Here is a 57,671-nt window from a genome sequence, read left to right on the forward strand (position 1 = left end):
TCCAGGCCACAACCGCGTTCAATTAGCTGAGGGAATTCTACTGTAGACATATCGTTTTATAGTTTGGTTTCTATTTAAAACGAGTTTCATGCCTGTGGGTGAATTCCCTTATTCATGAAAGTTTTATTCAAAAAAGAATGACTAAGAGATTAACCTAATAAAAAGAATTAGAGATATCACTTATTTCAACTCTTCTGTAGTTTCTCTAAGTTTATGCTTGTAAAAGTGTTGTTGGTCGATATTATTTTTGATTATTCGTCAAATTACTAGCTTTACTGTCTACAAAATAAACTGAATCCACAAACCTGAACTATGTTTAAGAAGTTTTGGCTCGATACCATTTGGAGCTTTATATTCATTATCGCAGTGGCCTTACTGGTTACTACAGTAACACAATTTAAGTTATTTGACATCTTTGATCCATTTGGTGATGCATTAAAGGATATGGAGACTACTGATATTGTCTTTGGTCAAGGTCTACGGCCTGATCAGGTGGCTGAAGAAAATATTGTCCTAGTAAACATAGGAGATTTACCACGTCGAGGCATTGCAGATTTAGTAAACGCTATCAATTCTCATAATCCGAAAGTCATAGGTATGGACATGATTTTTCCATACCCAAAAGAGGATACCCTTGGAGATCTTTATTTAGCAAATGCTCTTTCCCAAGTCGAGAATTTGGTCATGTACAGTAAGCTATTAAATGTAGACGATGATGATACTTTCGATTCATTAGAAGTATCTGATCAATCCTTATTTGGATATGGTGAGACTGCATTTACAAATTTTATAACAGGAGCCGCTGATCAAGATGATCCAAAAGTTTGTAGAAGTTTCGCTCCTAGCGAACAAGTTGGGGATGAAATAGAACTAGCTTTCTCTGTAAAACTGGCATCATATTTTGCTCCAGAAAAGACTGAAAAATTCCTTGCCCGAGATAATGATATTGAGTTCATTAATTATAAAGGAAACATTTTCGATTTAAGTGCTGATGCTGCTTCCAGAGCACCAATTACATACTTTGCGCTAGATTGGTATCAAGTACTAGATGGTGAATTCGTTCCTGAACTAATAGAAGATAAAATAATTATTTTCTGTTATATGGGAAGTCAATTAGGTGATAGAAAAGCACTTGATGATAAATATTTCACTCCTCTTAATTTTAGATACGCCGGCAAATCTCATGCGGACATGTTTGGGGGAGTAATCCACGCCAATTGTGTTTCAATGATACTTTCTGAGGAATATATTGACGAAATGGGAACTGGTATCTCGTACATTTGGGCACTAATTTTATTGTACATGAACATTATTTTATTTGTCTATATTTATAAAGTAATGCCAAAATGGTACGATGGTTTAACAAAAGTTATACAATTAATAGAAGCTTTTGCGTTATTTACTCTAGTTATAGTAGTATTTAATCAGATGAACTATAAACTAGACATGACAGCAGCCATTGTAGCAGTACTAATTGCCGGGGATGCGTTGGAAATATATTTCGGGGTAGTGAAAAATTTATTCACTAAGGAGGGTCGTAGAGATCTTACAAGAATTAAGAAACTTTAAATTTGTATTCGAATCAATAAATCATATCATGAGAACTAAACTATTATTATCCACTATTGTAGCGTTCTTACTTGTCAACCTAAGCTATGGTCAAGGCTTCGTTTTTAGAGTACTTGCAAGTAAAGGAGAAAACAGTGTAAAGAAAGGTACTAGTGGTGAAACTATGCCTTTGAAAACAGGAGCTACTCTAATGAGTGGTGATGAAATCATCGCGGCTTCAGGTGCTTATATCGGATTAATGCACAAATCAGGTAGAACTATAGAAGTAAGGAATTCTGGAATAACTAGAATAGCAGACCTTGAAACTAAGTTAGCAAGCTCAAAATCAAATGTTGCTAACAAGTATGCTCAATTCGTAATGAACAAAATGAACGAAGATGATGGCGATGTTCATAGTAACTATAGAAAAAATATGAAAGCAACTGGTGCGGTAACTAGAGCTGTAGATGGTGGTTCACTAAAAGTGATGCTTCCGAGTGCTGTAGACGTACTAAACCCTGAGGCTATAATCGCATGGAGTGGAGCGAAAGATCTAGATGATGCTACTTATGTAGTTTCTGTAAAGAATATTTTCGATGAGGAGATATACAGCGCAGAAACAACAGGTACTTCATTATCTATCAACTTTGACGATGAAAATTTGAGCAGTGAAAGATTGGTAATTTTGAAAGTAAAAGTAAAAGACAATGCTGACATGGAGTCTGGAGACTATGGTATAAAAAGAATGTCTGCCGATGATGCTTCAGCTATTAAAGAAAACTTAGAAGCATTAAAAGCTGAAGTTCCAATGGATGATTCTCCTTTAAACAGGTTAATTTATGCCTCTTTCTTTGAAGAAAATGATTTACTTCTTGATGCTTCTACTCAATATCAAGAAGCTATTAAGCTTTCACCAGATGTAACTGATTTTCAAGATCTATATCAAGACTTCCTTATTAAAAACGGCTTGCAATAAGATTCTTGTGGAAAATAATATTTAGAAAAGGCTCACCGTTTGGTGAGCCTTTTATGTTCATAATATTATCTTAAATGAAATTTATTTAAGCCAAAAAGAATGTTTTGAAAATTATTTTTTCAAGCCTGCCAGTAGATAAAGAACAGCCATTCTCACAGCCACACCATTTTCTACCTGATCTAAAATAATTGAATGATCAGAATCTGCAACATCACTAGTTATTTCAACTCCTCTATTGATTGGCCCCGGGTGCATGATAACAATTTGCCTATTCAAGGAATCCAATAGCTCCTTGTTTACTCCAAAATATTGTGAATATTCTCTTAGTGAAGGAAAATATTTGATTTGCTGCCTTTCTAACTGAATTCTTAAAATATTCGCCACATCACACCAATTCAAAGCATGTTTAACATCTGAAACGACCTGAACTCCAAGATTAGTCAAAAATTTAGGAATCAAAGTAGCAGGGCCACAGATCATAACTTCTGCTCCTAGTTTCTTCAATGCATATATATTGGATAGTGCAACTCTGGAATGCACAATATCACCAATAATTGCTACTTTTTTTCCTGCTAAGTCACCTAGCTTTTCTCTCATTGAAAAGGTATCCAAAAGAGCTTGAGTTGGATGTTCATGAGTGCCATCACCAGCATTGACGATATTAGCATCAATATGTTGAGATAGAAAATGAGGTGCCCCTGGAGAGCTATGACGCATTACTATCATATCAACCTTCATGGATAAGATGTTATTAACAGTATCAAGTAGCGTCTCTCCCTTTTTTACAGAACTACCAGACGCAGAGAAATTGATAACATCGGCACTTAGTCTTTTTTCAGCTAACTCAAATGACAGCTTTGTTCTTGTGGAATTTTCAAAGAAAACATTGGCAATAGTAATATCTCTCAAAGAAGGTACTTTCTTTATCGGTCTATTGATGACATCCTTAAATGTTTCTGCGGTTTCATAGATAAGATTCAGATCATCTATTGTTAGGTCTTTAATACCTAATAAATGCTTAATACTTAATTCACTCATCAATTACGGGTCTTTCTATCAGCCAAATTTTATCTTCCTTTTTCCCTTGTTCAGTTAGCTCTACCAATACTTTTTGAGAAAGAACTGTATTGACATATTTACCAACATAGTTAGCCTCAACAGGGATGTGTCTACTATATATCCTATCTATCAAAGCTAAAAATTCAACTTTATCTGGTCTACCGAATGCATTCATAGCATCCATTGCAGCTTTGACGGTACGTCCAGTATAAAGTACATCATCAATTAAGATGACATTCTTTTTCTCTATGATAAATGGAACCTTAGTTTCGTTTGGTGCTAGTATATCATCTCGTCGCCTAAAATCATCTCGATAAAAGGTAATATCAAGATATCCAAGTGGTACATCAATACCACTTACTTCCTTTAATCTTGACTTGATACGTTCTGCGACATATATACCTTTTGGTTGCAAACCGAGCAAAACAGTATTTTCAAACCTTTTATGATTTTCTATTAATTGATGACAAAGACGAGATATAGTTATACTTAAGTGTTTGTGATTAAGTAAAAGTCTTTTTTGCATGCCTTTAGAATTGTGCAAATATACTCTTGTGAAGATCACTAAAAAAGACCTAACTGAGAATTTTAGATTTAGCTAAAAGCTAAGTTGGTTTATAAAATAAACCTCTCTGTTATTGTTGTCTTGGCCTTTGATTTTTTGAACTCCATAAACTAAGTGATTACTCCCAAACCATCTTACCACTCCCTCTATATCGGATTGTTTATCTATTAATTGATCACCTAAGTTTGATAGCTCGACATCAATTATCAGTTGAGGTGTAATACTATCAGATTTATTCAAAACCTTTGAATACACTTGATGCTCATTAACGTACATCATATTGATATAATTTGGTTTCACAACAACATCAATATTTGGCTCCAAATGTGGCTTAAGAATATCTTGAATCCCAAAACTATAATCCCACGTTAATTCTCCCTTCTCATCGAAACCTGCTATTAAAGCATGGGTAAATTCATATCCTAAAAATACCCTTCTATCTTGAGGGAAAACTGTTGGGGTAGTCATTTGAGTAGCTCCAAATGGATCTCTCGACATAAAAGTATTATCAATCGGTGAACTATATCGTGGATAATAGGCCTCTCCTATTAGTAAGAATTCATTTTGTCTCTTAATTATTTCATGTATTAAAAGATTATAGCTCAACTTTATATCCTTTCCTTTGATTCGTTTTTTCTCGACCTTTTGTTCCATTCTTTTTAATTGTCTCTCTTGCATATAGGTGTAGAAGTTTTGGAGATCAGAATAAGGGTAATATTTTATAAACTGTTGATTCCCTTTAACAACCTTTGCAACATAGAAACCTAAAGAAGATTCCTTCATTCTATTGGAATAAGTACCACTTATAAATTGAATTCCGCCTCTAAAATTAGTGGTTGAAGCATCTATTAAACTTTTCTCAGGTTCAGTATACAATGTACTACTGTAGAATTCTTCTCCTTTTAAATTATATACTTTAATAGAAATTGAGTAATCTTTCGTTTTAGTTACTTCATTAAGTAACACAGAAAAAACCCCGTACTTTTCACTTGTTTCTATTCCTAACACCTGACTATCTTCATTGTATATACCCGATAATACCAAAGGTCTTTCTGTATACAAATCATAGAATACTACTACTGGCCTATCAGCAGAAGTACCTGCTAGAACTACTCCTCCTTTCATGACTTGAAGATGAGTCAATTCAATTGGTATTGGTAACATAATATCTCTCCTGACTACTGAGCCATCCGACTTACCTATAAAATATGCTCCCAATGATTTACGCTTATTGACATTTTTTACTAACAATAAAAAAGTACCATTAGCATAGTCATAGCCAATTAAATCTTCAGAAACACTTACTAAAAAATCTTTTACCCATACTTCCGATAATGAAGAATCTAATTGATGAACTTTCCATACAAACTCCCTATTCTTCTTTTCGTCAGTTTGTCTTACCAACAATAATCCTTCTTTGCCAATTGGAATTACTGTGTTAAAGTGTTCCGAAGAATAAGGATACTCTATTCTTCTAGGCTGTGTAAGATAAGGAAGGTATTTTTTTACTGAATCTTTATGAGATACAGGCACTCTTTTATTTTGAGCAGATAGCGCACTCATGAATACTAAAGAAACCAATATAAAAACAATTACTGGTCTCATTTATTCATGAGACATTTTAATGATCAATTCAAACTCATCAGCTCTAACCGATTGAACGGATAGTCTTGAGTTTTTAACCAATACCATTTCAGAAAGACCCTCAGTGTTTTTCACATCTGAAAGGAATATTTTTTTATTGAATGATTGTTCAGGAATAAAATCGACAACTACCCATTTGTCATCATCAGTGGTAGGGTCTTGATAATATTCCTGAACACACTTAGCTATACCTACAATAGCCTTTTCATTTCCACTGTGATAAAACAAGGCTAAATCACCTTCTTTCATCTCTTTCATGGCATTTCGAGCAGCATAGTTCCTAATACCATCCCAATGATCACGACCGAGTTTGACTAGGTCATTCCATGAATAAGTATCAGGCTCTGTTTTAATTAACCAGTATTTCATATAATCTAAGGTAGATACCTCAAAATACTCATTTCATCCAAATTTAGCATTTCATTAGACAGATCTTTAAGAAATCCAGCTTCTAAACTATCTATTTTAGCAAATACAGTTTCTAAAGGTTCTATTTTCCCATAATCCAAAATGCTCTTTGCCATCATTAACATATAATTCTGATTGTTCTCTTCAGACATAGCTAACTGCCCTTTAATCTGCTCTTTAGCACTTAACAGTTGTTTTTTACCCAATTCTGTTTTGCGCAATTTTGCAAATTCTCGATCCACTAATACTAAAGACTTCTTAACTTTTGATGGATCAGTCGCATAAAAAATTTGAAAATACCCTGTATCTGTCAAGGGCGTAAAACTGGAATCTATATTGTAAACGAAAGCATTATTCTCACGGAGAGCTAAATTCAAACGAGAAACAAAACTGTGCCCACCTAAAATATTATTCAAAAAGAAAAAAGGAACTTTCAATTCGGAGTGAATATTATAAGCACGCCTTCCTATACCTATATGCGCTTGGCTGAGATCTCTTGTTTCATCAACGTGTGAAGTAAAATCTGAAAGGCTATCTGGAGCTTTACGTTCACGATTCGAAGACTTAGAATTCAAATCACCAAAGTACTTACTTACTAGAGTAATTAGTTTTTTCATTGAATACGATCCTACACTAGATACAACTAATCGACCTGTGTCTAAATTTTGATCAATAAAGGTTTTAAAATCTTCATGCTCAAAAGATAAGACACTTTCCTCTGTTCCTAGTATATTATTACCAAGTTGATGATTTTTATAAATCAAAGTATCTAGTTGATCCTGAATAGCATCTTCAGGATTGTCTTGATACATAGCCATTTCTTCTAGAATGACCTGTCTCTCCTTTTCTATCTGGACCTCAGGAAAAGTAGAATTAAAAGTAATATCACTCAGTAATTCTAAGGATTTATCAAGATGCTTTTCTAAAACTGCTGAATAAAAACAGATTTTTTCCTTGGTAGTATAAGCATTCAACTCGCCTCCCAAGGACTCCAATCTATTGATTATATGAAAAGCTTTTCTTTTTTTAGTCCCTTTAAAAGCCATGTGCTCCCAAAAGTGCGCTATCCCCTGCTGATGTTCAAGTTCATCTCTGCTACCAATATCTAACATCACAGCACAGTGTGCTATTTTTGTACTAAATACTTGCTTATGTACTAGCCTGATACCATTAGGAAACTCAAACAGTTCGTAATCTGCCATAATTATGATGAAAGCTGCAAAAGTAGAAAATCAACTCTGCCTTATAGGAGTTTAATTTCAATTTTACTGATATGAGGATATTTTGTTGCTAAAATCTAAATTCGCACAACAACAAAAAACTCACGAAATGAAATACGACCCTATTGACCCCAATCTTTTTATAAAAAACAGAAAAAAGCTTTCAGGACGAATGAGACCTGGGGCAATAGCAATTGTCAATTCAAGTGACATCATGCCTACTAGTGCTGACGGTACTATGCCTTTCAAACAAGATGCTAGTTTTTTCTATTTGTCTGGTATAGATCAGGAAGAATCTATATTACTAGTTGCTCCAGATTTCCCCAATGAATCATATAAAGAGATTTTATTCTTGAAAGAAACTAGCGAACTTATTGCTATTTGGGAAGGTCACAAATACACTAAAGAGGAAGCAACTCAAACATCTGGAATAAAAACCGTAATGTGGTTAGATCAGTTTGAAAATGTGCTAAACACTATTCTTGCAGAAACAGCAACTATATATCTAGATTCTAACGAGCACATTCGTAATTCTTCTCAAGTAGAAACAAGAACTGACCGATTCAATAAATGGTTAAAAAAAGTCTACCCTCTTCACGAAATAGAAAGACTTGCTCCAATTCTAACAGATTTGCGAAGCGTTAAAGAAGAGCAAGAAATTGAAATGATTCAAAAAGCTTGTGACATTACTGAAAAAGGGTTTAGAAAGGTATTAAAAACTTTAAAACCAGGAATTGGTGAATATGAGGTTGAAGCGGAATATGCTTATGAATTCCTAAGAAATCGAGCAAGTGGTTTTGCATTTGAACCTATAATGGCTTCTGGAGCTAATGCTTGTGTTTTACATTATTTAGATAATAATCAAATATGTAAAGATGGTGATCTAATATTAATGGATGTAGCGGCATGTTATGGAAATTACAATGCAGATATGACTAGAGTTTTACCTGTCAATGGTCGATTTACACACCGTCAAAAAGAAGTCTATAATGCCGTGCTTAGAGTCAAGAACTATGCGACTGAATTGCTGTCTCCAGGAGGAACTATCCAAGAGTACCACGAGGCTGTTGGAGAGTTCATGACAGAACAATTGATTGGGTTAGGGCTTTTAAATAAGAAAGAAATTGAAAATCAAGACCCCAAATACCCACTTTACAAAAAATACTTCATGCACGGTACTTCACATCATTTAGGTATTAATGTACACGATGTAGCTAGTATCTACAAGAGATTTGAACCCGGAATGGTTATGACTGTGGAGCCTGGAATATACATTAGAGAAGAAGGAATCGGAATTAGACTAGAAGATGACATAGTTATCACAAGTGATAAGCCTATTAACCTAATGAAAAACATTCCAATTGAAGTTGAAGAAATTGAAGATTTGATGAATAGTTAATCGTTGAATATTATTTATGGATTGTACTTCATCTTTCTAACGAAGTACAATCCATTTTTCTTCTTAAGATAAGGATCTATTGCGTTAGGTTCAGTTATAGAGTAATGTTTTTAATACTTTCGTTGAAAAATTTCTTGCACTATTATCGCAGACTTAATTCCTTCTTCATCCGCAAGCAACTCTCTAATCTTATCATTAGTTGGATTAGATTCTTCATTCTCAACAAAGTATTTATTTTTTTCATATACAGGCCTATCTCTTTCAATAAACTGTGAAGCAATCGCCCCTTTATTTGCTTTTTGAGTTACTGAAATTTTTCTCTCGGAAACTTTAGGTTCTGGTTCAGCTATAAAAGGTGCAGGAGCAGTCTCTATATTTTTTTCAACAGGTTTATCTCCCATTTCTTGAGAAAGTTGTTCAAGCAAGTCTTCTACAGGAGATCGCTTTTTCTTCGAAGGAGAGTAAGTCTCTTCCTGTTGGACTATTTCTGGTTCAGAAGTAGGTTCTTCCTTTGGTTTCTTCTTTTTAAGCAATCTTGAGATAAGGTAAATCACCCCCAATACGATGTAGTATATAATGTTATCGTCCATATCTCAAAAGTATCAAAATAATTGAAAGCTCGAGTGTATTAGTACAAGAATACAGTACCTAATTAACTCATTTTGAATAGCAGATTAGGACAAAAAGCATTTAACCTCTCAACTAAAAAAGATTAAGCATTTTAACATGGTTGCTATTTAATAGTTATATCAGGGGATATAGTAACAATTTCTAGATGTAAATAATAGACTTTGTTACAGGTCGTTTAGATTCGAGTAATACTAATGATGATCAAATTATGAAAAGACTAATTGTATTTGTTTCCGCACTATACATTTTGACAGGTTGTTTTAATGATCCTGATGTTGAAGATTATTCAGAGAATTTGGAAGAAGGTCAAGAATTTTTGGCCGAAAACATGAAGAAAGAAGATGTAATCACAACAATCACTGGCCTTCAGTATAAGATTTTAGAATCAGGTGATCCTTCAGGACACAAACCAGGAATTCATGATAATGTAACAGTTCACTATGAAGGAAGTCTACTAGACGGAGGAATATTTGATACTACGATGGATGAAGAACCAAGAACATTCAAAGTAGGTGATCTGATAAATGGGTGGTCGGAGGCTCTTCAAATAATGGTACCTGGTGATAAATGGGAACTATATATTCCTTACTACCTTGGGTATGGATCTCTAGGCAACGGTAATATCGAGCCAAATGAGATGCTAATTTTCGAAGTAGAAGTGGTTTCTGTAACTATTAACCCTTCTTACAAAGACAATATTGAAGCAAGCAGGTCTTTTCTTGAAACCAACGCTCTAAGAGACGATGTAACGACAACTACATCTGGACTACAATATTCTATTATCACTTCTGGCAGTTCGGATGGCTCCAAACCAAGTTTAGAAGATTCTGTTCTAGTTAATTATACAGGTAAGTACATTAATAATGTCGCATTTGAATCAACAGAAGGAAAAGATCCTGCTCGGTTTAAAGTAGATCGGGTTATACCAGGATTGAGTGAAGCGCTTCAACTTATGGTTCCTGGTGATAGTTGGGAAGTTTTCATACCTTATGAACTGGGTTATGGAGCTAATGGTTTCTTACCGACCGTTGAACCCTATTCAGTTTTAATCTTTGAAGTAGAATTAGTTTCTATATCCTCTGATTAACTCATGAAATATATTTGTTCTAATAAAACTTATCGTATTAAATATTCCATCTTTTTATAGGAGATTGTATATCCCCTGTTTTTCAACGAAATTGCGCGTCCTTTTGAAACTGAAAAACAAATTATATGATATCAACAAATGAATATTTCGATGCTAAAGTAAAGTCATTGGGATATGAAACCAACGCAGGTAAATCCACCATAGGAGTTATGGAGCCAGGTGATTATGAATTTGGGACATCTATGCATGAAGTAATGACTGTAATAGATGGAGAACTTATAGTTACTCTTTCCGGTGAAAAAGAAAGTAAAAACTATAAAGCAGGTTCTAGTTTCGAAGTAGAAAAAGACAGTAGCTTCAAAGTCAAGGTCGTAGGACAAACTTCATACCACTGTCTTTATAGATAAGTTGAATTTCATAAATATTAAAGAAGATAATAGTCTTCTTTAATATTTAAAATGTGCATATCACCTATTTTCAACTTTACAACGCTACCATTTTGCCTTTCGACCCATTTAATATAGATCTTCCTGTTCGTGATATTATTGATGAAGTCAAAACTTCATTATCAAAGGATAACACACTGATAATCAATGCTCCAGCAGGTGCAGGAAAAAGTACTTTATTACCTCTAGCATTATTAGAAGAACATTGGCTTGATGGAAAAAAAATTATCATGCTGGAGCCGCGTAGATTAGCAGCAAAATCTATTGCTACACGCATGTCAGACCTATTAGAAAGTAAAGTTGGTCAGGAAGTTGGTTATAGAATTCGATTTGACAATTGTGTTTCAGACAATACGATATTAGAAGTTGTCACGGAGGGAATTTTAACCCGTATGCTCCATTCTGACAATGAATTAAAGGATATAGCCTTAGTGATCTTCGATGAGTTTCATGAGCGTAGTATTCATGCTGACGTAGCTTTAGCCTTGTGTCGTGAATCTCAACAAGTACTCAGGCCTGATCTTAAAATAATGATCATGTCAGCTACACTTAACATGCCTCAACTCACTAGCTTACTTAATTGCAAGGCAGTCACTAGTGAAGGTAGAATGTATCCTGTTAAGAAAATATACGAAGGAGACACTGACGAATGGATGATCCCAGAGCAAACAGCCAAAGTAGTATCTAAAGCAGTTAAACAAAATGAAGGTGACACTTTGGTTTTTTTACCCGGACAAGGTGAAATTCTTAAAACAGAAGAGTTATTAAAAAAAGAACTAAAGGGTTTTGCAATAATGCCCTTGTATGGATCGCTGCCAATGAAACGACAGCAAGCAGCTATATTCCCTCATAAAGAAGGTAAACGTAAAGTAGTACTTGCCACTTCAATAGCTGAAACAAGTCTAACTATTGAAGGCGTAAAAATTGTAGTGGATTCAGGATTTGGAAGAACATCCAAATTTGAGCCTAAATCGGGACTGAGTGGTCTTAAAACTGTTCAGATTAGCAAGGATTCTGCAGATCAAAGAGCGGGTCGTGCTGGTAGGCTTTCTGAAGGCGTGTGCTATAGAATGTGGTCAAAAACAACACATGAGCGTATGAGTGACCATTTAGTTCCAGAAATTTTAGAAGCTGATTTAGCATCTTTAATTTTAGATATGGCTCTGTGGGGTGTTACGAATATCGAACAAATGACCTGGCTAACGCACCCTCCTAAAGGTGCTGTCTTTCAAGCTTTGGAAATGTTAGAGCAACTTGGGGCACTGGAGAATGGTAAAATTACAGAACATGGTGAAGCAATGGCCAAACTCCCATGTCATCCACGCATTGCTCATATGTTGCTCATGGCTGAGGAGAATGATAATGTTGAACTTGCGGCTGATATTGCAGCTATCTTGGAAGAAAGAGACCCTTTGGGAAAAGATGCTGGAATAGACATCAATAATAGAGTTGATGCGCTAAGGTATTTCCGACGAGACGGAAGGTCTGGAGGTCGAATGGTTCGAATAGCTAAAATCGCCACATCCTACTTGCAATTATTTAATTTGGAACCTGATAACGACGAATACGATTCTTTTGAATCTGGTGTATTACTCACTTATGCCTATCCAGAAAGAATTGCTCATGCTCGACCAGGAAACAATGCTCAGTTTAAATTATCAAACGGTAAGATTGCTGCTGCTAGTCACAAAGATGATTTAGCTCATGAAGCTTGGTTAGCTGTAGCTCATATGGATGCACGTGAAGGAATGGGTAAAATTTTCCTAGCTGCCCCGTTAAACCCAAGGGATTTAGCTCCACTTGTCAAAGAAAAAGAAGTAGTGAAATGGGACACTGAAGATGGAGGTCTTCAAGCTAACCTAGAACTTCGAATCGGAAGTATTGTTTTGCAATCTAAACCTCTACCAGATCCTGATGAAGACTATCTTGTTGAAGCTATATGTGACGCCATCAAATCAGAAGGAAAACAGCTTCTTGATTTCAATGAAGAAGTTGAGCAGTGGCAAAATAGAGTATTAAGTTTAAAAAAATGGCAACCTCAGGAGGCTTGGCCTGACGTAAGTACTTCTACCCTATTGATGACTTGTTCAGAATGGTTAACTCCTTACCTAAATGGAATAAAAAAACCTGGGCAACTTAAAAAAATCAATTTAAAAGAAGTTTTACACAGTTCCTTAGAGTACAATAAACAATTGACTTTTGACGAACTAGCACCAGAAAAAATGACTGTTCCTAGTGGATCAAAAATAAAGATCAATTATCGAGCTGATGGAATGCCTCCAGTTCTAGCAGTAAGAATACAGGAAGTATTTGGACTAGCCGAAACTCCTAAAATATGTAACGGTAAAGTTGGATTATTGCTACATCTATTATCTCCTGGATTTAAGCCTGTACAAATCACTGAGGATTTAAAGAGTTTTTGGGACAATACTTATTATGAAGTTCGTAAAGAATTGAAACGAAGATATCCAAAACACGTTTGGCCTGATGACCCTCGTGCTGAACCAGCCATAAAAGGTGTTAAACGGAATAAATAACTCGACACACTATGATTTCAGTTCCTCGAAAAAGGCAACTAAGCATTCTTATTGATTTTATAATCGGTTGGTTTATAGCCATGCTAATTTGGCAATTAATCAGCAATGCTAGTGGCACTGATCCGCTTTTTAAGGAGGTAAACTGGTATGGACGCATTTGGATCTTTCTGCTATTGTGGCTTGGACAGGGGCTTGTTTATGGAATACAATTTGCATGGCTCGACAAGTATTTCATGAAGCGCATAGCGTATAACAAGATCATCTTTTGGACATTGGTAGTACAGTTTTCATTTGCCTTCTTGTTCGTCAATACGGTATACTATTCTCTAAGGACGTTACATCTGCCCGGTATGCCAGATTCTTTTGGAGAATTTATGGCAACACCTATATTTTATATTGTTTGTATTTATACTACGATTGTTAATTCCGTAATTAGTATTGTTGGGTACATAGATTCATTTCTAGGAAAAGGAAATCTTTTGAGAATAATAAAAGGAGAATACTATCACCCTAGAGTAGACAATAAAGTATTTATGTTCCTTGATTTAAAAGGTTCAGCGACAATAGGAGAAAAACTTGCCCCACTAGTATATAGCCAATTAATTCAAGATTGCTTCGTAGACTTATCAGTAGTAGAAGAGTATCATGCTCAAATATATCAATATGTGGGCGATGAGGTTGTACTAGTATGGGATGGGAATAATAAAAATGATGTGTTGAACTGCTTTAAAGCCTATTTTGCTTTCTGCAACAAAATTCTCTCCAATCAATCTGGATACAAAGATAAGTATGGTTTAGTGCCAGAGTTTAAAGCAGGAATGCATTTTGGGCCTGTAACAGTTGCACAAGTTGGTGAAATAAAAATAGAAATTGCATACCACGGTGACACTATCAATACCGCATCAAGAATCGAAAGTCAATGCAATGAGCTCGGTGCTAATCTTCTTGTATCAAAAGAGCTTTTTGATCAATTGGACTTAGGAGATCAATATATTGGAACTACTCAAGGTTCTATTACTTTAAAAGGAAAACATCAGGAAGTAGAACTTATCTCTATTGAAGAAAGTTCGATTTAATGCTTAATCTATTAAAAGAATTAATTACCCAATTCTACTAGTTAAATTTCATTTATCGTTATTTACGGTACTTACACAAAGTAATAAGACTGTTCTATAATAGATTGAAAGTCATAGTTATTTATATGCTCTAGATGTTAGTAGAAGTTAGATTAATAGCAGAATTTAGTTTTGTAGCGAGTTCCAAGTCTATATTTTTGAATTACACTCAATTTATCTCATGCTTCAACAACTCAAAGAAATCGAAACACTTGCAGGAGTTCCTGATGAGGAGCTTCAATGGCTAATCGATCAAAGTGAAAAAATCACTTATCAAAAAGACGATTTAATTTTTAAGTCAGGCGACCCAAATGAACATTTATTAATCATACTTGAAGGCCAAGTGGTTCTTAAAATTCAACAAGGTAATCAGTTTAAAATTGCTAGTAATTTTGGAAAAAACACTATCACAGGACTGCTCCCATATTCAAGAGCAACCAATGCTATTGGTACTGGCGTAGCCACTGAAAAAGTGGTTTTGTTGTCATTAAGTAAGTCTAAATTCAAAGATATGATTGTCCATCAAGAAACACTTACTACAGCTCTGGTTCATGTAATGAGTACTAGAATCCGAGAATTTACAAAAAGGCAGCAATTAGATGATAAGATGATGTCCCTTGGAAAACTATCAGCTGGACTAGCTCATGAGCTTAACAACCCTTCTGCCGCAATTGTAAGAAGCGCACAAACCTTGAGTCAACACCTCAAAATACTTCCTGACAACTTCAAAGAAGTTATAAAAATCGAGATGACTAATCAGCAAGTTGATACAGTCAATGAAATATTATTTTCAAAAATCGGACTTGGACCACAAGTCTTATCGATGATGGAAAAATCAGAACGAGAAGATGATATAATAGATTGGTTAGATGAAAGAGAGATAGAAGATAGTGAAGAATTAGCCGAAAATCTTGTAGACTTTGGATTTGAAATTGATGAATTAGACACCATGTGTGAAGGTGTTGAAGAAGGATCTGTACCTATTATATTTAGATGGATTGACCAAAACTTAACTACTGAAAGAATAGTAAGTGAAATTGAAGAAGCATCTCAAAGAATCAATAAACTAGTAACATCCATCAAGAGTTATACTCACATGGATCAAGCACCTGAAAAAGTCTCTACTGACATACATATTGGAATTGAAAATACCTTGACGATGCTACATCATAAATTGGAAAAGTCAGGAATTACAATTCATCGTGATTTCTCAAATAATATTGATAAACCTAAGATATTAGTAAGTGAGATGAATCAAGTTTGGACTAATTTGATTGATAATGCTGTCGATGCTATGGAATTTGTAAGTGAAAAAATCCTTACAGTAAAAAGTTATCAAGATGGTGAATTCATCAATGTGGTTATTGGAGATACTGGAAGTGGTATTCCTCTTGAGGTTCAAGACAAAATTTTCGATCCTTTTTTCACTACTAAAGAAATAGGTAAAGGTACTGGTCTAGGCATGGAAGTAGTACATCGTATCATCAAAAACCAACACAATGGATCTATAACCTTTACCACCAAACCTGGCAAAACCGAATTCAAAGTGTGTTTTCCAATACTCAAAGACTAATACCGAAGCAATGAAGAAACCTATTATTTTCCTCGTGGATGATGATCCAGCTGTACTTAAAGCTGTCGTCAGAGATGTCAAATCAAAATATAGATCAGAATACCGAGTTCTTTCTACTCAATCAGCCAATGAAGGGTTAGACTATCTAACAGAACTTAAAAATAAGGGAGAATCAATTGCACTTTTTATTTCTGATCAGAGAATGCCTGAGATGTTGGGTGTTGATTTTCTAGAGAAGGCCAAAGAGATCTTTCCTGAAGCAAAACGAATTTTATTGACTGCATACTCAGATACAGATGCTGCTATAAAGGCAATTAACGATGTACAGCTTGATTATTATTTAATGAAGCCTTGGGATCCCCCGGAGGAAAAACTCTTCCCTATTATCACAGATCAGCTTGATGCTTGGTTGAGTAGTTTCAAACCGCCATTTATAGGAATCAAAATCATAGGCTATCAGTGGTCACCTAAATCTCATCAAATTAAGGATTTCCTTTCTGGTAACTTGATTCCTTATCAATGGATGGATCTAGAAAAATCTGAAGAAGGTCAGAATATTCTGTCCATGAATGATATAGATTACAAAGATGTACCTGTCGTATTCTTTGAAGATGGATCGTTTCTAAAACAACCTTCTCTGGTAGATATTGGAAACAAAACTGGAATGACTACTACTGCCAAACAAACCATGTATGATGTAACAATCATAGGTGCAGGTCCAGCTGGGCTTGCAGGGGCTGTTTACGGAGGATCAGAGGGTCTAAACACACTATTGATAGAGAAAAGAGCTCCTGGAGGCCAAGCAGGCACTAGTTCAAGAATAGAAAACTATCTTGGATTCCCTAGTGGTTTAAGTGGTTCTGATTTATCTAGAAGAGCTTTGACGCAAGCTACTAGATTTGGAATTGAATTTCTTTCACCACAGGAGGTATCTAGTATTGCTGTGACAGATGGCTACAAAATGGTCACATTAGCAGATGGGTCAACAATAAATACTAAAAGTATAATCATCACTACCGGAGTAGACTATCGCAAACATCCAGCAAAAGGAATTGATGATTTCACAGGGGCTGGTATATATTACGGTGCTGCTACCACAGAAGCATTAGCTTGTCAAGATGAAGACGTATACATAGTAGGTGGAGGAAACAGCGCAGGTCAAGCTGCTATGTATCTTTCAAAGTTTGCTAAAAATGTCTTCATAGTTATTCGTAAACCAGATTTAACTTCAAGTATGTCCTCCTATTTGATAGATCAAATAGGAGAAACAATTAACATCCATGTGCTAGGTCAAACAGAAATACTTTCTGTATCTGGAAATGATAGACTAAAGTCAATAGAACTAAAAAACAATAAAATAAACGAAACGAAAACAGTTAATGCTGGTGCCTTGTTTATTTTCATTGGAGCTAAACCTATAACTGATTGGATTGATTTAGATATTATCAAAAACAATCGAGGTTTCTTAGAGACAGGCAGTGAACTGACGAAATATGAAAACTTTAATAAAGTCTGGAAACTAGACAGAGAACCGTATCTGCTAGAAACTTGTCTTCCTGGAATTTTTGCAGCTGGAGACGTTCGTGCAGGAGCGATGAATAGAGTAGCTTCTGCCGTCGGCGAAGGGTCTATGGCCATTAAATTTGTTCATGCTTACTTAGCAGATAATTAAAGTCAAAAACTCACCAATACAAACATCTAGACTTTATGTATTGGTGAGTTTGTATGAAAAAATCACTTTTTCATAGAGCAAGTTTTAATTCCAAATGGTGCATAAAGTGGACAAAAACTTATCATACTTGTCAAAGCAAATATTCCAGCAAGTACCATTAAGACAATTCCCAAAGCTCCTTCAATAACATCAGTAAAGTATAAAGTTGTAAATAATGCAGCTATTATCAATCTGATAATTTTATCTGCTGTTCCCATGTTCTTTTTCATTGTATTCTATTTTTATGACACAATGATCCATTAGAACAAAAACCTTTTCAGTGACTAAAGTCACCAGCTAAGCATTAATTCTAATTTTACCTGCTTTCTGTTCGATTTTCCCTTCGTTCTCTAATTTTTTCATTACTCTACTAACTACTTCACGAGCTGTCCCCAATTCATTAGCTACTTGAACATGGCTTATCGTCAGTTCTATACAACCAGTCAACTTCGATTTTTTACTCAAGTGATCATATACCCTCTTGTCCATCTTATCTACAAGTAAGTGACCTACCGTATCCAACAGTTCCATATACCTAAGGTTGAACTGATCAAAAAACAAATTATTAAGATCCGGATGATCCTTTAGCAGTCCAGATAAATGCTGAACAGGTATTAATAGAATTTTCGAATCTTCCTCCGTCATAGCATATACCCTACTTGGAGTATTCTTTAGAGCAGCATAAAAGGTCATAACACAGCTATGAGCAGATTCTAAATAATAAAGCAACAGTTCTTTGTCATTATACTTTGAGTACACTTTTACCAAACCATCAATTACAATTGGGATAACCTTAACGTATTGATGCTCTCTTAGCAAAATAGTTCCTTTAGACACTTCTTCTAGCTTAGACTCTTTGAGGATTTTGTCACTCAATTTAGGATCAAGAAAAGGCAGTGTTATTTTATCCATTGACATAATTCAATTTTAATAGAAGCAGGCTTACATATATTGCTTGTACTTGCTAAATATCTTATAAGATTCATTAATTTAAAAGAAACCTAAGCATACTGAATAATCAGCTTATCTGTTTTTTAGATTTATAAGTATGAAGCTTGAGCAAAGAATCATTCATATATTCATTATAGCCTCGTTGGTAGCACTAACCTGTACGACTGCCTTAGGATTGTTATTGGATAATGAAATCACTTCTACGACCAGAGTTAGCTCTTTTGGTTTTGGTATTATGCTCATAGCCTTCTTAGTTTTTAAACGAAACCATATTTTAGCTGCAGCATTAGCTATCTCAATGATAACCATTCTCATGTTGGGCCAAATGATAGTTAGTCAAGTACTAAGACCAGCTGGAGTAGCAGTACTAATGCTACAAGCTTTTTGCATTTCTGCCGTGTTCGAAAACAAACTTAGGATTATTATGCATGCTATGGTTTTTCTTATGATGGCAGTTGTTTTCTATTATTTGAATTCACTAGGAAAAGTCACTATTGACCACTCTGCATCCAAGGGAGCTATGGTTAATATTCTAATTGTCTATGGACTATTAGCCTCTACCACCTACTTTTTGAAAAGGAATTACGACGTTACGCTCAAACGTCAAAGAAAAGCTCAACACAAAATGATTGAGAGTGAAAAAATGTCAGCATTGGGCACACTAATTACAGGGTTATGCCACGAGCTCAATAATCCTCTTAATTTTATTAAAGGAGGTTTAGAAATATTAAACTATTCTGTTGATAAAGGTTCAGTTAATGAACAGACTAAAAAGAGCATGAATATTATTGGAGAAGGTGTAGACCGTACATTAAAATTGGTGCAAATCCTTTCTTTCTTTTCTTATAGCCCTGACAAACCTTTTACAAGAATAGATTTAAAAGATACCATCCAAAACTGTCTTGCTTTACTGAAAGGTAATTCCAGTGCATATATTCAAATCGATTTTAATTTTCATTCCAAAACCCCATACATCTTTGGAAACCGCCAAGAGATTCATCAAGCCATAATTAATATTCTGCTAAACGCTGTACAAAGTATAAAAAAGCATGGAAATATCTATGTCGAAGTATTTCTTGAAAACGGATATCATAATATCACAATAAAAGATAATGGATCAGGTATAGCTCCTTCAGTACTAGGGAGAGTGATGGAACCATTTTATACCACTAAAGCACCAGGTAAAGGAACAGGCCTTGGATTATCAACAACACATTCTATTATTAGTACTCATCAAGGAACGATAAACATTGACTCTAACCTCGGAGAAGGAACAACAGTTACGATCAAACTTCCTTTTCAAGAAGATCAAGAGTAGAAGTGTTTGAATAAAGTTATTCCACTATTTGGAGGGCCATATTGAACCAAGTCATGTCTTCAATCTTTGGATAATTACCATTATTGGCCATTAATCTTGATAATTTCAAGATTAAATAAGAAATAAAGCTTTAGCTATTAATACATTATGCTTCATATCTCTTATTTTACTTTAAGAACTACCAACATTACTAAACGTCCACCTTGAAACGCCTATATTTCCCCTTGATTGTTATAGTCTGTCTATTAGGCTATCATTTATCTTCTTTCGCTCAGAACAGAAGCAAAGAAGTCTCCCAGATATATGAGTACAATCTCAAGGAGTTGGCACAAATCAAAGTCACAACTGGTAGTATTGAAAAAGAAATAGCAAAGGAATGTCCTTCAAACGTAATGATCTTCACTAAACAAATGATCGATGAACGAGGCTATCTTACTTTGGTGGATCTATGTCAAGATGTTCCTGGTTTTGACTTCATGGTCTACAATGATGGTGCGGGAGAACATAGTACCTACAACATGAACAGAGGTCTAGGAACGATTGGAAATCCAAACATCTTGATAATGATTGATGGTATTATACAAAATAACATCAGTTTTAATTGGTCATTACTTTGGACTTATGAAAATACTTTTGTGGACGTAGAAAGAATCGAAGTAGTACAAGGACCTGGATCGGTTCTTTATGGCGCACAAGCAGTGACAGGTGTAATCAATATTATAACAAAGAAAGACTTTGAAGGTAGTGATATTAGAACTGCATTTGGCACGAACTTTACACGAATAAATGACATTTATTTAGGAACGTCACTCAAGAATGATTTTAACTTTTCTATAGCTGTACACACCTACAATACAAAAGGAGACAAAGGAATCGGTAGATATGATCCAGGCGGATACTTTAATGATCATATTTACCCAACATCTTTAACAGAACACTACAATGCACAAGGGGACTATGTAACTAATGTTGCCAATCCAAAAGCTGGAAAACCAATACCAAACGGTTTTAATACGCTGAATGATTCATATGCAATAAGATTCAAACTGAATAAAGCTAGAAATGAAATTGGCGTTTTTTATTCATACTATAACAGAGCATATGGCTCATCAACAGCGGCTTATGAATACGATCTTACTGCTTCAGAACTAAGGTCAAGTTTTCAATCCTATCATGGGTATTACAAAAACACTTCGAACTTATCAGACCGAATAGAGCTTAATTCGGATCTCGTATTTAGAAGTACTAATGTACTACCAGAAACAGGTTTAAGATACAATTATCGTTTCTATGACTTAACGAAAGGATATGCTTCAAAGAGTTTTCAAGGATATATTGAAGAAAAGCTGACCTATGAAACTAATAACCAGTCGAAGTTATATTTTGGAATAAAGGCTTCGTTCAGTAAAAAAAGCGAAAGCATAGTTTCATTGGGTCCATATTCGATAGATAATAACACTACATCATCTTCTTGGGATATTGCTGATAGTGGTGATGGTCTTATGCAGTCCAAGCACTACCCTACCTTTAATGTTTGGGAGCTAGCCTCATATTTACTTTATGATTTAGAAATTAATTCAGAGATCACCAGTTCTATAGGATTACGCTACGATTATAGTACTGAATTCGGACACATTCTAAACCCTAGAGCAGCAATCGTTTACCATCCATCAACTAAAAAATTTGGAGGAAAGCTAATGTATGGTAGTGCATTTAGGCAACCCGGAATTTTTGAACTTAGTAGTGAATTTAGAGGTAACTCCGAATTGACTCCAGAAAAGATCGGAACTACAGAATTAGAATTAAATAGCTCATTAATAAATGACAAACTGTTTATCAAGACCACTGCTTACTATTCTATCATATCAAACTTTATAGGCAAAGTACCAGATTCAACAATGCCTGCAGGAGAACGTTTCGAAAATCTACCAAAAATGTATGTGGGAGGTATAACTGGTCAAATAGGAATCCAAGCTACTTCTAATACCTTAATTAATGCAAATTACAATTACATCACCGGCATAGATTCAGATGCTAACTTCTTTGAGATAGAACGAAGTGCTAAGCACAAAATGAATGCAGGCTTCAACCAAAAATTATTAGAGAAAAAACTAACAATAGATTTTAGAATGAATTGGGTGGGAAAGCGTAAAGCTCAGAGCACTAATATCTGGTTAAATACATATGAAAATGGATATGCGCCTTCTTATACCAAGTTTAATTTGACAACGGGGTATCAAATCAATAAAAACTTCTTATTTCAACTGATAGTTTTTAATCTGACAAATACAAAATACTATGGTATTGGTCGGGAAACTGGATCAGGATTCGTTGATGATTATGATTACCAAACGAATATAGACCCAGACGGGTTTATTCCATCATACCACCCTCAACCAGGTAGATCCTTCTTAGCAAGACTAATTTTTAAAACCTAAATACTATGAAACTTTCAGTATTTATATTAGTTCTATCACTGCTATTAATAGTTCAATCAAAAGCCGAAAAGCAAGCAAACCGAACTGAACTACTAGGAGCCTATATTTACAACTTCGCTAAGTTGTCTGACTCTCCTATCAAGAGAAAGAGCAGTACCTACAATATCATATTAATCACCCGTGAATCACAACTTATCTCAGAGTTTAAAAAACTCTCTGAAGCCAAAACAATCGATGGAAAATCTATAAAAGTAACTACTTCCTCTAGCTCTCAATTTGACAAGAACGGCATCTCTCTCGCATTTATTGCCAAGGACATGAAGGCTTATTGTAATAAGATATTTAAGATGACTAAAAACACTAATATACTTTTAGTCAGTGAAGAATATAAAGATAAGCTTAAAGTGATACTAAACTTATATCAAGCCTCGGACGGTAGTTTTCGCTTTGAAATGAATAGAGCCAATTTATATGAAAGGAGCATTAGAATCAATGATGAAGTATTACTAATGGGAGGATCACAGTTAGATAATTATGCTCTTTATCAAGAGAATCAAGCTAAATATAACCGCGAGATTACTCAAAAGGAAAAGCAACTGAAAAACATTAAAAACCAAACCTCTGAAGCGCAAAAGAAATTGGGAGAAAAAGAACAACTCTTAGCAGATCAAAAAAAAGAGATTAAAGGATTGGTGTCTGAAAAAGACAGCTTGCACCAAGACATTGATTCTTTGAACCAAGCTATTGCTCAACAAGAAGAATCTTTTGGTAAGCGCATAACTTTGTATCAAAACATCTATCAAGGGCTGATGAAAGCCCATGATAGAATTGAAAATCAAAATAACGAAATAGAAAAAAGTGACGAGACACTTTCCATGCTGAAACGTCAACTTCAGGCCATGGACAGTGAGTTGAACGACAAAAACAAAGTCATTCAAGGTAAAGAAGTTAAAATTTCAGAATCAAATAACTTAATAGTGATTCTAAGTGTCGTCTCATTTATAATAGGCTGCTTACTAATACTTCTTTTAATTAGTAGACGAAAGGTTCGTCGACAAAACTTACAACTTGCAAAACAAAAAGAAGCCATATCAAAACATAATCATGTACTATCTCAAAACAACCTAGAACTTCAAGAGAAACGTGCAATGATTGAGGAAAAAAACAATCTCATAAATGACCTAAATCACAATCTTGAAGAGAGAATAGAGCTTAAAACTTTAGAACTCACCGACACGATAAACCATCTTAATAAAACCGTCTCAGAATTAGACCGGTTCATATATAGTACCTCTCATGAACTGAGTGCCCCACTTAAATCCGTTCTAGGATTGATCAATATCGCTAAGATAGATCAATCTAATAATCACCAAGAATATTACCAATTAATAGAAACCAGTGTTCTTAAACTCGAAGACACTATCAAATCGTTCGTCACTTTTAGTAGAAACTCAAGACAAGAGATACAAAATGTGGAATGTAACCTACATCTAATCACAAGTGAAATCATAGAAGATATGAAGTTCTATGATCAAACGACAAAAATCGATATTCAAATCAAAATAACTGAAGATATTTTCATTATCTCCGATTCAATGAGATTGAAGATCATTCTAAGTAATCTCATCAGTAATGCTATAAAATATCATGATCCACAAAAAGAAAATAAATGGTTAAAAATCACATATGCTCGGTCTAGTGAATCTCATATTATTAGCATTATAGATAATGGTATTGGTATTTCGAATAATCAACTTGATAAAATATTTGAAAAATTCTTCCGTGCTTCAAGTAGGTCTACTGGTACTGGACTTGGACTGTATATCGTAAAAGATGCAGTTGATCATCTCCAAGGAACTATACAGGTAAAATCCGACGAAGGACAAGGGACTGAGTTTGTAATAGAATTACCATTTGTAGTTCCGATAAAAAGCTCTAAAAAGAAAACTGTAGTTAATCAACAGCAAAACATCTAATTATTGGTAATTATATACCGTAAAAGACAATCAAGAAATTTCAATTAATGATGATATTCATACTTGAATAGTACTGTACACTTTTTCAAAAGGAATATATGATTAACACTATAGGGATGTACACAAGCCCAACATAGGAAAGCACTATAAAAACAATACTTAGAAGGTAGATTACTTGAAAGACCGCATTTTTTGATTGACCAAACAGTCTTGCAGCTTTCAGTAATCCAGGAATAACCTTTTGTTTTTTGACACCAGCCCTGTCAAATGTTCCTCCATCAAATTGATTGGCAAATGTCAACAAAGCCAAAGCAAACAACTGACCAGATAAAAACAATATCGCTAACCCTCTTATTGATTCAAACATCATCAAATCTCTTATCTACATTTTAAAACTACTTTTTAACTCAAAGAGTTCTAATTAAGAGTTTGATATTTCAATAATTAACTAAATCAGTAAGTTTCTGTAGCTAAAAGGCTGATATCGATAAAGGATCAATAAGTATAATAGTCTTTTAAAAACAACTCTGCTCCTATGTAGGCGAGCACAGAAATCACAAAACCAAACATGAATACAGTAAAGGCTAACCTTAGGAATTTATACTTTTTACCAAGCACCTTACCCAAAAAGTAGATATCCTTTATCATACTAGAATACAAGTAATCAGCATCTCCCAGCATCTGTTTCATACCAGATTCATAGTCCTGTAAACTCATTCCATGGAAGTTTCCAAAAAAAAGAAGGTTAGCTTTCTTATTTTTTATATCATCTGGAGTAAAAACCCCCTTAGAAACATTGGGTCGAGTAGATAAAATAGCCAATACAATAGTAATCAAGCAAACTACCGTTAAAATTACTGTCGGCCAAACCATATGTGGATACTCTTCCAGTTTTCTATAAAGTACGGATATTAAAATTGACAGCACAATCGAGTTAATAGAAATCAATATATTGGCCTTATTATCAGCCATAGCGCTGAATTCCACATGGTTTTTGGAAGTAAGACGAAACATGGTTTCTATACCTTTATCAGGTTTGAGTTTCTTGGCCTCTTTCGCCTTTTGCTTGAACTTCTCTACCTCAGCTTTTAGTTTATCTATTTCAAGCTCCGCACTCATTGTGTAATGATTTCAGTTTTCGGATTACAGATTGAAGATTATTTAATTTCTTAGGTCGATATTCTTTCTGAGCATATGGAGTAAAAAACTTATGTTGCTCGATGAATGATTTATTCATTTGCATCCAGTCATGATCAGAAAGCTTCTTTTTGAATAGTGATTTCAACTCATTACAAAGCAAAGCAGATTTTTCAAAATACCCTTCCTTGCCAAGATGTAAAAGATCAGCATCGCACACCACCTCTTCCAGTAGATTATTCGGAGTTTGAGGCATCTTAGTAGCCATTATACAGCCAATCACTTTAATGATCGAATCTTCCTCAATCCCATTTTCATGAGCAAACTCATTGAAAATCTCAACACTTTTGGCTTCGTGATCTTCTGGCCCAAGAGTATAGCCCGTATCATGAAACCAAGATGCTAGTAAAACAATCTCCATCTCACCTTTGGACAAACCTGAATTACTTCCAATCTCACTTGCACTAGACACTACATCCAAAGTATGCTCCAACGTATGGTACAATACATCCTTTGACAGCTTGCTTCTGAGCAAGCTGCTGGCATATTTTTCTGCTTTTGCTAATAATACTGCCATACCTACTTAAACGTGATCAAAAGATTCATGAACCATAACAAAACCCTAAATTAGCACTTTCATTGTAAATGAACTCATGAACAAACTAAACCTCACTATAACTAACATTATGTTGATTTTGTTCCTGTTGGTTTCACATTCCAGTTGTCAACAACCACAAAAACGAAAATCAAAGGAAGAATTGTATCAATACATTGAGAATAGTTCTATCTATTACAATTTACGACAACCTACTCAAAAGTATTTCCTCCCATATGTATTAGAAGAAGTATCAGGATTGTCATATCTATCCGACAATCAGATCTTTATGATCGAAGATGAAGGTGGCAAGGCATATTTATACGATATGTCACTAAAAGAGTTAGTTAGAAAAATAGCCTTTTCCAAACCAGGAGACTTTGAAGGAATTGAGTTAGTACGCGATACGGTGTATATTACTAAAAGCAATGGAGATCTTTACAAATTCAAACTCGACTCTACAAACAGAGCTGAACCTATTAAAATTAATACAGCCTTTAAGAGTAAAAACAACATAGAAGGACTTGGTTATGACCCTATAAGTAATTGCCTTCTATTCGCCACAAAAGCCACTGGAGATATTGAAGACAATGACGTAAAAGGCAAAGCCATTTATAGTTATTCATTGAAAAGGCAGAAAATCATAGAAAAAACGGAGATACCGATAAACTCTGACAAAATCATGTCTTTCTTATCAAAACATAAGAAGATAAAATATGATGATGATCAAAAGCTTGATTTCAAACCCTCTGGTATAGCTTTTCACCCTATAGAAAAGGCGTATTATGTAATATCAGCCAATGACCGTTTTATTCTAGTAATTAAACCTAATGGTAAAATAAAAGCAACCTACCCTATCAGAAGTTCGCAACTTCTACAACCAGAAGGAATTACTTTTACACCCGAAGGTGATCTACTGATTAGTAGTGAAGGACAGGGTGAAAAAGGATACATATTAAGATTTGAAATGCTTCAAAAATGAGAAGAGTAATAATAGTAGCACTGACCTTAATCGCATTTGTCTCCTCAGCTCAGAGAAACGTCTATTTCATAGGAGATGCTGGAGACATGAAAACATCACAACTGAAACATTTTCAAACTATCATATCCGAAGGCAGAAAAGATGATGCATTAGTCCTATTAGGAAACAACGTCACACCTGATGGACTCCATCTATCCGAACATAAAAAACGTATTTCAAGTCAGGCTACACTAGACAGTTTATTGGACGCTATTGAAACATTCAAAGGGTCAGTTTACATGTTAGCAGGTAATTCCGACTGGAGTAACGGCAGTAAAAACGGCATATCGCGACTTAAGGAACAACAAAAGTATATAGCCTCTAAATTTCCAAAGCGTCAGATTTTCTATCCATCTAATGGCTGCGCAGGACCGGAAGAAATCCAATTAGACGATAAGACACTTTTAATCATCATTGACACACAGTATTTATTACACCCGTGGGAAAAAAGTGGCATCAATGAAGGCTGTAATGCCAACTCTACAGTAACAGCTATTGAAATGTTGGGAGATGCCATACTCCGAAACAAAAACAAACATATTATAGTAGCTGGACATCACCCTATGTTATCCAATGGAGAATATGGAAAGGGGCTCGGTCTCTACAGACAGCATATGAATAGTCCCAGATATAAAGCTATCAGAAAAGGCATTATGGATCAGTTAGCCTTAGGCGAATCTGTTACCTACATTAGTGCACACGAAGGAGCTTCTCAATACCTCGTTCAAGACAAGTCTCACTACTTATTGGCCTCAGCCAAATCTTCCAATAAAATTTCAAAAGAAAAAAACACCAAATTTTTCGGTAGCGAAGGAGCAATTGGAAAAATCACTATTAAAAACAATGGAGACTTAGACCTTCTTTTGACTTCATTAAACTCTGGGCAAAAGATCTATGAAACAAAAATGTTTAACAAACAAGCCAAATCAGTTTCAAAAGAATTAGCCGAACGCCCTCAGTACAAAGACAGTACTATTACCACCCCAGCAGATGCCACACTAGCTAGCTCGGGAAAAAGAAGCCAAAACTTCTGGCTAGGTAATGTCTATAGAAGTGAATGGGCTCTTCCATACACAGCACCATTATTTGATCTATACAGCGAACATGGAGGTCTAGAAATCACCAAACGAGGAGGTGGAGGCCAGACAAGAACACTTCGGTTAGAAGCCAAAGATGGAAAACAATACGTACTAAGATCTATCAAAAAATGGCCAGAAAGAGCAGTTCCTCTCGTTTTGAGAAAAACATTTGCTGTCAAAATAGCCATAGATCAAATGTCAGCGGCACACCCATACGGAGCATTCGTAGTTCCAGATTACGCAGACGCAGCTGGAGTTTTCCATACCAATCCTAAAGTCGTAGGCATACCTGATGATCCCGCATTTGGACAATACAGGCAAGAGTTCAAAGGCCTTCTCACCCTATATGAAGAGCGACCAAACAAAGAAGCAGCAGAAGAACCATTCTTTGGCAACGGCGAAAAAGTCATCAGTACTTTTGACCTTATAGACAAACTACAAGAAGACAACGATAACAGCATAGATGACATACAACTTGTCAGAAGTAGAATGTTCGATATGTGGCTCGGAGACTGGGATCGCCACGAAGATCAATGGAGATGGAATAGGTTTGATAAAAAAGGCAAAGGGCACATATACAAACCCATACCAAGAGACCGCGACCAAGTTTTCTTCAAAGCCGAAGGAGTAATACCTAGAATAGTGGCAAGTAGATGGGCTTTTCCAATGTTTCAAGGATTTCATGAAGACATCAAATGGCCCGATGGTTTCAACTGGCAAGCAAGATGGTTTGACAGAAGCTTTCTAAACGAACTAGAATGGGATGATTGGCAAACTCAAATCGATCACCTGCAATCAAACCTTACTGATCAAACAATCAGCAAAGGACTAAGCAACTGGCCGCAAGACGTGTATAATCTATCTGGAAAAGAAATAGAAAACACATTAAAAGTAAGACTTCAAAACATGGATAAATATGGACGCTCTTACTATGAATATCTCGCCAAAGAGGTCGATGTACTAGGATCCGACAAGCATGAATTTTTCGAAGTAGATAGGTCAATAGATACTACTCAAGTAACTGTTTATAAAATGAAAAAAGATGGTGAACTTAAAAATATCATCTATCAACGAAGATTTATTAATGAAGAAACTAAAGAAATAAGACTTTACGGTTTAGGTGGACAAGACAAATTTGTGATGAATGGAACATCAAAGCACGGACCCAAAATCAGGATTATAGGGGGCGAAGGAAAAGACCAAATATCCGATTCATCTAAAGTTAACGGTTGGAAAAAGCGAACTATAGTGTATGATATGAAATCAAACACTACTTTGACAAAATCCAATGAAACAAAAAGCAAATTAAGCAACGATCCTGAAATCAATTTATATGACCGAAAAGCATACAAAATGAATAAAACCTTCCCTGTTCTAGACGCCAATTGGAATGTCGATGATGGAATCTTCCTAGGAGGTGGATTCAAATACGTAGGACATGGATTCAGAAAAGACCCATTCAAAGTTTCACATCTTGTAAAAGGGAATATAGCAATAGCTACAGGAGCATTCGAAGCCAATTATGACGGTTATTGGACCGATTTGATTCATAAAACTGACTTAAACGTAAAACTAGATGTAGTAAATCCATACGGAGTGGCCAACTACTTTGGATTAGGCAACGAATCCACCTATGATGTCAATAAAAACACAATACCAAGCAACTTTGAAGACGCAGTTGACTACTACAGGATCAGATACGAAATGTATTCAACAGATGTAAGTTTCGGATTTAACTTATTAGACAATAATAAAGTATTTATAGGTCCAAGGTTCTCAAGAACCCAAGTTCAAGATCAAGGTAACAAATTCATTAACGATGGAGCAAGCGATCAAGATCCAGATAGAATATTCCAATCATTTTATTATGCAGGACTAAGAGTAAGAAACGAATTTGACACGCGAGATCATAAAGTACTCCCTTCGACTGGCGTCTATTACAACTTGTCATATGATTACAATTGGGGCTTAGAAAATGTCTCTGAAGACAACTCAAGAGTAGAAGGTGAAGCAGAGTTCTACTTCAACTTTCAAATTCCCAATGACCTAGTTATAGGAAATAGAATTGGAGGTGCCAAAGTTTATGGTAATTATGAATTCTTCAATGCTGCCGTTCTAGGAAGAGAGTATTTGAGAGGATATAGACGAACTAGATTTATTGGAGATGCCTCGTTATACCACAACATAGACATAAGACTTAAACTATTCTCATTCACCTCAATCATTCTTCCAGGTGAAGTAGGAATTTTAGCATTCAATGACATTGGACGTGTATGGTTGGACGGGGAAAACTCAAACAAATGGCATCGAGGAACGGGGTTTGGTTTCTGGGTAAGTCCAATAAGACTTGCAGTCATCAACTTCTCATACTCCTTTGCAGAAGATGAAAACCTAGCAATATTTAGAATGAGATATCATTTTTAAAAATCTAGCGTTTTTAAGCATCAAGTTCCTCGGCAAATAACTAAGCAGCCGAGGAAATATTTTTTTGCTCGGAAATCTTCTTTAAATTATCTAAAGCATCCTTTATCCCTTTAATAATTTTAGCTTTTATAAAACTTAGCATCATTCTTTGAAAGAAGTTCTTAGGCTTTAGATAAACTTCACTCTTTAGAATAGTAACTCCATTCTCTCCCCTCTTTAGCATAAAATAAGTAGCAAAATCCTCAAAAGGAGCACCTTCAATCAGTTTTTCACCATATATATAATCAAAACCATCAGACTCCTTAGATACAGTCTCAAACTTCAGCGACTCGCCATCAACTATACAATTATGTTCAGTACCTATTCGATTTATTTCATTTTTATTGAACTCGATCTTGTAAGCACTTTTATTCCATGCCTCTCTTAAGTTCAGATTCAAAATGAATTTAAATACTACATCAATATCTGCATTGATTTTAATAAAGCGCTCCAAAACTCTTTCACTTTCATTAGGCCCCACCATATCAATAAACTCATCTTTAACATCAGCGTGCCAATCAGAAATAAGCTCATACTGAAAACCCAATTGACCTAATTGATCATCATTCAAAGCCCCCGAACACATCTCATTTGTCAACATCTCATCACCCAAAAAATCATCTGAAAACAAAATATACTCATCAAGACCAATCTTATTCTTAAGAAGCCTATGAGCCACTACCACATCCTTACCATGAGGCTTAGAAATACCACCAGCAAATTCTTGAATAACGGTAGGTCCCTGATGCACAATAAATTTCAACTTCAGATCAATAGCCCCCACACAAGCCCCACAGTTACATATTCTTCTCGATTCATATTTTTTAATATGATTATGAAAGGCTAAGAACATAAGTCTACTCTGTTCTCGAATATCTTCAAGAGACATTATCCCTTCCTTAAAAAAGAAAACAGCATCTCCCTCTATCTCAGCTACTCTCAAGTCAAATTGATTTGCTTCTAGTATTACATTGATCAGTTCATGGGTGATATGAGCACTATGCTCAGGACTGCTATCCTTTACAAATCGAGTAAAGCCAGAAATATCTGGAAAGAAAAGTGTAGTATCTTTCATAATATTAAATCAGTTACCCATCTTACGCAGATCACCTCCATTTGTTAAAACCAAAGCAATAAATTCCACGTACTCTAAGCCCAAAAACATAGGATTAAATGAACAGAATAATACTCTTTGTAATGAGCATTTCAGCCCTCTCTGGATGCACAAATTATGAACGAATCCCACAAAGTGCCTACACATTAGAATCACCAATCCTCTCCGATACAGGATTCAGCTTCATAAAAGCAAAAGACTACACTATTTACCAAGGTAATGATATAAACTCGACATCGATCGACTGGGAACAGCCTGTAACCAAACCATCTACCCGTAACACATTTGACCGATCAATCTATGCACTTGTATCAAAAAACAACAAAGACACTTTATACATTTCGAACAGACTAATTCCATTTAAAAAAACTCTAAATTTTAGAGACCTCGGCGGAATAAAAACCCAAGAGGGCAGACAAATAAAATGGGGGAAATTATACCGATCAGGAAAATTTGACAAAGTCAAAAAATCCGAAATTGAGGTGATGGAAAAAATGAAAATTGCCAAAGTCATTGATCTCAGAACCCATGGAGAGGTAGCTGATCATCCAGACAAAATCCTCTCCTACTCATCAATAAAATGGATCCATAACCCTATTTCAGGAATCACTTATGAAGATCTAGAAAAAACAAAAAAAGAAATAAAACAACAATCTCCTCAAGAGTTTGATGGAAACGGCAAAATGGAAGAATCCATGCTTCGATTTGCAAGAGATGGAAAAAAAGACTTTGGAAACATATTCAAAGAAATTCTCAACACACACCCAGACAGTGCAATAGTATACCACTGCACAGCAGGCAAAGACAGAACTGGACTTATGACTGCACTACTACTTCATAGCCTTGACGTAGACCAACGAACAATAGAAGACGACTATCTGCTGTCTAACTACTTCAGATATGAAAAAATGGAAAAAAACGCACGTCTGGGAGCCCATATATTCGGAATCGAAAACGAATCCTTAAGGCCAATCATGGAAGTAAGAACCAGTTATCTCCAAACATCATATGATTATATTAATCAAGAATATGGATCAATAGATCAATACTTAGAATCTATGGGCATTGGAGAACACGAAAAGAATGAATTAAAAAAACGATTTCTATATTAAATCTCTAGCAAGAAACGACCATTAAAAATCCTTCAAAAAGGACAAAGATCTTAGTTAATACCAAAACCCTCTAAATACACCACGAAGACTGGACAATTTGAGGAAACCATGTGTAAACATCTTGAATCAGTCACTGACTTTTGTACCCTTTATTAATTCATGATAAAAAGAATGATTAATATGTGACTATTCCAAGTATCGAACATTACATAAAATAAAAACGATGCTAAAATTCAAGAAACCCAAACTAGAACCGAAAGTTTCAGCAGGGTCAATGGCAGACATAGCCTTTCTACTGTTAATCTTCTTCCTAGTAGCTACCAACTTACTACAAGATAAAGGTCTTATAATGCAGCTTCCTCCAGAAGCACCTCCTACCATCACCAAGATCAAGGAAAGAAACCTGTATACAATTCAAATAAACTCAAAGAATCAATTTCTTATCGAAGGAAAGATCAGAGAAAATTTGAATAATGTAACACAGGAAATAAAAGAATTTGTCCTCAACCCACAACACCAATCATCCCTTTCTGAAACACCACAAAAAGCAATAATTTCAGTAAAAGCCAACCGAGGTACAAAATATAAACACTTTGTAGAAACTCTAGATCAAATCAAACAAGCTTATTACGAAATGTATGGTGAGAAAGTCAACCTAAGCGCAGATGAATTTAGAAAACTAAATCGGAAAGATCCACATCAAGATCATCTTTACCTACTTGCAAGGCAAAATCTACCCATGAATATATCTATCGCAGAACCAGACAAAATCAAATAATTCCCCAAAACACTTTTAACTAGAAAATATGAAATTACGCAAGACATCAAAATCTGTAGCAGAAATATCGACCGCATCTATGCCAGATATAGTATTCCTATTACTATTCTTCTTCATGGTATCAGCCACTATCAAAAGAGAAGATAATCAATTAGATGTATCCGTACCACAAGCACATGCAGTGACACAAGTCAATAAGAAATTCTTAGTCAAAGAATTACATATAGGATACCCAACAGATCTCAATCAAGGAAGTACTCCTAAAATATTGAACGGTAAACAGATCCTTCAGCTAAGCAACATATCTCAATGGATACAAGAACAAAGATCTACACTAGATGAAGTGTACCATGACCAAATGATAATCATGCTGAAAGCAGACAAGAACGTGGATATGGGAATCATTGGAGACATTCAAACAGAACTACGAAAAAACAACGCAAGAAAAGTTATGTTTAGAACACTAGACGAAATATAGCAGATAGCACTAAATGCCAATTCATAGATCTTAATATTTTTCGTAACTTTGCGGCTTGAAAATGAGTAGAATTAATTGGAACAATCGTTTCATTTATTTCTATTACGAAAAACAGATAAGTAATGATTGATATTGCATCTTTAAACGAAGAATTCGCAAGTAAGTCTCCTCAGGAAATTATTGAGTGGGCCGTAAAACAAGCTAAAACCCCTGTAGTTACCACAAACTTTAGACCATTTGAAGCAGTAATTCTACACGCTTGTACTAGAGTCCAAAAAAATATGCCTGTGATTTGGTGTGATACAGGATACAATACTTCGTACACCTACAGACATGCAGAAGCTACTATCGAGCAATTAGACTTAAATGTAAAATTATACGTCCCTAAACAGACTTCTGCGCATAGAGATGCTGTAATGGGAATTCCGGACGTAGAAGATCCAAAACACGCGGTATTTACTGAACAAGTAAAATTAGAACCGTTCAAAAGAGCTATGGATGAGCACAAACCTGATGTTTGGTTTACCAATCTCAGAAAAGGACAAACAGCATTTAGAGACTCTATTGATATTCTATCTTATTCTGCAGATGGAGTTCTTAAAGTCAGTCCATTCTATCACTATAGTGATGAAGAAATGGAAGCTTATGTAGCACAACACGAACTAGGTAATGAAACCAGATATTTCGATCCTACCAAAGTCCTTTCTAATAGAGAATGTGGATTACACTCTTAAATTGAATAGCAAGAATAATATACTAGGCTCCTGTTGGAGCCTTTTTTGTTTCTTACTTCTTTAGCGGCTAGTTTTAGCCTAATCAAAGTGCAGTCGCTAATTTATAAACATTTACCCCCTAATTTCCTACCCTTAGAAAATATGGGGTTTAAACTTAATGTGTTATATCTCCCTGCAAATAAATCATTTGCCTGGCTTGAGATCAAAATCCTTAAACATCGGCGCTCGACCAATTTCCGAGCAAATCGGACATTCATTAGGATTGTGTCCTCTCGCAGGACAATATTCTCTCCCAAAGAAAATTATCTGAAGATGTAGCTTATTCCAAAGCTCTTCACCAAACAGTCTCTTGCAATCCTTTTCTGTTTGAACCACATTCTTACCATTTGACAAGCCCCACCTATATATCAATCTATGTATATGAGTATCCACAGGAAATGCAGGTACTCCGAAAGCTTGAGACATCACTACTGAAGCGGTTTTATGACCTACAGCTGGCAACTCCTCCAAAGCAGCCATATCTGCTGGTACTTCACCGTTATATTTATCCACTAAAATTTTAGATAGTTCAGAAATACCCTTAGACTTCATGGGGCTCAATCCACAGGGACGTATTATTTCTTTTATTCTCTCCACCGGCACTAAAGCCATATCAAAAGCATTATCTGCCACTTCAAAAAGTGTAGGAGTGATCTTATTCACCCTTTCATCAGTACACTGTGCGGAAAGTAGTACAGCAACTAAAAGTGTATATGGACTATAATGATCCAATGGAACAGGTACCGTAGGATACAGTTCTTCAAGTTTATCTACAACGAATTGTACTTTTTCAGCTTTATTCATTTCACAAGATTAATTAAAATAGGTATCGGTTATACGTTTAATTTTCTCTTTTAACGATAGCTTTCCATCAATCCAGTTAATTTTAATCCCCTGTTTTTCCATCCTTCGAAACCAAGTCATTTGGCGTTTGGCAAACTGATGTATCGCTGAATTAAGCTTTTGATACATATCATTATAACTTATTTCACCTTCTATATACTGTACTAAAAACTTATACTCTAATCCATAAAACTTTAAAGATTCAGCAGAGGTTCCATTTGAAATCAATTGCTCAACTTCCGCTACCATACCGATATTTAACCTCTCTTTGAGTCGTTGTGTAATTCGCTTCTTTAACTCTCCTCTCTCCCAAACCAAACCATATACTTTAGTCTCAACCTTTGGAAGCTTCATTTCAATATTATGAGTCTCAATATAAGTAGCTATTTCAATAGCCCTAATTGTTCGATCAATGGTAGAAGTATCTGTAGAATTGTGAAGCTGTTTCTTTCTTGATAGTCTTTCAATAAGCTCTTCATGTTCAAATTTCTTTAGCTCATTTCTCAATTCAACATTATCTGGAACTTTGACTAGCTTATACCCTTTTAGTACAGAGTCTATATACATACCTGTTCCACCACATAATATAGGTAGGTTGTTTTTTAACTTCACTTTATTGTAAGCCTCATAAAAATCGCTCTGAAATTCAAATACATTATATTCATATCCTGGATCATGAATATCAATAATATGATATGGAATCGACTTACCTTCCACTACATACTCATCAAGGTCCTTGCCAGTCCCCAAATTCATATTTCTATAAACTTGTCGAGAATCAGCGCTTATTATTTCACCATCAAATCTCGCAGCTATAGCCGTAGCTAGTCCTGTTTTACCCGAAGCTGTAGGGCCAAGTATTGTTATCATAACTGTAAAGTTATTTCAATATTCAAAGCTCCACTACTATGAATGCTGTGTGTTATGTATTTATTTCTAATTGAGCGATCACAATATGAGGATATGAAGACAATGAAGCTATTAGACGGTTCTTAACATTAAAATGTCACGAAAAGTATGCCTAACTCCTTTCCTCTTTCATTAGTACTGCTAGTTTTGCTAATCCATTTTCACCCTTGTTCATGAGAAAGTTTGATATTCCTAATAAATACGAATCCTCCATCATATCTGAAGTCAAACAAATCAGAAAACTGGCTAGTGGGAAAGAACACCGTAAAGATTTCACCCCTACAGAACTAGATTTTGGTCCAGTAAGGTTTTATACCGCTAGACATTTTGGATTTTGCTTCGGGGTAGAAAACGCTATCGAAACAGCTTATCGAATCATCGCAGAAAACCCCAATAAGAAAATCTACCTTCTTAGTGAAATGATTCATAACCCTACGGTAAACCAAGATCTTCAAGATCTCGGGATTCAATTCATTCAAGACACCAAAGGCAACCCTTACATTTCTTGGGAAAAAATTAAGAGTGAAGACATCGTGATCATTCCCGCATTTGGGGCTACTAGAGAAATCGAAGAACTTCTAAAAACCAAAGGAATTGCTATTGAAAAATACGATACTACATGCCCTTTTGTAGAGCGAGTATGGAAACGTTCCAAAAGTCTTGGTGAAAAGAAGTATACAGTCGTGATACATGGTAAAATAGATCATGAAGAAACTCGTGCTACTTTCTCACATGCTGCTGAGCATGGACATGCCCTTGTCATCCAAAATATGGAAGAAACTAAACTTCTAGCTGAAGTAATTAATAGCGAAGATCCTGATGAACTATTTGAAAAGCACTTTGGAGCTATGAAGAATCGAACACCCGGTTTTAAGGCTAGTCAGCATTTGGCTAAAGTTGGTGTCGTTAATCAAACAACTATGCTATCTACTGAAACTCGGGCTATTGCGGAATTCATTAAAGATGTTTTAGCCTCGAAGTATGTAGAACTAGAAACTAAGCAATACTTCGCAGATACCCGAGATACGTTGTGTTATGCGACATCAGATAATCAAGCATCGCTAAGAGAGTTACTTGAGATAAAGGCAGACTTCGCAGTTGTAGTTGGAGGGTACAAAAGTGCCAATACCACACACTTAGTAGAACTGTGCGAAGAAAAATTACCGACATATTTTATTAATGGAGCAGACAAAATAATAGCTAAGAACGAAATTCTACATTTCAACAGACTTACCAAGGAAGAAATCTCTAGCCAGTTCATTCCTCAAAAAGAAAAAGTAAATGTGCTAATATCGAGCGGCGCATCATGTCCTGATGCTATTGTAGAGCAAGTCATTCAACGAATCTTATCATTCTTTGATAATACAAAAGATATCGATATTGTATTAAAAAACTTAAAAGATGAATTGATGACAGAATAAAATTAACCCTGTCATCAATTCACTTAAAAAACAAACATCAGTAGCCTGATCAAAAGAATCAGAACTAGTGTCGATATGAGCGAAAGAACGAATCTATCACTTTCAAAAGATCCTGTTTTAAACTTGGTTTGTTTGCGCATGCTAGATTTTTGTTGGTTTAAACCAAGATAATCAAATTCGACTTAAAAAAGAGTCAAATTACTGATCAAGAATCCGAAAAAAGTTGAATACGAGCTTCAGAATACAAATCATAAGCTGCGACCAAAAGTTCGTTAGCAACGGACTCTCCGTAAATATCATATTTGTTAATAGATGATCGGTTTTCGACATATATTGGAGAGTATTCTGATTCAAATTCATCCCAGATAACAAGCATATACTCATAACCTATCTTACTATTCCTTCCATTTTCCAACCACTGATCAAAGGTCTCTTCCTCTAGTGATTTCGGGTAATCCGAACCATCAAACATTGCACTCTATTTAATTAATCAAGCAATTTAGTAATCAACGGTCTGTGAAAAGACAAACTAATACATTTATGCATTTCAAATTTAGTTCAGACATCAATTGGCTATTAACAATTGATCGTAATTCAAAAAACTAATTCTCTCATCTTTTTACAGTGAAATGTTTTGATCCAATCTATCAATTATATTCGCGCACTAAATTTTTAAGCATTTACTATTTATTATGAATTTAAGTGATTTCATTTCTAAATTAGAAAAAAGCCCAGAACAAGTTACTTTTGATGACACGATGAGTACAGTGGACACCAACTATAGCTTCAGTCCTACTTTCTTCGAAAATGGAAATATTAAGAACGAAGCGGGTGAAAATTCTGGTTCATGTAAATTATTTGCTTTTGCTAAGTTAAATCGATTAACGAAAGAACAAACATTACATTGTTTTGGCGAATATTATAGACACGATGTCCTCAAAGATGCACAAGGCGATAACCATCAAAACATTAGAAATTTCATAAAGTATGGGTGGAAAGGAGTAAAGTTCGAAAAAGAAGCCCTAAAAAGCATTCATTAATAAACGAAATAGAACTCTATTACACCCAAATTACTTTTCAAATACTTAATAAAAGCATTAAGACTATTTAGCGGCCATTCGTATCTGAACCGCTCTTTCTACACCTTTTTTAAAAGGGTATCTTAAAGCATGACGAATAACCCACCTTAATTCTTTTGAAGCACCATTTAACCACTCTTCGCAAAGGTCCAATGCTAACTCTAGATTATCCTTAGCTATATCTCCTACATGATTGGCTACACTTCTTCTTACATATAGTACAGGATCATTCTTTAAATGTTCCAGAATTTTGATCGAAGGGATTGGGTCTTCAGCTAAATTTCTCAACTTACTCGCCCAAGGAAGTCTTGGTCTTGCTCCTTCAGAGCATAACCGTCTGACATGAGGATTCTCATCGTTCATCCATTCATAAAAGTATTCAAAGGTCCTATCCTGATCTGCATTAATAAATGATCTAACCGAAAACTCACAGGTATATCGTTTAGTAATTTCATACTGTATACTCATAGACAAGTCAAATGGATCCACACCTTGATTATAGCATGGGTCAAGACCGTACTTAGCAATATATTCGCAATGAGGCATGTAAATCATCGGAGCCAATCCATTGTCCATGGTACTATCTAGAGGTGGTGTCAGCGAATTAATAATTACTGGAATAGCTTCGCTATAAACTTCTGGCAAAAAACGTCTGAGAGCTTCCGCTATCTTTTGTGCCCTAGGTTTGAGCTCATATTTTTCAATTCCATTTAATGCTTCTGCTAAGAATCTATCTTTATCAAAAGATGGGTGTGCTAAATATAAATTCGTTGCTATTTGATAGATCGTATCTCTATTAAAAAACTCTTTTAGAGGCACTCCTTTTTGAATAGAGCTAGCCGCTTCTGGTAACTTAATTTCCAATTTCGTATGTCAGTTTATAGAATAAATCTTCTTTTTAATTCTGAGCTTGGCACGCGGCATGAATCAAACTTTCCAAACCACTTGTACCTATTTCGAGCAATAAATCGATATACCCCATCTCTTAAAAATTCGGGCAATACCTTTAAAAGAGTAAGCCAAGAAAGAGGTTTTTTTAAAAAACCAACAATAGCCAAACCTGCATTAGAATTAGCTAATAATTTACCATTTTGTAAAAAAAGAATACTTTCTAAATATCCTTCTGGAAAGCCATATTTCAAAAGAATCGATTTTCCCACTTCTGACTGCAAAGGTGTAAAAATCAGATCCGTGGAAGCTTCATAGCGTAGTATAAAATCTATAGAATCATTGCAAAACGCACATACACCATCATATAACACTAAGTTATTGTAATTCGAGATATCTACTTGACCAAGTTGATCCATCCCTTTCTAGTTTGCACTCTATCTTCATCATCAGACGTATCGAATTCTATAGTAGCACCGTAAAAATAAGTACCAGCATCTAGTTCTCTACCCTGATCTGTCTTCCCATCCCAATAGATATTGATATTGTTTACCTCACCAAAATTCACTTCACGAGAATCATATTCAAATAGAACTCCTCCTGTTCTATCAAAAACCTTAAACTCTATACTCTTTACGAACCTAGGACAAAACTCTCTTCCATCAAATCCAGACTCAATTAATTCTCCCCCTCCCGACGATGATGGCACCAAGTCAGACATAGGCATAAAAAAGTCATTTATGTTATCTCCATTGGGTGAAAAAGCGTTGGGAAAAAATATTTGAGGACAATTATCAATAACTAACATTTCTGATCTTTCACCTACATTTCCTGATCTATCAACAGTTGCAACTTGGTAATACCCCTTAAAAGAATCCTTTCCAGAGTGCTGAAATTCTGTAAATCTAGTATTAACTAAGAAAGGTAAGTCATCTCCCTCCTTCGGTTTATCGTAATCAAAATAGATATTGTAGCTTTCCACATCATTATCACAAGCCTCATCCGTATTTTCCTCCCAATTCAAGACTACAGAATAATCAATCACGCCATTAGCATTACAAGGTAGACTATGAACCTGTGCCTCACAATCTACTTGATCAAAATCAGTGTTAAAACTAATAGGTGTACAAGGTGGCTCCAAATCATTAACTTCAGCTTCAACTATTTGAGATTTATTAATCAATGGTTCAGGTAAATCTGAATTCCCGTATGTTCCTTGAGTAACTACATAATAATGATAAGTCTCCTCTTTACTAAGTGCAATACCATCATGACTTCCATCGTCTTTATATGTCACTCCTTCATTGGGTACATTTACCTCAGCGATTTTTTTAAACTCTAAATCACCAAAGCCATCATCAACAGCTCTCCATACTTCATGTATAGGAAAATCCTGAGAAACTATTGACCAAGGGGTGTCACCCTCCCATCTCAAAGTTATTGATGTAGTATCGGTAGAGGTTGCTGTCAGCCATATAGAAGAAGCTGTCTCTGAGGGATCTACGGCTGTTCCAGTTGCATCATAGGCATTGATTTGATAAGAGACCGAATTACTTTTTGTATCCAATCCTATATCTGTATATTCTTTATCAGTTATCCCTCTAGCGATCGTATCAGATGTATTAATTCTAACAACATCAAATGTAAAAGGTCTAGGAAACGTAACTACATCTAAATCTATTGGTTCTTCCCATCTTACGTAGACTTCACCATCAGTTTCATCCGTTTTGTTAATATCTACATTAAGTATAACTGGAGAAACAATATCTATTTCTTGACAGGTCTCTTCAGAAACGTAACTCGCACCTCCATCTGGCAATGGAAATGATACTACTATTCTGTAGCAGTATAAAGCTCCTGGAGGCAACCCTTTGTCTTCATCTCCATTATCTGTGTATGTAGTCTGATTGATGTTTACCTCATCAATCAATTTATATCCAGCATTAGCAGGCATTCCTACTTCGCACCCATCAGGATCTATATCAAAACTATCTACCCGTCTCCAAATTTGCATGACTAAGTCTTCTCTCTTACTTCCTGAAAGACCACAATCATAATCATCCCAGCTCAAATTAACTTTTCGACCTTCCAAGTCAGAAATCAAACCTGTTGGTGCGGGCGCTACTACAGTAATATTCCAAACAGCGAAATCACTAAGTTTTGGTCCAAAGTCTGGATTGTCTCTAACCCTAACCTGTACCTCATAGGGTCTTTCACGCACATGATCACAAATAGTCTCCCAACTAAATTCTAAAGTAGAAGGCTGAGGATAAAACGTTGGAGGAACAGTAGACCGTGGTGTCTGTGTAGCAGGATTATTCAATAACTCAAATGGAGCCCCAAATGCCACAATTTCTACTGGATCATCATCTTCATCCTTTCCTATTATATTGGCTTCCAATAATGTACCTGCTACAATACAAGTATCCTCTGGCATTTCTAATTCAGGTGGATTATTATCGGTATCCTCAATTATTATTTGCATATCTCGGGTCATTGACCCTATAATCACCCAATTATCATCGATTTTACGCCATTCATCTACCACAAATGCCACGTTATATTCACCAGCAAAACCAGGCGCATCCCATGTAAGCGTACCGTCCAGAGAATCTATTTCAAAAATTGGTTGAGCATTTCCATCTTGATTTCCTTGACTAAAATTATCATAGAAACTAGGGTCAATAGGATCCTTATACCCATCAACTGATCTATTGAAAAACTGTTTTGGAAAAGTGATTCGATATGATAAACTATCTCCATCTCTATCATATGCACCCGGATTATGCAAGAAAGTCCATTGAACTCCCCCTCTATCTATTGGAGGTATTAAAAACACGGGTGAATTATTTACACCAATTGTCGGATCTATTACAAGAGTCGTTTCTACATAAAATGGAGTATTCACGGAATTACTCATATTGACTATTCCAGCATTCCTGTTTACTTCGGAGTATCTGACTGTATAAACACCAGGACCTTGAAAGGTATGATTAAATTCAAGTACATTATATGCTACTTCGTCTCCTAACGACACGTTCTGCTGAACCAGATTACCTTCGCTAGACGATTTTGTAGTCCCATCCCCAAAATTCATTTGACCATCTCCAGCAAATGGCACGTCTGACCCTGTATCTGTGTATCCAACAATAGAAAATTTGTATGCTAGAGTAGATGTTGATATTCTTTCTGCTATGATCTCTCCTGCCCTTATATGTGTCGCACTAACTCTTTGAGCTATTATTAAACAAGGTAGAATTATGAATAAGATCAGTTTTCTCATGATGCGAATATCGAATTTCTAAGTTGTAAGTCCATTTTTAATGCTATGATTTTAAATACTCTATTAAATAGACATTGACAAGTAAAAGAACATTACGTAAAACTACTTAAAACACTAAGTATTTTTCTTTAGTTCATTCCTACGTAATAACAAATGACTGCAAGCATACTTTTGTTAATTTATAATACATCTAAATACTAAGCTTCATTGGTCGGAACCCCTTCCAAATATATCTTTGAGCGATTTTAATATAGAACAACAATATTTCAACAACAGACTATGAGTTGGATTACACAAACTTTATCCAGTAGTATCGGTAAAAAGGTACTCATGGCCTTAACTGGCTTGTTTTTGATATTGTTTTTGGTCGTTCACTTAGCTGGAAACTTACAGCTATTAGTAGATGACGGAGGACAATCTTTTAATGCGTACGCCTATAAAATGGCGCACAATCCGTTTATCAAGGTAGTTTCTTATGGAAACTTCTTTTTTATACTTCTTCATGCCGTAATCGGTATCGTCCTTACAATAAAAAACAAAGCCGCTAGAAAAGTGGGTTATCATGTAAGTACTAAGGACTCAGAGAGCACGTGGGCCTCTAAAAACATGCCTTTGCTTGGAGTCATTATACTTGTTTTCATTGTTGTTCACCTTATGGGTTTCTGGGCAAAAGCAAAACTTGGTATTGGAGAAATTGGTTTTGTGATCATTGATGGAGTAGAAATGCATGATTTGTACACTGTAGTCAAAACAGCTTATGAAAACATCTTGATCAGTGGATTTTACGTGATATCAATGATAGCTTTAGGATTCCATTTATCACATGGATTTCAAAGTGCTTTTCAAAGCCTTGGACTCAACCACAAGAAATACACTCCTTTATTTAAGACTGTAGGTACTTTGTATTCATACATTGTATGTTTCGGATTCGCGATCATTCCGATCTTGATGTATTTAGGTATTTCATTTTAATCAACTTCAAATAAGATCATAACATGGCTTTAGATTCAAAAATTCCGGAAGGACCATTAGCTGAAAAATGGACTAAGCATAAGTTCAACATGAAGTTGGTCAACCCGGCGAACAAAAGAAAATATGACATTATCGTAGTTGGTACGGGTTTGGCCGGAGCGTCAGCTGCCGCTTCTCTTGGAGAGTTAGGATATAACGTAAAAGTTCTCTGTTTTCAAGATAGTCCTAGACGAGCTCACTCTATTGCAGCTCAAGGAGGTATTAATGCCGCTAAAAACTATCAAAACGATGGAGACTCAGTTTTCAGATTATTCTATGATACCATTAAAGGAGGTGACTATAGAGGTCGTGAAGCAAATATTCATAGGCTAGCAGAAGTATCTGTTAATATAATTGACCAATGTGTTGCTCAGGGTGTACCATTTGCCAGAGAATACGGAGGACTGCTTGACAATAGGTCATTTGGTGGTGCTCAAGTATCCAGAACATTCTATGCTAGAGGACAAACTGGACAGCAGCTTTTATTAGGGGCCTACTCTGCTCTTTCTAAGCAAGTAAAAAAAGGAAACGTTGAGCTAATCACGAGGACGGAAATGCTCGATTTAGTCACTATAGATGGACAAGCAAGAGGTATCGTTACTAGAGACCTTCAGACTGGAGAAATCAAATCTCATTCCGCGCATGCTGTTATGCTTGCTTCAGGTGGCTATGGCAATGTATTCTTCCTATCTACGAATGCAATGGGGTCAAATGTAACAGCTGCTTGGCGAGCACATAAGAAAGGAGCATTCTTTGGTAATCCTTGTTACACGCAGATTCACCCTACATGTATCCCTGTATCAGGTGATCATCAGTCTAAATTGACTCTGATGTCTGAATCTTTGAGAAACGATGGTAGAATTTGGGTACCAAAAGAGGCAAAGCCTGGATTGAAAGCAGTGGATGCTGCTAAAATCCCTGAAGAAGACAGAGATTATTACTTAGAAAGAAAATACCCTGCCTTTGGGAATTTAGTACCTAGAGATGTGGCTTCTAGAAATGCAAAACAAATGTGTGATGAAGGTAGAGGTGTTGGAAATACTGGATTAGCTGTTTTTCTTGATTTCTCAGAAGCAATCAAGAGAGACGGTTACGAAACTATTAAAGCTAAGTACGGTAACCTGTTTGATATGTATATGCAGATAACAGGTGATAATCCATATGAAATGCCTATGATGATCTACCCTGCTGTTCATTATACAATGGGCGGTTTATGGGTTGACTATAACCTGATGACGACTATTCCTGGTTGTTACGCTCTTGGAGAATCTAACTTCTCTGACCACGGTGCTAATAGACTGGGAGCTTCCGCACTTATGCAAGGTTTGGCAGATGGTTATTTCGTTGCCCCATATACAGTTGGTGATTACTTGGCTAATATGCCTTATGATAAAATCCCTACTGACCATGAGGAGTTTAAGAAAGCAGAACAAGCTGTTAAAGAAAGAATAGAGAAGCTATTGAGCATCAATGGTACTAAAACAGTAGATGAATACCATAAAGAGTTAGGTAACATCATGTGGGAGTATTGTGGAATGGCTCGTAACGAAGAGGGATTGACAAAAGCTAAAGGTTTAATCAAAGAACTTAGAGAAGATTTTTGGAAGAACGTCAAAGTTTTAGGTGATAATGACAATGTAAATATGTCACTTGAAAAAGCTGGACGTGTTGCTGATTTTCTAGAACTAGGTGAATTGATGATTGACGATGCCCAAAATAGAAAAGAGTCCTGCGGTGGTCACTTCAGAGAAGAGTCTCAAACTCCTGAAGGAGAAGCTTTGAGAATCGATGATGAATACTCTTATGTTGCAGCTTGGGAATTTATGGGTGAAGAGCTTGAATCTAAACTTCACAAAGAAGAATTGAAATTTGAAAACGTTAAACTAACTCAACGTAGTTATAAATAAGGAATAGATATGAACATTACATTAAAAGTATGGAGACAGAACGGTCCTAAGGACAAGGGCGGTTTCGAAACTTATGACGTAAAAGATGTTTCGCCAGACATGTCATTCCTCGAGATGTTTGACGTTTTGAACATTGATCTTGAAAAGGATGGTAAGGAAGGTATTCATTTCGATCATGATTGTAGAGAAGGTATATGCGGAATGTGTTCTATGTATATCAATGGTAAACCACATGGGCCAAAAGATGCTGTAACAACTTGTCAACTTCATATGAGAAGTTTCAAAGATGGTGATACCATAGTTGTTGAGCCATGGAGAGCAGCTGCATTTCCAGTTATCAAAGATTTGATGGTTGATAGAACTTCTTTCGACAGAATCATGCAAGCTGGTGGATATGTTGATGTTAGTACTGGAGGTGTTCCAGATGCTAATGAAATTCCGATTCCAAAAGTAGTAGCAGATGAAGCTATGGATGCGGCTCAATGTATTGGTTGTGGTGCCTGCGTGGCTGCATGTAAAAATGCTTCAGCTATGCTTTTCACTTCAGCTAAGGTTTCTCAATTGGCATTGCTTCCTCAGGGTCAAGTTGAAAGAAAAACTAGAGTAGAGAAAATGGTTGCACAAATGGAAGAAGAAGGATTTGGTAACTGTACTAATACAGGCGCTTGTTCTGCTGTTTGTCCTAAAGAAATCAGTCTGGAACATATAGCTAGAATGAATAGAGAATATCTTTCTGCTAAAGTTTCATCTACGAATGTATAAGAATTTTAGCAAGTAAAAATAGAAGCCATCTTGAATTATCAAGATGGCTTTTTTATTTATCTACAAAAATTGAACTACACTCGATTTACAATAGACTATTTGAATTAGTCAAAAATACTAAGACTTAGGAAATCCAAATTTGCAAGAGCTGATAGGCAGTAACTTTAAAATGTCTTTTTTAGTACTTTGTCGGAAAGCTCTACTAAAAAGTCAGATATGCCTTCATGAGTGGCAAAAATGGCTCCCTGAGTATTCATAAATGTTGACTCAGATTGATTTAAATGAAGCGTATTTCCGTAGCCATTACACACATATGCGTTTACTTCTTCGAAAAAAACTCTTACTGCTGCATAATCCCAAATACTTCCACAACCTAGGTTCTTCTTTGGGAATTTAAAAAAACAACCTCTACCTGAAGCGATTAGTTCTAATACGTTTACAACTCCTCCAAAGCCTCGTTGGTAAGAAATAACCATTCCAGTTTCACTGGCATAATGTTCTAGTTCAGTCTTAACGAAGTCAAAATACGACTCACTTTCAAAACTATTGCCAGTAAATACATCAATTATATTCGTTTCATTAGAAGCCAAATTGATAGGTAAACCATTTTTTTTCAGCCCATCTCCAATAATAGCACTATAGACGTCTTGTTGATCTGGAACTACAGCTACACCAATAACTGAATTGCCTTGCTTAGATATTAGCCCTATTGAAACTGCATACCCTTTGCGTTGTTCTGTAAAAGGTAAAGTACCATCGATAGGATCTATACACCAAAAAAAATCTTTTTCCAGTCTCGACTGATCATCGGTAGTCTCCTCCATTAATAGTCCCAAATCATATTTACGCATGGAATCAGAAAGCACATCAATAATCAGCTTTTCTGATTTGATATCCACTTCAGTTACAACTTGAGATGCTAAAGAGTCTCCTCCTGCTTTACTCTCTTTCGCATAGCTCTTACCTACTTTTGATTGAATATATTGAGAAGCTATATTACCAGCTGTTATTGCCAGTTCACAAAGCTCTTCGAAATGCTGCTGCTTAAGTACCACTATACAAGATTACTTTAAGTTTAGTTCATTTATTACTTCATTCGTAAGGTTGGTACTGTAAGAATGCATCTTCCAATGTCCGGGGCTCCATCCATCTAAAAAACGACAAAAATCAGCCCAAGCATATTTATATAGGAACCTCCATTCATCGATAAGTAGATGTATTTCATTAGATATTAGACTGCCTTTCAAAGCTACTTCAAGTTGATTAAAATAGTAATCAAGCAATTCTAACTCGTATTGCTGACATTCATCCTCATTTAAACAACTGCTTATAAAGTACACAACATCTTTTATCCCGCACCCTTCACCCACATATTGAAAATCGACAGCTGCTACCCTACCATTTTCTGAAAAACAAAAATTTGCAACCTTAGCATCACCATGAACTAAAGTCTTATAGGTTGCCTGATTTAACTTTTCATCAATAGCATAAGCGGCATTTTTAAGTGACTTGTTTTTCATTGCTTTATATTCATCAGGACGAGTAGTAAGATGCCAATATGTGCCTATTCTCCATAGATTTTTAGGTTTTTCTCCAAACATAGTTCCATGAAAGTTCGCTAACCACACTAAGCAATTTTTCATCTCTTCGAGAGTAACTCGACTTTTTCTTAGAGAAAACCCTACAGCATTTAAATCTTCTAATATTAGGAATATTTCATTGTCCTGACTGGAAGAATAATACAACTCTGGAATTTTCCAATCGTCATGAGAAAGCTTTACTTGACTTAAGTACCAAGATGACTCTACATAATAAGACTTAATTTTTCTTTTATGAGAAAACTCTGTGTTCCACCCTCTAGGGTGATTAGTTTGATCAGGAAATTCTATGTGTTTTACAATAATCGAAGAAGCTTTAAACCCTTCTATATAGCACCTATAAATATATCCATATCCACTCCACAGTTCCTGAATAGTATTTATAGAAACAACAGAAGTCACATTTAAAGATTGTATAATTTTTGCTTCAATATTCTTCATATTTCATTCGAAACTATGGTGGCTTTAAGAAATTAACATAAAGATAATTTGATTGAAATATTACTCATTTAATAGGATTAGTTCTACATTCACATCCTTAATCAGCAATTATTATCTAAACCTTTAAAAATGAAGTCGTCAACACTCTTCAATTACCTCCTATCCCTAATAATCCTTGTAACTATTCTATTGCTCTCTTCATGTACTAGTAGTCGAAAGACAGTAGTAGCTGGAAATAATGTAGTAATGGATAAAGCAGGAAAAGTATACAGACAAGAAACTAATAACCAAGCCATGTACACAGTGATAAAATAATGTTAAAAATATATTTCTTGTGCTAGACGAAACGTATTTGCATGAGATTCGATAATTAACTTAATTTCCTGAGAATACCCGCCGCCCATACAGGCTACTAATGGCAGCTCTCTTGATTTAAAGTATTGTAATACCATTCGATCTCTTTCTTTACATCCTTCGATAGTAACATCAAGTCTACCCAATTTATCGGTGGAAAGGATATCTACGCCCGATTGATAAAAAACAAATTCTGGTTTAAATGACTCTACCACTTTACTCAAATTGTATTGAAGAGTAGACAGATAAAGCTCATCAGCGCAACCATCCGCGAGACCAATGTCAAGATCACTTTGTTCCTTATGCATTGGGTAATTTTTTTCTCCATGCATACTAAAAGTAAAAACTTGGTCATTATCATGAAATATCTCTGCTGAACCATTCCCTTGATGAACATCAAGGTCTAAAACCAATACCCGATCAACCAAGTTGTTTTCTATTAGGTACATTGATGCAATTGCTTGATCATTTAGCAAGCAAAAGCCCTCTCCTCTATCAGAAAACGCGTGATGAGTACCTCCTGCAATATTCATGGCCATTCCATATTTCAAAGCAAAATCGACACACTGAATAGTTCCTCCAGCTATATTAATTTCACGATCAACCAATTCCTTAGATAACGGAAACCCTGTTTTTCTAATTTCTGAAGCAGTTAAATCTAGCCCACGCAAACGACGCCAATATTCTTCAGTATGAACACATATAATTTCAGAATCAAAAGCATCTCTGGGCTCGAAAAGTGAATCCTCTTCAATTGTACCCTCATGCAAAAGTTGTTGAGGGAGTAATTCATACTTTATCATCGGAAAACGATGATTTTCAGGTAAAGGGTGACAGTATTTTTTTGACCAAGCGACCTTTAACATTCTTTAACTATTAGGCGTGCAACTATCTCTACCTTTTCTCCATTTAAGGAGTATAGTTTTTCATTCATAGTTATAGTTTAGTTAGTAAATGACCAATATACCGGACGGGGATTTGGTCATTTTTTCTTTTTGAATAACTTTTTCAGAAAACCATCCTTTTCTTCATCATCACCGTCTTCTTCATAATTTTTTTCCTTGAGCTCTTTTTTCTGAAATATTTTCTGAACGATAGTTTGCTCTTTTATTGGCTCACAATTCAATTCATCTTGCCATTCAATAGGGAGTTTTCGGAACTTTGCTTGAGTATAATAGTTAAAATCACTGGATTCATTCATTGAAGCATACATTTCACCAAAAATAGGTAAGGCTGAATTTGCTCCCTGCCCTACTTTAGTATCTTTAAAACGAATAGAATAGGTATCAGCGCCTACCCAATTCACACTAATCAGTCTAGGTGTCACTCCTATAAACCAACCGTCCCGGTTGGATTGAGTAGTTCCAGTTTTACCACCAATGTCATTAGTTAAACTGTATTTCCACCTCAATCTACTAGCGGTTCCATCAGAACTTGTTACGGACTTTAGCAGCTCCTTCATGATGGCATATGTGTAATCATTTATTACTTTCTCTCCTTCGTCTGCTTTATACCTATATAGTACTTTACCATTTTTATCTTCTATAGACTCAACCATATACGGAGTAACAGGAACACCTCCATTAGTGAATATAGTATAAGCTTTGGCCAATTCTATCATTGACAATTGAGCAGTCCCTAATGCTAATGAAGGAACCTCAGGAAGTATACTCTCAATGCCCGACATATGTGCCAAATCAACTACTCTAGCCACCCCCACATCTTCCATAAGTTTCACAGCTACGGTATTAATGGACTTGCTTAATGCATATTGCATGGACAAGAATTTATCTTCGTAATCATCTGAATCATTACTTGGAGTCCACTCTTCAAAGTTTTTATATGTCACTGTTTTTGCGGAAATATGATCACAAGGATCCTTACCATTCTCCAAAGCAGCAGCATAAACAAATGGTTTGAATACTGAGCCTACTTGTCTTTTACTTTGCTCTATGTGATCATATTTAAAAGTATTAAAATCAATTCCGCCTAACCAAGTTTTAATAGCTCCAGATTGACCATGAATACTTATGGATCCTGCATTAAGCATTTTTACATAATGCATCAAACTATCAATTTGACTAGCTACAACAGACTTGTATTTACCTTGATCTAACCATGTCATCCCATACTTTCGTTTCATTTTTTCCAAAATCTCAGCACTACTTAACCCCTGCTGCTCCCAATTCTTATATGGTCTACTATTGATTATTAGTTTGTACCTCCAATCTTTATCAAACCAAATAGCTTCCTTACCCCAATTTTTTTCAAACTGCTTTTGTAACGAGCTCATGTGCTTGATCATTCCTTGTTCTGCAAGGCGTTGCATTTTTGAATCAAGCGTGGTGTGCACTATCAATCCATCTGTATGAATATTAACATCAAGATTGTTTCTTTTAATTATGTCTTTAGCCTCTTTTTTAACTTGTTCTAAAAAGTAAGGAGCTACCATTCTCTTATTACGAGAATTGTAATCTAGAACTGTAGACTTAGTTTTTAGCTCCGTAAATTGCTCTTGACTTAAAAAACCATGCTTTACCATCAAAGCCAAAACTGTATTGCGACGACTTTGTGATTTGTCAGGAAACAAACGCGGGTTATATGTATGATTGGCCTTTAAACTTCCTATCAAGGTAGCCGATTCTAACAAAGACAGTTGATTAACAGACTTCCTAAAAAAACGTTGAGAAGCACTTTCTATTCCATACGTATTATCTGGAAACGAAACGGTATTAAGATACAGCGTAAGGATTTGTTCCTTTGAATATAAACTTTCCAACCTATAGGCTGTGATTACTTCCTTGATTTTTGAAATTGCTAAGTCGAATTTTGTGTATCGTTCGCGTGGGAATAGATTCTTAGCCAACTGCTGCGATATAGTACTTCCTCCTCCTCCTGAACGCTGTTGCATGATAATGGTCTTCACTAAGACCCTTCCCCAACTCCGATAATCCAACCCATGATGTGAAAAGAAACGACTATCCTCAGTAGAAACTAAGGCTTCAATTAAATGTTGAGGGATTTTATCGTAGGTAACTGAAGTTCTATCAATTAGAAAAAATTTACCTATATCAAAACCCTGATGATCTTTTATAATGGTTGACTGAGCGTTAGATATTTTTTTTAGGTCTTCCTTATTGGGCAATACTCCAAATAGGCCAACATAAATGCTACAAAAAAACAGAAAAACAATTGCCAATAAAGCAAATACAAGTCTAATAAGTACTTTGATTAACAGTAATCGACGATATTTCTTTTGCTTCTCTTTTTTAATACTTGACATACTGGTTTGAACAAAAAAAAACCGTTCTGACGTTTCAGAACGGTTTCAACAAATTTCTATAATTCTTATTGAGCGCCTTCTTTCGCTTCTATTTTCTCTACTTCAGCCATTGCCTTTTCAGCCTCGTCATACATCTTCAATGAAGTATAGATTGACTGTAAGGTAGACCAAGCCGTAACGTCATTAGGTTTATTAGTCACTACATTTTGAAAATAAGGTAAAGCATTCTTTAAATCACCTTTCGCCTTTTCCTCTAATGCAGGACCTTGTTTCTGATATGTTTTTAAATCCATCGCTCTAGCTTCATCTAAATAAACCTTTGCCTTATTCACATAGATAGCACCTAAATTAAAATTGCCTACATAATTGTTAGGCTCTAAAGCGATGGCATCATTATAGCTCTTAATTGCCAAGTCAAATTTAGTTGCTGCTTTATCTTTATCTCCATCCTCTATAAACTTACTACCTAGATTATCATACAACACGGCTAAATTTAAATGATTTTGAACTACAGAAGGATCGTTAGCTAAAGCCATTTTAAGCTTAGTTTCAGCTTCTTCCAATTTATTCAATACGATCAAAATAGTCAGCTCTTCGTTGATAAAGGTCTTATTATCAGGATACTTTTCTTTTGCTTCTTGTACTAATACTAAAGCCTCTTCATTGTTTTCTTCTACTCTTTCAAAATAGACCAAAGATTGATATGCTGACTCAGGAATCATATAGTTGTCCTTCATTAACATATAATATTTCTTAGCTTTGGTATAGTCTTCCATTTGCTGAGCTACCGCTCCAGCATAATACATTGTAACAGAATCAGTCGGCTTTACTATCAACCCTTTTTCAAAGTTTCCTAAAGCAGTTTCCAAATCCTCTTTATTATATGCTTGCTGAGCTTGATCCATAAAGTGTCCCCAAAGACCATCATAGTTCAAAGAAGCGTTAATAGCTGTCAAGTCATTTGGTTTAGCCATTTCTGATACCTTGGTGTAAGCCTCTGCAGCCTTTTGAATGGCATCTGGATCTAAAGAACTAACTGCCATATCACTACTTGTAGCAATGGCCTTATAAATCTGACCTTTGATATACCAAGATTTGGCCTTTCCTGCATTCTTTGGATTTTCCAAAGCTAAATCAATCTCTGCTTTTGCATTGATTAGATCATTTTTATCTAAATAAGCTTGCGCTTTGCTAGTAGAGCCTTTTTGTGCCCAAGCACTTACACTTACCAACAGTGCTAATGCCAATACGTAAAATCTATTCATCATTTTAAAGTTAAAAGACAGCCTAAGCAATCTATTTTATTCATTTGTTTCAGATGTTTCAGAACTTTCTGGTGAATCACCCGCAACTTCATCAACTTCGTCCATTTTTTCAATTTTTTCGACAGAAGAAATCTCATCATCATCGTTGAGTTTGATCAGTCTAACACCTTGTGTAGCCCTTCCCATAACTCTTAAATCTTCTACCTTAATTCTAATAGTTATACCTGATTTATTAATAATCATCAAATCATCACTATCAATTACTTCTTTAACGGCAACAAGCGTACCAGTCTTTTCAGTAACCTTCATAGCTTGCACACCTTTACCACCTCTTTTGGTAATTCTATATGCTCCAATATCTGACCTTTTACCATAACCTTTTTCAGAGACTACAAGAAGATTTGCATCTTCTCTCGCAATACAAACCATATTAATAACACGATCGTTTTCTCCTTCCATGGTCACTCCCTTCACACCAGCTGCTGTTCTCCCCATAGGACGTACATCAGATTCATGAAAGTGAATTGCTCTTCCAGATTTTTTAGCTATTACAATATGATTATCACCGTTGGTCAAACTAACGTCTAGTAGTCTGTCGTCCTCTCGAATAGTTATAGCATTGATACCATTCTGTCTTGGTCTTGAATATGCTTCCAATGTTGTCTTTTTAATAATACCATTGGTAGTACACATCATGATGTAATTGTTATTAATGTAGTCTTCGTCTGACAGACTATTTACATTGATAACAGAACGAATCTTATCATCACTTTCTATATTAATCAAGTTCTGAATAGCTCTTCCTTTAGAAGCTTTAGTTCCCTCAGGAATCTCCCATACTTTCTTCCAAAATACTTTTCCGGATTCAGTAAATATCAATAAATAGTTATGAGTAGATGCAACAAAAAGATGCTCTGTAAAATCATCAGACTTAGTTATTACCCCCTTAGATCCTACACCTCCTCTTCCTTGTGTTCTATATTCGGTTAAGGCCGTACGTTTAATATAGCCTTCATGAGAAATGGTTATAACCATTTCTTCATCAGGAATCATATCCTCAGCAGTAAAGCCATCCGCAGCATGGATAATATCTGACCTACGCTCATCACCGTACTTATCTCTAAGTTCAGTTAATTCATCTTTAATGATGGTCATACGTCTCTCCTCGCGAGCTAAAATATCTTTCAAATCGTCAATATGAAGCTTTAGCTCTTTGTATTCCTGCTCTATTTTCTCAATTTCAAGACCAGTTAATCTCTGAAGCCTCATCTCCAAAATGGCCTTTGCTTGAATCTCTGACAACCCAAATTGCTCAATAAGACCAGTCTTAGCAATTTCAGGATCTCTAGAATCTCTAATCAGCTGAATTACTTGATCAGTCACATCCTTAGATTCGAGTACAATCATATACCCTTCTAAAATGTGCATTCTCTTCTCAGCTTCTTTCAGCTCATATTCAGTCCTTCTGATTACCACTTCGTGTCTATGTTCCACGAAATAGGTAATTATTTCCTTCAAATTCAGTGTATGTGGACGCCCCTTAACCAAGGCCACATTATTAATACCAAAAGAAGATTGAAGTTGGGTATACTTGTAGAGGTTATTTAAAACAATATTTGGAATAGCGTCTTTCTTAATATCATAGACTACTCGCATTCCATTTCTATCAGACTCGTCACGGATATCACTAATACCTTCTAATCTCTTTTCATTTATTAAGGCAGCAGTCTTTTCTATCATACTAGCCTTATTCACTTGATAAGGTATTTCTGTTACTATGATTTGCTCCTTGCCAGTTTTGGTAGTTTCAAATTCTGCCTTTGCACGGAGTACAACTCTACCTCTTCCCGTTTCATATGCGTTTCTAACTCCTTGATAACCATATATAGTAGCTCCAGTAGGAAAATCAGGCGCTGTTACATGTTGCATCAACTCTGATATTTCAATCTCAGGGTTCTCAATATATGCAATTGTACCATTCACTACTTCTGTTAAGTTGTGAGGAGCCATGTTAGTGGCCATACCTACAGCAATACCTGAAGTACCATTTACAAGTAAGTTTGGAACTTTACCTGGTAGAACTGATGGCTCGTTGAGAGAGTCATCAAAGTTAGGCTGAAAATCGACTGTTTCTTTGTTGATATCATGAAGCATTTCTTCGGCAATCCTTCTCAGTCTTGCCTCTGTATATCTCATGGCTGCAGGGGAATCACCATCAACAGAACCAAAGTTACCTTGACCATCAACCAATGGATACCTCAAGGACCATTCCTGAGCCATTCTTACCATGGTATCATAGACAGAACTATCACCATGTGGATGATACTTACCTAATACTTCTCCAACGATTCTTGCTGACTTTTTATAGGGTCTATTATGCAATACTCCTAACTCCAACATTCCATATAGAACTCTTCTGTGTACTGGTTTTAAACCATCACGTACATCTGGCAGTGCTCTAGAAATGATGACCGACATCGAATAGTCGATGTAGGCTCCTCTCATTTCTTCCTCAATGTTGATTGGAATAATATTCTGATCTCCTAATGGAAGATTTTCGTTATCTCCGTCTGACATTTAATCTTATTCTAATGTGCAAAATTCAGCCTGCAATTTAACCAAAATAAGCCTCAAAAAGCAAGCAAAAATACTGCTTAGACAAGGATGGGTATCACTCTAGCTAGATTGTAAAAAATTAGCTTTCATAACCTTGATTAATAAGGGTTTAACTTTCTGCTATTTCCCCATTTTTGTCTAATCGTTTTGCGGTTATTCTGACCTACCTTGGGATTTTGCTTTTTCCAAATTGGCTGACCGCGTACTTCTTTGTACTTACCTGATTTTGGATCTACAATTACATGCTTTAATTGTACTTTATCACTCTTCATAGGTGATCTTGGAATTTCAGGAAAGGTTACACTTATCCCAACACCCAGATTGAAAGCATTATACTTATTCTTTATACTACCACCTCCTTCAGGTAAAGCAGTATTCATCGTTCTAAAATCAAAAGAAGGTTTAACAAATACTCTAAAATATTCTGACAAATTCTTCTCTATAGAGATACCAAAATTGTAATAAACCCCATTCGTAACAGCACCACTAAACTGTTTTCCTAGTTTATTTTTACCAATTTCTATTTCTGCAGCAAAAGAATAATCCCACCAATCATAGAACTTATAGCCTACCAATCCATAATACTTGAAGAAAAATGTAGTCCGCTGAACTGGGTGAATTGATCGTATCCCATGACCATCTACTGTAGGTTTGAAAGAACTGATTTTGTGGTAGGCCATACTGATACCTCCACCAACTCTAATACCTTTATAATTATATCGAATATTTATATTTAACGGAATATCCCTACCTCTTCCTTCAAAACCCAAACCAATAGAATCAGCATCAAATTGAGTTAACCCACGATTTAACTCTGAATTGTAAACTGGATTATCAATGCTTGGAAATGGTACATCTGT

General features: G+C 35.5%; 49 protein-coding genes (1 of these 49 running past the window's edge). 24 read left to right on the forward strand and 25 right to left on the reverse strand.

From position 1 onward, the window contains the following. Nucleotides 1-312 precede the first annotated feature (312 nt). The gene (locus DKG80_RS04950; RefSeq protein ID WP_109830214.1) at nucleotides 313-1,569 is read left to right on the forward strand and encodes a CHASE2 domain-containing protein; all 1,257 of its coding nucleotides are present in this window, start codon (nucleotides 313-315) and stop codon (nucleotides 1,567-1,569) included. A 28-nt stretch (nucleotides 1,570-1,597) separates the two neighbouring features. Then, a complete protein-coding gene (locus DKG80_RS04955; protein ID WP_109830215.1) occupies nucleotides 1,598-2,524 on the forward strand; it encodes a hypothetical protein in 927 nt (308 codons plus the stop codon). A gap of 111 nt (nucleotides 2,525-2,635) precedes the next feature. On the opposite strand, the gene DKG80_RS04960 is transcribed toward DKG80_RS04955, so the two are convergent. From DKG80_RS04960 to DKG80_RS04980, 5 genes are all read right to left on the reverse strand, one after another. Beyond that, nucleotides 2,636-3,562, reverse strand: a complete 927-nt coding sequence (locus tag DKG80_RS04960) for an aspartate carbamoyltransferase catalytic subunit (protein ID WP_109830216.1) — start codon at nucleotides 3,560-3,562, stop codon at nucleotides 2,636-2,638. After that, nucleotides 3,555-4,109 carry a bifunctional pyr operon transcriptional regulator/uracil phosphoribosyltransferase PyrR gene (pyrR, locus tag DKG80_RS04965; RefSeq protein ID WP_109830217.1) on the reverse strand — a complete coding sequence of 185 codons (555 nt, stop codon included), beginning with the start codon at nucleotides 4,107-4,109 and terminating at the stop codon, nucleotides 3,555-3,557. Before pyrR ends, DKG80_RS04960 begins: the two co-directional genes overlap by 8 nt. A gap of 72 nt (nucleotides 4,110-4,181) precedes the next feature. Further along, nucleotides 4,182-5,753: a hypothetical protein gene (locus DKG80_RS04970; RefSeq protein ID WP_109830218.1), complete on the reverse strand. Its 1,572-nt coding sequence runs from the start codon at nucleotides 5,751-5,753 to the stop codon at nucleotides 4,182-4,184. Beyond that, nucleotides 5,754-6,161 carry an EVE domain-containing protein gene (locus tag DKG80_RS04975; RefSeq protein WP_109830219.1) on the reverse strand — a complete coding sequence of 136 codons (408 nt, stop codon included), beginning with the start codon at nucleotides 6,159-6,161 and terminating at the stop codon, nucleotides 5,754-5,756. Nucleotides 6,162-6,166: 5 nt separating this feature from the next. Next, nucleotides 6,167-7,402: a M16 family metallopeptidase gene (locus tag DKG80_RS04980; RefSeq protein WP_109830220.1), complete on the reverse strand. Its 1,236-nt coding sequence runs from the start codon at nucleotides 7,400-7,402 to the stop codon at nucleotides 6,167-6,169. A gap of 127 nt (nucleotides 7,403-7,529) precedes the next feature. Here DKG80_RS04980 and DKG80_RS04985 point away from each other — a divergent pair, with 127 nt between their 5' ends. Then, nucleotides 7,530-8,819 carry an aminopeptidase P family protein gene (locus tag DKG80_RS04985; protein WP_109830221.1) on the forward strand — a complete coding sequence of 430 codons (1,290 nt, stop codon included), beginning with the start codon at nucleotides 7,530-7,532 and terminating at the stop codon, nucleotides 8,817-8,819. Between the two features lie 110 nt (nucleotides 8,820-8,929). Here DKG80_RS04985 and DKG80_RS04990 read toward each other — a convergent pair whose 3' ends face one another. Next, nucleotides 8,930-9,409, reverse strand: a complete 480-nt coding sequence (locus DKG80_RS04990; RefSeq protein WP_109830222.1) for a hypothetical protein — start codon at nucleotides 9,407-9,409, stop codon at nucleotides 8,930-8,932. Between the two features lie 248 nt (nucleotides 9,410-9,657). On the opposite strand from DKG80_RS04990, the gene DKG80_RS04995 reads away from it, so the two are divergent. The 6 genes from DKG80_RS04995 to DKG80_RS05020 all read left to right on the forward strand — a co-directional run bounded on the left by DKG80_RS04995 (nucleotide 9,658) and on the right by DKG80_RS05020 (nucleotide 17,879). Continuing rightward, nucleotides 9,658-10,536 (forward strand): FKBP-type peptidyl-prolyl cis-trans isomerase, encoded by an 879-nt coding sequence (locus DKG80_RS04995; RefSeq protein WP_109830223.1) that lies wholly within the window; start codon nucleotides 9,658-9,660, stop codon nucleotides 10,534-10,536. Nucleotides 10,537-10,661: 125 nt separating this feature from the next. Further along, nucleotides 10,662-10,943: a pyrimidine/purine nucleoside phosphorylase gene (gene ppnP / locus DKG80_RS05000; protein ID WP_109830224.1), complete on the forward strand. Its 282-nt coding sequence runs from the start codon at nucleotides 10,662-10,664 to the stop codon at nucleotides 10,941-10,943. 53 nt (nucleotides 10,944-10,996) lie between these two features. Next, the gene (hrpB, locus tag DKG80_RS05005) at nucleotides 10,997-13,519 is read left to right on the forward strand and encodes an ATP-dependent helicase HrpB (protein WP_245906960.1); all 2,523 of its coding nucleotides are present in this window, start codon (nucleotides 10,997-10,999) and stop codon (nucleotides 13,517-13,519) included. Nucleotides 13,520-13,530: 11 nt separating this feature from the next. Beyond that, complete coding sequence (locus DKG80_RS05010) at nucleotides 13,531-14,595, forward strand: adenylate/guanylate cyclase domain-containing protein (RefSeq protein WP_109830225.1); 1,065 nt, start codon at nucleotides 13,531-13,533, stop codon at nucleotides 14,593-14,595. Between the two features lie 220 nt (nucleotides 14,596-14,815). Then, nucleotides 14,816-16,207 carry an ATP-binding protein gene (locus DKG80_RS05015; protein WP_109830226.1) on the forward strand — a complete coding sequence of 464 codons (1,392 nt, stop codon included), beginning with the start codon at nucleotides 14,816-14,818 and terminating at the stop codon, nucleotides 16,205-16,207. A gap of 10 nt (nucleotides 16,208-16,217) precedes the next feature. Next, the gene (locus DKG80_RS05020) at nucleotides 16,218-17,879 is read left to right on the forward strand and encodes a response regulator (RefSeq protein WP_109830227.1); all 1,662 of its coding nucleotides are present in this window, start codon (nucleotides 16,218-16,220) and stop codon (nucleotides 17,877-17,879) included. A gap of 62 nt (nucleotides 17,880-17,941) precedes the next feature. On the opposite strand, the gene DKG80_RS05025 is transcribed toward DKG80_RS05020, so the two are convergent. Further along, nucleotides 17,942-18,148, reverse strand: a complete 207-nt coding sequence (locus DKG80_RS05025; RefSeq protein ID WP_109830228.1) for a YgaP family membrane protein — start codon at nucleotides 18,146-18,148, stop codon at nucleotides 17,942-17,944. A 67-nt stretch (nucleotides 18,149-18,215) separates the two neighbouring features. Then, nucleotides 18,216-18,830, reverse strand: a complete 615-nt coding sequence (locus DKG80_RS05030) for a Crp/Fnr family transcriptional regulator (RefSeq protein ID WP_245906961.1) — start codon at nucleotides 18,828-18,830, stop codon at nucleotides 18,216-18,218. A gap of 136 nt (nucleotides 18,831-18,966) precedes the next feature. Between DKG80_RS05030 and DKG80_RS05035 the strand changes: the two genes are divergently transcribed. The 3 genes from DKG80_RS05035 to DKG80_RS05045 all read left to right on the forward strand — a co-directional run bounded on the left by DKG80_RS05035 (nucleotide 18,967) and on the right by DKG80_RS05045 (nucleotide 24,601). Continuing rightward, a complete protein-coding gene (locus DKG80_RS05035) occupies nucleotides 18,967-20,187 on the forward strand; it encodes a sensor histidine kinase (RefSeq protein WP_109830230.1) in 1,221 nt (406 codons plus the stop codon). A 203-nt stretch (nucleotides 20,188-20,390) separates the two neighbouring features. Continuing rightward, a complete protein-coding gene (locus tag DKG80_RS05040) occupies nucleotides 20,391-22,625 on the forward strand; it encodes a TonB-dependent receptor plug domain-containing protein (protein WP_162555694.1) in 2,235 nt (744 codons plus the stop codon). Between the two features lie 5 nt (nucleotides 22,626-22,630). Then, nucleotides 22,631-24,601, forward strand: coding sequence for a YfiR/HmsC family protein (locus DKG80_RS05045; protein WP_109830232.1), 1,971 nt, complete (start codon nucleotides 22,631-22,633; stop codon nucleotides 24,599-24,601). Between the two features lie 85 nt (nucleotides 24,602-24,686). Here the strand turns inward: DKG80_RS05045 and DKG80_RS05050 are convergent, their stop codons facing one another. The 3 genes from DKG80_RS05050 to DKG80_RS05060 form a co-directional block, all read right to left on the reverse strand. Next, on the reverse strand, nucleotides 24,687-24,968 hold the full coding sequence (locus DKG80_RS05050; protein ID WP_109830233.1) for a hypothetical protein: 282 nt from the start codon (nucleotides 24,966-24,968) through the stop codon (nucleotides 24,687-24,689). A 128-nt stretch (nucleotides 24,969-25,096) separates the two neighbouring features. Next, entirely contained in the window at nucleotides 25,097-25,720 is a 624-nt protein-coding gene (locus tag DKG80_RS05055; protein WP_109830234.1) for a Pycsar system effector family protein, read from the reverse strand. Further along, a complete protein-coding gene (locus tag DKG80_RS05060; protein WP_109830235.1) occupies nucleotides 25,704-26,315 on the reverse strand; it encodes an HD domain-containing protein in 612 nt (203 codons plus the stop codon). Before DKG80_RS05060 ends, DKG80_RS05055 begins: the two co-directional genes overlap by 17 nt. Before the next feature lie 76 nt (nucleotides 26,316-26,391). On the opposite strand from DKG80_RS05060, the gene DKG80_RS05065 reads away from it, so the two are divergent. Together DKG80_RS05065 and DKG80_RS05070 are read left to right on the forward strand one after the other, a co-directional pair. Beyond that, the gene (locus DKG80_RS05065) at nucleotides 26,392-27,315 is read left to right on the forward strand and encodes an SdiA-regulated domain-containing protein (RefSeq protein WP_109830236.1); all 924 of its coding nucleotides are present in this window, start codon (nucleotides 26,392-26,394) and stop codon (nucleotides 27,313-27,315) included. Continuing rightward, nucleotides 27,312-30,857, forward strand: coding sequence for a BamA/TamA family outer membrane protein (locus DKG80_RS05070; protein ID WP_109830237.1), 3,546 nt, complete (start codon nucleotides 27,312-27,314; stop codon nucleotides 30,855-30,857). The genes DKG80_RS05065 and DKG80_RS05070 overlap by 4 nt, the downstream gene beginning before the upstream one ends. Nucleotides 30,858-30,897: 40 nt before the next feature. Here the strand turns inward: DKG80_RS05070 and DKG80_RS05075 are convergent, their stop codons facing one another. Next, nucleotides 30,898-31,971, reverse strand: coding sequence for a DUF2652 domain-containing protein (locus tag DKG80_RS05075; RefSeq protein WP_109830238.1), 1,074 nt, complete (start codon nucleotides 31,969-31,971; stop codon nucleotides 30,898-30,900). A gap of 98 nt (nucleotides 31,972-32,069) precedes the next feature. On the opposite strand from DKG80_RS05075, the gene DKG80_RS05080 reads away from it, so the two are divergent. From DKG80_RS05080 to DKG80_RS05095, 4 genes are all read left to right on the forward strand, one after another. Beyond that, entirely contained in the window at nucleotides 32,070-33,122 is a 1,053-nt protein-coding gene (locus DKG80_RS05080) for a tyrosine-protein phosphatase (RefSeq protein WP_109830239.1), read from the forward strand. 223 nt (nucleotides 33,123-33,345) lie between these two features. Beyond that, nucleotides 33,346-33,900 (forward strand): ExbD/TolR family protein, encoded by a 555-nt coding sequence (locus DKG80_RS05085; RefSeq protein ID WP_109830240.1) that lies wholly within the window; start codon nucleotides 33,346-33,348, stop codon nucleotides 33,898-33,900. Nucleotides 33,901-33,928: 28 nt separating this feature from the next. After that, on the forward strand, nucleotides 33,929-34,378 hold the full coding sequence (locus tag DKG80_RS05090; RefSeq protein ID WP_109830241.1) for an ExbD/TolR family protein: 450 nt from the start codon (nucleotides 33,929-33,931) through the stop codon (nucleotides 34,376-34,378). 122 nt (nucleotides 34,379-34,500) lie between these two features. Continuing rightward, the gene (locus DKG80_RS05095; protein ID WP_109830242.1) at nucleotides 34,501-35,112 is read left to right on the forward strand and encodes a phosphoadenosine phosphosulfate reductase domain-containing protein; all 612 of its coding nucleotides are present in this window, start codon (nucleotides 34,501-34,503) and stop codon (nucleotides 35,110-35,112) included. 183 nt (nucleotides 35,113-35,295) lie between these two features. Here DKG80_RS05095 and nth read toward each other — a convergent pair whose 3' ends face one another. Next, entirely contained in the window at nucleotides 35,296-35,955 is a 660-nt protein-coding gene (nth, locus tag DKG80_RS05100; RefSeq protein ID WP_109830243.1) for an endonuclease III, read from the reverse strand. 9 nt (nucleotides 35,956-35,964) lie between these two features. Further along, on the reverse strand, nucleotides 35,965-36,864 hold the full coding sequence (gene miaA / locus DKG80_RS05105) for a tRNA (adenosine(37)-N6)-dimethylallyltransferase MiaA (RefSeq protein ID WP_109830244.1): 900 nt from the start codon (nucleotides 36,862-36,864) through the stop codon (nucleotides 35,965-35,967). Nucleotides 36,865-37,076: 212 nt separating this feature from the next. On the opposite strand from miaA, the gene DKG80_RS05110 reads away from it, so the two are divergent. Beyond that, nucleotides 37,077-38,324, forward strand: coding sequence for a 4-hydroxy-3-methylbut-2-enyl diphosphate reductase (locus DKG80_RS05110; protein WP_109830245.1), 1,248 nt, complete (start codon nucleotides 37,077-37,079; stop codon nucleotides 38,322-38,324). A gap of 205 nt (nucleotides 38,325-38,529) precedes the next feature. On the opposite strand, the gene DKG80_RS05115 is transcribed toward DKG80_RS05110, so the two are convergent. Next, the gene (locus tag DKG80_RS05115) at nucleotides 38,530-38,796 is read right to left on the reverse strand and encodes a hypothetical protein (protein WP_109830246.1); all 267 of its coding nucleotides are present in this window, start codon (nucleotides 38,794-38,796) and stop codon (nucleotides 38,530-38,532) included. A 220-nt stretch (nucleotides 38,797-39,016) separates the two neighbouring features. Between DKG80_RS05115 and DKG80_RS05120 the strand changes: the two genes are divergently transcribed. Further along, nucleotides 39,017-39,364, forward strand: a complete 348-nt coding sequence (locus DKG80_RS05120) for a HopJ type III effector protein (protein WP_109830247.1) — start codon at nucleotides 39,017-39,019, stop codon at nucleotides 39,362-39,364. Nucleotides 39,365-39,427: 63 nt separating this feature from the next. On the opposite strand, the gene DKG80_RS05125 is transcribed toward DKG80_RS05120, so the two are convergent. Genes DKG80_RS05125 through DKG80_RS05135 form a run of 3 tightly spaced genes read right to left on the reverse strand, consistent with a single transcriptional unit; the run spans nucleotide 39,428 to nucleotide 43,574 of the window. Beyond that, a complete protein-coding gene (locus DKG80_RS05125) occupies nucleotides 39,428-40,267 on the reverse strand; it encodes a DNA alkylation repair protein (protein WP_109830248.1) in 840 nt (279 codons plus the stop codon). A gap of 14 nt (nucleotides 40,268-40,281) precedes the next feature. Then, nucleotides 40,282-40,710 carry a thiol-disulfide oxidoreductase DCC family protein gene (locus DKG80_RS05130; protein ID WP_109830249.1) on the reverse strand — a complete coding sequence of 143 codons (429 nt, stop codon included), beginning with the start codon at nucleotides 40,708-40,710 and terminating at the stop codon, nucleotides 40,282-40,284. Next, nucleotides 40,689-43,574, reverse strand: coding sequence for a gliding motility-associated C-terminal domain-containing protein (locus tag DKG80_RS05135; protein ID WP_109830250.1), 2,886 nt, complete (start codon nucleotides 43,572-43,574; stop codon nucleotides 40,689-40,691). Before DKG80_RS05135 ends, DKG80_RS05130 begins: the two co-directional genes overlap by 22 nt. A 279-nt stretch (nucleotides 43,575-43,853) precedes the next feature. Between DKG80_RS05135 and DKG80_RS05140 the strand changes: the two genes are divergently transcribed. From DKG80_RS05140 to DKG80_RS05150, 3 genes are read left to right on the forward strand one after another with little or no spacing between them, the layout of a single operon-like run. Beyond that, nucleotides 43,854-44,546, forward strand: a complete 693-nt coding sequence (locus DKG80_RS05140) for a succinate dehydrogenase cytochrome b subunit (RefSeq protein ID WP_109830251.1) — start codon at nucleotides 43,854-43,856, stop codon at nucleotides 44,544-44,546. Between the two features lie 23 nt (nucleotides 44,547-44,569). Further along, nucleotides 44,570-46,492: a fumarate reductase/succinate dehydrogenase flavoprotein subunit gene (locus tag DKG80_RS05145; protein ID WP_109830252.1), complete on the forward strand. Its 1,923-nt coding sequence runs from the start codon at nucleotides 44,570-44,572 to the stop codon at nucleotides 46,490-46,492. Nucleotides 46,493-46,501: 9 nt separating this feature from the next. Then, complete coding sequence (locus tag DKG80_RS05150; protein ID WP_109830253.1) at nucleotides 46,502-47,254, forward strand: succinate dehydrogenase/fumarate reductase iron-sulfur subunit; 753 nt, start codon at nucleotides 46,502-46,504, stop codon at nucleotides 47,252-47,254. A gap of 164 nt (nucleotides 47,255-47,418) precedes the next feature. Here DKG80_RS05150 and DKG80_RS05155 read toward each other — a convergent pair whose 3' ends face one another. Together DKG80_RS05155 and DKG80_RS05160 are read right to left on the reverse strand one after the other, a co-directional pair. Next, on the reverse strand, nucleotides 47,419-48,309 hold the full coding sequence (locus tag DKG80_RS05155; RefSeq protein WP_162555695.1) for an inositol monophosphatase family protein: 891 nt from the start codon (nucleotides 48,307-48,309) through the stop codon (nucleotides 47,419-47,421). Nucleotides 48,310-48,318: 9 nt separating this feature from the next. Continuing rightward, on the reverse strand, nucleotides 48,319-49,293 hold the full coding sequence (locus tag DKG80_RS05160; protein WP_109830255.1) for an oxidoreductase family protein: 975 nt from the start codon (nucleotides 49,291-49,293) through the stop codon (nucleotides 48,319-48,321). Nucleotides 49,294-49,422: 129 nt separating this feature from the next. Between DKG80_RS05160 and DKG80_RS21085 the strand changes: the two genes are divergently transcribed. Then, the gene (locus DKG80_RS21085) at nucleotides 49,423-49,608 is read left to right on the forward strand and encodes a hypothetical protein (protein ID WP_162555696.1); all 186 of its coding nucleotides are present in this window, start codon (nucleotides 49,423-49,425) and stop codon (nucleotides 49,606-49,608) included. A 2-nt stretch (nucleotides 49,609-49,610) separates the two neighbouring features. Here DKG80_RS21085 and DKG80_RS05165 read toward each other — a convergent pair whose 3' ends face one another. The 5 genes from DKG80_RS05165 to DKG80_RS05185 all read right to left on the reverse strand — a co-directional run. Further along, nucleotides 49,611-50,513, reverse strand: a complete 903-nt coding sequence (locus tag DKG80_RS05165) for a histone deacetylase family protein (protein WP_109830256.1) — start codon at nucleotides 50,511-50,513, stop codon at nucleotides 49,611-49,613. 116 nt (nucleotides 50,514-50,629) lie between these two features. After that, nucleotides 50,630-52,930, reverse strand: a complete 2,301-nt coding sequence (locus tag DKG80_RS05170; protein WP_245906962.1) for a transglycosylase domain-containing protein — start codon at nucleotides 52,928-52,930, stop codon at nucleotides 50,630-50,632. A gap of 65 nt (nucleotides 52,931-52,995) precedes the next feature. Beyond that, a complete protein-coding gene (locus DKG80_RS05175) occupies nucleotides 52,996-54,195 on the reverse strand; it encodes a UDP-N-acetylglucosamine--peptide N-acetylglucosaminyltransferase SPINDLY family protein (RefSeq protein WP_162555697.1) in 1,200 nt (399 codons plus the stop codon). Between the two features lie 36 nt (nucleotides 54,196-54,231). After that, nucleotides 54,232-56,772 carry a DNA gyrase subunit A gene (gene gyrA / locus DKG80_RS05180; RefSeq protein WP_109830258.1) on the reverse strand — a complete coding sequence of 847 codons (2,541 nt, stop codon included), beginning with the start codon at nucleotides 56,770-56,772 and terminating at the stop codon, nucleotides 54,232-54,234. Between the two features lie 137 nt (nucleotides 56,773-56,909). Then, nucleotides 56,910-57,671: the 3' portion of a hypothetical protein gene (locus DKG80_RS05185; protein WP_109830259.1), read on the reverse strand. The gene runs 312 nt beyond the window's last position; the window shows 762 of its 1,074 coding nt (coding positions 313-1,074); its start codon lies beyond the right edge, outside the window; the stop codon is at nucleotides 56,910-56,912.

Origin of the sequence: Reichenbachiella versicolor (genome assembly GCF_003171675.1) — a bacterium.
Classification (GTDB): domain Bacteria; phylum Bacteroidota; class Bacteroidia; order Cytophagales; family Cyclobacteriaceae; genus Reichenbachiella; species Reichenbachiella versicolor.

Excerpts from the sequence above, each read along its gene's own strand:
- DKG80_RS05170 (WP_245906962.1), bottom strand. The coding sequence starts at position 52,930 with ATGTCAAGTATTAAAAAAGAGAAGCAAAAGAAATATCGTCGATTACTG.
- DKG80_RS05035 (WP_109830230.1), top strand. The coding sequence starts at position 18,967 with ATGAAGCTTGAGCAAAGAATCATTCATATATTCATTATAGCCTCGTTG.
- ppnP (WP_109830224.1), top strand. The coding sequence starts at position 10,662 with ATGATATCAACAAATGAATATTTCGATGCTAAAGTAAAGTCATTGGGA.
- DKG80_RS05025 (WP_109830228.1), bottom strand. The coding sequence starts at position 18,148 with ATGAAAAAGAACATGGGAACAGCAGATAAAATTATCAGATTGATAATA.
- DKG80_RS05030 (WP_245906961.1), bottom strand. The coding sequence starts at position 18,830 with ATGGATAAAATAACACTGCCTTTTCTTGATCCTAAATTGAGTGACAAA.
- DKG80_RS05150 (WP_109830253.1), top strand. The coding sequence starts at position 46,502 with ATGAACATTACATTAAAAGTATGGAGACAGAACGGTCCTAAGGACAAG.
- DKG80_RS04960 (WP_109830216.1), bottom strand. The coding sequence starts at position 3,562 with ATGAGTGAATTAAGTATTAAGCATTTATTAGGTATTAAAGACCTAACA.
- DKG80_RS05140 (WP_109830251.1), top strand. The coding sequence starts at position 43,854 with ATGAGTTGGATTACACAAACTTTATCCAGTAGTATCGGTAAAAAGGTA.
- DKG80_RS04955 (WP_109830215.1), top strand. The coding sequence starts at position 1,598 with ATGAGAACTAAACTATTATTATCCACTATTGTAGCGTTCTTACTTGTC.
- DKG80_RS05075 (WP_109830238.1), bottom strand. The coding sequence starts at position 31,971 with ATGAAAGATACTACACTTTTCTTTCCAGATATTTCTGGCTTTACTCGA.
- DKG80_RS05110 (WP_109830245.1), top strand. The coding sequence starts at position 37,077 with ATGAGAAAGTTTGATATTCCTAATAAATACGAATCCTCCATCATATCT.
- pyrR (WP_109830217.1), bottom strand. The coding sequence starts at position 4,109 with ATGCAAAAAAGACTTTTACTTAATCACAAACACTTAAGTATAACTATA.
- DKG80_RS04970 (WP_109830218.1), bottom strand. The coding sequence starts at position 5,753 with ATGAGACCAGTAATTGTTTTTATATTGGTTTCTTTAGTATTCATGAGT.
- DKG80_RS05080 (WP_109830239.1), top strand. The coding sequence starts at position 32,070 with ATGAACAGAATAATACTCTTTGTAATGAGCATTTCAGCCCTCTCTGGA.
- DKG80_RS05115 (WP_109830246.1), bottom strand. The coding sequence starts at position 38,796 with ATGTTTGATGGTTCGGATTACCCGAAATCACTAGAGGAAGAGACCTTT.
- DKG80_RS04975 (WP_109830219.1), bottom strand. The coding sequence starts at position 6,161 with ATGAAATACTGGTTAATTAAAACAGAGCCTGATACTTATTCATGGAAT.
- DKG80_RS04985 (WP_109830221.1), top strand. The coding sequence starts at position 7,530 with ATGAAATACGACCCTATTGACCCCAATCTTTTTATAAAAAACAGAAAA.
- DKG80_RS05070 (WP_109830237.1), top strand. The coding sequence starts at position 27,312 with ATGAGAAGAGTAATAATAGTAGCACTGACCTTAATCGCATTTGTCTCC.
- DKG80_RS05090 (WP_109830241.1), top strand. The coding sequence starts at position 33,929 with ATGAAATTACGCAAGACATCAAAATCTGTAGCAGAAATATCGACCGCA.
- DKG80_RS04995 (WP_109830223.1), top strand. The coding sequence starts at position 9,658 with ATGAAAAGACTAATTGTATTTGTTTCCGCACTATACATTTTGACAGGT.
- DKG80_RS04950 (WP_109830214.1), top strand. The coding sequence starts at position 313 with ATGTTTAAGAAGTTTTGGCTCGATACCATTTGGAGCTTTATATTCATT.
- DKG80_RS05055 (WP_109830234.1), bottom strand. The coding sequence starts at position 25,720 with ATGAGTGCGGAGCTTGAAATAGATAAACTAAAAGCTGAGGTAGAGAAG.
- DKG80_RS05015 (WP_109830226.1), top strand. The coding sequence starts at position 14,816 with ATGCTTCAACAACTCAAAGAAATCGAAACACTTGCAGGAGTTCCTGAT.
- DKG80_RS04990 (WP_109830222.1), bottom strand. The coding sequence starts at position 9,409 with ATGGACGATAACATTATATACTACATCGTATTGGGGGTGATTTACCTT.
- DKG80_RS05050 (WP_109830233.1), bottom strand. The coding sequence starts at position 24,968 with ATGTTTGAATCAATAAGAGGGTTAGCGATATTGTTTTTATCTGGTCAG.
- DKG80_RS05010 (WP_109830225.1), top strand. The coding sequence starts at position 13,531 with ATGATTTCAGTTCCTCGAAAAAGGCAACTAAGCATTCTTATTGATTTT.
- DKG80_RS05095 (WP_109830242.1), top strand. The coding sequence starts at position 34,501 with ATGATTGATATTGCATCTTTAAACGAAGAATTCGCAAGTAAGTCTCCT.
- DKG80_RS05120 (WP_109830247.1), top strand. The coding sequence starts at position 39,017 with ATGAATTTAAGTGATTTCATTTCTAAATTAGAAAAAAGCCCAGAACAA.
- DKG80_RS05060 (WP_109830235.1), bottom strand. The coding sequence starts at position 26,315 with ATGGCAGTATTATTAGCAAAAGCAGAAAAATATGCCAGCAGCTTGCTC.
- DKG80_RS05130 (WP_109830249.1), bottom strand. The coding sequence starts at position 40,710 with ATGGATCAACTTGGTCAAGTAGATATCTCGAATTACAATAACTTAGTG.
- DKG80_RS05085 (WP_109830240.1), top strand. The coding sequence starts at position 33,346 with ATGCTAAAATTCAAGAAACCCAAACTAGAACCGAAAGTTTCAGCAGGG.
- DKG80_RS21085 (WP_162555696.1), top strand. The coding sequence starts at position 49,423 with ATGAAGTCGTCAACACTCTTCAATTACCTCCTATCCCTAATAATCCTT.
- DKG80_RS05145 (WP_109830252.1), top strand. The coding sequence starts at position 44,570 with ATGGCTTTAGATTCAAAAATTCCGGAAGGACCATTAGCTGAAAAATGG.
- DKG80_RS05135 (WP_109830250.1), bottom strand. The coding sequence starts at position 43,574 with ATGAGAAAACTGATCTTATTCATAATTCTACCTTGTTTAATAATAGCT.
- nth (WP_109830243.1), bottom strand. The coding sequence starts at position 35,955 with ATGAATAAAGCTGAAAAAGTACAATTCGTTGTAGATAAACTTGAAGAA.
- DKG80_RS05020 (WP_109830227.1), top strand. The coding sequence starts at position 16,218 with ATGAAGAAACCTATTATTTTCCTCGTGGATGATGATCCAGCTGTACTT.
- gyrA (WP_109830258.1), bottom strand. The coding sequence starts at position 56,772 with ATGTCAGACGGAGATAACGAAAATCTTCCATTAGGAGATCAGAATATT.
- DKG80_RS04980 (WP_109830220.1), bottom strand. The coding sequence starts at position 7,402 with ATGGCAGATTACGAACTGTTTGAGTTTCCTAATGGTATCAGGCTAGTA.
- DKG80_RS05065 (WP_109830236.1), top strand. The coding sequence starts at position 26,392 with ATGAACAAACTAAACCTCACTATAACTAACATTATGTTGATTTTGTTC.
- DKG80_RS05160 (WP_109830255.1), bottom strand. The coding sequence starts at position 49,293 with ATGAAGAATATTGAAGCAAAAATTATACAATCTTTAAATGTGACTTCT.
- DKG80_RS05165 (WP_109830256.1), bottom strand. The coding sequence starts at position 50,513 with ATGTTAAAGGTCGCTTGGTCAAAAAAATACTGTCACCCTTTACCTGAA.
- miaA (WP_109830244.1), bottom strand. The coding sequence starts at position 36,864 with ATGATAACAATACTTGGCCCTACAGCTTCGGGTAAAACAGGACTAGCT.
- DKG80_RS05045 (WP_109830232.1), top strand. The coding sequence starts at position 22,631 with ATGAAACTTTCAGTATTTATATTAGTTCTATCACTGCTATTAATAGTT.
- DKG80_RS05175 (WP_162555697.1), bottom strand. The coding sequence starts at position 54,195 with ATGAATAGATTTTACGTATTGGCATTAGCACTGTTGGTAAGTGTAAGT.